This window comes from Streptomyces sp. NPDC001492 (assembly GCF_053597275.1).
Window position 1 is genome coordinate 1 of sequence record NZ_JBSFHW010000056.1, and the last position, 57671, is coordinate 57671.

General features: G+C 71.7%; 39 protein-coding genes (1 of these 39 running past the window's edge). 23 read left to right on the forward strand and 16 right to left on the reverse strand.

From position 1 onward, the window contains the following. Window positions 1-138: 138 nt before the first annotated feature. Entirely contained in the window at window positions 139-1695 is a 1557-nt protein-coding gene (locus ACWC1K_RS43450) for a protein kinase domain-containing protein (RefSeq protein WP_450838975.1), read from the reverse strand. After that, on the reverse strand, window positions 1692-2489 hold the full coding sequence (locus ACWC1K_RS43455) for a serine/threonine protein kinase (protein ID WP_450838976.1): 798 nt from the start codon (window positions 2487-2489) through the stop codon (window positions 1692-1694). Before ACWC1K_RS43455 ends, ACWC1K_RS43450 begins: the two co-directional genes overlap by 4 nt. Window positions 2490-3032: 543 nt before the next feature. Between ACWC1K_RS43455 and ACWC1K_RS43460 the strand changes: the two genes are divergently transcribed. From ACWC1K_RS43460 to ACWC1K_RS43480, 5 genes are all read left to right on the forward strand, one after another. Beyond that, window positions 3033-4001 carry a cyclase family protein gene (locus ACWC1K_RS43460; RefSeq protein ID WP_450838978.1) on the forward strand — a complete coding sequence of 323 codons (969 nt, stop codon included), beginning with the start codon at window positions 3033-3035 and terminating at the stop codon, window positions 3999-4001. A gap of 130 nt (window positions 4002-4131) precedes the next feature. Then, window positions 4132-7008, forward strand: a complete 2877-nt coding sequence (locus ACWC1K_RS43465) for a SpoIIE family protein phosphatase (RefSeq protein WP_450838980.1) — start codon at window positions 4132-4134, stop codon at window positions 7006-7008. A gap of 136 nt (window positions 7009-7144) precedes the next feature. Continuing rightward, window positions 7145-8692 carry a sugar ABC transporter ATP-binding protein gene (locus ACWC1K_RS43470; protein ID WP_450838981.1) on the forward strand — a complete coding sequence of 516 codons (1548 nt, stop codon included), beginning with the start codon at window positions 7145-7147 and terminating at the stop codon, window positions 8690-8692. After that, window positions 8689-9795, forward strand: a complete 1107-nt coding sequence (locus ACWC1K_RS43475) for an ABC transporter permease (protein WP_450838982.1) — start codon at window positions 8689-8691, stop codon at window positions 9793-9795. The genes ACWC1K_RS43470 and ACWC1K_RS43475 overlap by 4 nt, the downstream gene beginning before the upstream one ends. Before the next feature lie 56 nt (window positions 9796-9851). Beyond that, the gene (locus ACWC1K_RS43480) at window positions 9852-11012 is read left to right on the forward strand and encodes a substrate-binding domain-containing protein (protein WP_450838984.1); all 1161 of its coding nucleotides are present in this window, start codon (window positions 9852-9854) and stop codon (window positions 11010-11012) included. A gap of 19 nt (window positions 11013-11031) precedes the next feature. Here ACWC1K_RS43480 and ACWC1K_RS43485 read toward each other — a convergent pair whose 3' ends face one another. Together ACWC1K_RS43485 and ACWC1K_RS43490 are read right to left on the reverse strand one after the other, a co-directional pair. Further along, window positions 11032-13560: a SpoIIE family protein phosphatase gene (locus ACWC1K_RS43485; RefSeq protein ID WP_450838986.1), complete on the reverse strand. Its 2529-nt coding sequence runs from the start codon at window positions 13558-13560 to the stop codon at window positions 11032-11034. Between the two features lie 194 nt (window positions 13561-13754). Next, window positions 13755-14246 carry a MarR family winged helix-turn-helix transcriptional regulator gene (locus tag ACWC1K_RS43490; RefSeq protein ID WP_450838987.1) on the reverse strand — a complete coding sequence of 164 codons (492 nt, stop codon included), beginning with the start codon at window positions 14244-14246 and terminating at the stop codon, window positions 13755-13757. Window positions 14247-14363: 117 nt separating this feature from the next. On the opposite strand from ACWC1K_RS43490, the gene ACWC1K_RS43495 reads away from it, so the two are divergent. After that, complete coding sequence (locus ACWC1K_RS43495; protein WP_450838988.1) at window positions 14364-15728, forward strand: pyridoxal phosphate-dependent decarboxylase family protein; 1365 nt, start codon at window positions 14364-14366, stop codon at window positions 15726-15728. Window positions 15729-16076: 348 nt separating this feature from the next. On the opposite strand, the gene ACWC1K_RS43500 is transcribed toward ACWC1K_RS43495, so the two are convergent. Then, a complete protein-coding gene (locus tag ACWC1K_RS43500) occupies window positions 16077-16607 on the reverse strand; it encodes a hypothetical protein (protein ID WP_450838989.1) in 531 nt (176 codons plus the stop codon). A 362-nt stretch (window positions 16608-16969) separates the two neighbouring features. Between ACWC1K_RS43500 and ACWC1K_RS43505 the strand changes: the two genes are divergently transcribed. Beyond that, entirely contained in the window at window positions 16970-17968 is a 999-nt protein-coding gene (locus ACWC1K_RS43505) for a helix-turn-helix domain-containing protein (RefSeq protein WP_450838990.1), read from the forward strand. 15 nt (window positions 17969-17983) lie between these two features. Here the strand turns inward: ACWC1K_RS43505 and ACWC1K_RS43510 are convergent, their stop codons facing one another. From ACWC1K_RS43510 to ACWC1K_RS43520, 3 genes are all read right to left on the reverse strand, one after another. Then, complete coding sequence (locus tag ACWC1K_RS43510; protein ID WP_450838991.1) at window positions 17984-18733, reverse strand: D-Ala-D-Ala carboxypeptidase family metallohydrolase; 750 nt, start codon at window positions 18731-18733, stop codon at window positions 17984-17986. 45 nt (window positions 18734-18778) lie between these two features. Further along, window positions 18779-20128 carry a GH25 family lysozyme gene (locus tag ACWC1K_RS43515; protein WP_450838992.1) on the reverse strand — a complete coding sequence of 450 codons (1350 nt, stop codon included), beginning with the start codon at window positions 20126-20128 and terminating at the stop codon, window positions 18779-18781. A 257-nt stretch (window positions 20129-20385) separates the two neighbouring features. Beyond that, the gene (locus tag ACWC1K_RS43520; protein ID WP_450838993.1) at window positions 20386-21885 is read right to left on the reverse strand and encodes an RICIN domain-containing protein; all 1500 of its coding nucleotides are present in this window, start codon (window positions 21883-21885) and stop codon (window positions 20386-20388) included. 386 nt (window positions 21886-22271) lie between these two features. On the opposite strand from ACWC1K_RS43520, the gene ACWC1K_RS43525 reads away from it, so the two are divergent. The 13 genes from ACWC1K_RS43525 to ACWC1K_RS43585 all read left to right on the forward strand — a co-directional run bounded on the left by ACWC1K_RS43525 (window position 22272) and on the right by ACWC1K_RS43585 (window position 36314). Continuing rightward, window positions 22272-24209: a glycoside hydrolase family 97 catalytic domain-containing protein gene (locus ACWC1K_RS43525; RefSeq protein WP_450838994.1), complete on the forward strand. Its 1938-nt coding sequence runs from the start codon at window positions 22272-22274 to the stop codon at window positions 24207-24209. Window positions 24210-24323: 114 nt separating this feature from the next. Then, window positions 24324-26126: an endo alpha-1,4 polygalactosaminidase gene (locus ACWC1K_RS43530; RefSeq protein ID WP_450838996.1), complete on the forward strand. Its 1803-nt coding sequence runs from the start codon at window positions 24324-24326 to the stop codon at window positions 26124-26126. 128 nt (window positions 26127-26254) lie between these two features. Next, the gene (locus ACWC1K_RS43535; protein ID WP_450838998.1) at window positions 26255-27517 is read left to right on the forward strand and encodes an MFS transporter; all 1263 of its coding nucleotides are present in this window, start codon (window positions 26255-26257) and stop codon (window positions 27515-27517) included. A gap of 227 nt (window positions 27518-27744) precedes the next feature. After that, the gene (locus tag ACWC1K_RS43540) at window positions 27745-29451 is read left to right on the forward strand and encodes an FAD-dependent oxidoreductase (RefSeq protein ID WP_450838999.1); all 1707 of its coding nucleotides are present in this window, start codon (window positions 27745-27747) and stop codon (window positions 29449-29451) included. A 162-nt stretch (window positions 29452-29613) separates the two neighbouring features. Further along, entirely contained in the window at window positions 29614-30138 is a 525-nt protein-coding gene (locus ACWC1K_RS43545) for a hypothetical protein (RefSeq protein ID WP_450839001.1), read from the forward strand. 118 nt (window positions 30139-30256) lie between these two features. Continuing rightward, entirely contained in the window at window positions 30257-30940 is a 684-nt protein-coding gene (locus ACWC1K_RS43550; protein ID WP_450839003.1) for a class F sortase, read from the forward strand. A 121-nt stretch (window positions 30941-31061) separates the two neighbouring features. Next, a complete protein-coding gene (locus ACWC1K_RS43555) occupies window positions 31062-32204 on the forward strand; it encodes a SchA/CurD-like domain-containing protein (RefSeq protein ID WP_450839004.1) in 1143 nt (380 codons plus the stop codon). Window positions 32205-32271: 67 nt separating this feature from the next. Next, window positions 32272-32679 carry a cupin domain-containing protein gene (locus tag ACWC1K_RS43560; RefSeq protein WP_450839006.1) on the forward strand — a complete coding sequence of 136 codons (408 nt, stop codon included), beginning with the start codon at window positions 32272-32274 and terminating at the stop codon, window positions 32677-32679. Then, window positions 32676-33944 (forward strand): beta-ketoacyl-[acyl-carrier-protein] synthase family protein, encoded by a 1269-nt coding sequence (locus tag ACWC1K_RS43565; RefSeq protein WP_450839007.1) that lies wholly within the window; start codon window positions 32676-32678, stop codon window positions 33942-33944. The genes ACWC1K_RS43560 and ACWC1K_RS43565 overlap by 4 nt, the downstream gene beginning before the upstream one ends. After that, on the forward strand, window positions 33941-35194 hold the full coding sequence (locus ACWC1K_RS43570) for a beta-ketoacyl synthase N-terminal-like domain-containing protein (RefSeq protein WP_450839009.1): 1254 nt from the start codon (window positions 33941-33943) through the stop codon (window positions 35192-35194). Before ACWC1K_RS43565 ends, ACWC1K_RS43570 begins: the two co-directional genes overlap by 4 nt. Window positions 35195-35223: 29 nt before the next feature. Continuing rightward, window positions 35224-35478 (forward strand): acyl carrier protein, encoded by a 255-nt coding sequence (locus ACWC1K_RS43575; RefSeq protein ID WP_450695463.1) that lies wholly within the window; start codon window positions 35224-35226, stop codon window positions 35476-35478. A gap of 1 nt (window position 35479) precedes the next feature. Continuing rightward, window positions 35480-35959 (forward strand): SRPBCC family protein, encoded by a 480-nt coding sequence (locus ACWC1K_RS43580; RefSeq protein WP_450839011.1) that lies wholly within the window; start codon window positions 35480-35482, stop codon window positions 35957-35959. Between the two features lie 22 nt (window positions 35960-35981). Further along, a complete protein-coding gene (locus ACWC1K_RS43585) occupies window positions 35982-36314 on the forward strand; it encodes a TcmI family type II polyketide cyclase (RefSeq protein ID WP_450839013.1) in 333 nt (110 codons plus the stop codon). Window positions 36315-36386: 72 nt separating this feature from the next. On the opposite strand, the gene ACWC1K_RS43590 is transcribed toward ACWC1K_RS43585, so the two are convergent. Both ACWC1K_RS43590 and ACWC1K_RS43595 read right to left on the reverse strand, forming a co-directional pair. Beyond that, window positions 36387-37415: a methyltransferase gene (locus ACWC1K_RS43590; protein WP_450839014.1), complete on the reverse strand. Its 1029-nt coding sequence runs from the start codon at window positions 37413-37415 to the stop codon at window positions 36387-36389. Window positions 37416-37462: 47 nt separating this feature from the next. Then, entirely contained in the window at window positions 37463-38521 is a 1059-nt protein-coding gene (locus ACWC1K_RS43595; RefSeq protein WP_450839015.1) for a right-handed parallel beta-helix repeat-containing protein, read from the reverse strand. 204 nt (window positions 38522-38725) lie between these two features. On the opposite strand from ACWC1K_RS43595, the gene ACWC1K_RS43600 reads away from it, so the two are divergent. Next, complete coding sequence (locus tag ACWC1K_RS43600; protein ID WP_450839016.1) at window positions 38726-39340, forward strand: response regulator transcription factor; 615 nt, start codon at window positions 38726-38728, stop codon at window positions 39338-39340. Between the two features lie 9 nt (window positions 39341-39349). Here the strand turns inward: ACWC1K_RS43600 and ACWC1K_RS43605 are convergent, their stop codons facing one another. The 4 genes from ACWC1K_RS43605 to lanKC form a co-directional block, all read right to left on the reverse strand. Then, complete coding sequence (locus ACWC1K_RS43605) at window positions 39350-41275, reverse strand: ATP-binding cassette domain-containing protein (protein ID WP_450839017.1); 1926 nt, start codon at window positions 41273-41275, stop codon at window positions 39350-39352. Next, window positions 41272-43002, reverse strand: coding sequence for an ABC transporter ATP-binding protein (locus ACWC1K_RS43610; RefSeq protein WP_450839018.1), 1731 nt, complete (start codon window positions 43000-43002; stop codon window positions 41272-41274). Before ACWC1K_RS43610 ends, ACWC1K_RS43605 begins: the two co-directional genes overlap by 4 nt. Window positions 43003-43087: 85 nt before the next feature. Continuing rightward, window positions 43088-43207 carry a SapB/AmfS family lanthipeptide gene (locus tag ACWC1K_RS43615; RefSeq protein WP_099926849.1) on the reverse strand — a complete coding sequence of 40 codons (120 nt, stop codon included), beginning with the start codon at window positions 43205-43207 and terminating at the stop codon, window positions 43088-43090. Window positions 43208-43214: 7 nt separating this feature from the next. Next, entirely contained in the window at window positions 43215-45827 is a 2613-nt protein-coding gene (gene lanKC, locus ACWC1K_RS43620; protein ID WP_450839021.1) for a class III lanthionine synthetase LanKC, read from the reverse strand. 225 nt (window positions 45828-46052) lie between these two features. On the opposite strand from lanKC, the gene ACWC1K_RS43625 reads away from it, so the two are divergent. Continuing rightward, window positions 46053-47228: a cytochrome P450 gene (locus ACWC1K_RS43625; protein WP_450839023.1), complete on the forward strand. Its 1176-nt coding sequence runs from the start codon at window positions 46053-46055 to the stop codon at window positions 47226-47228. Between the two features lie 72 nt (window positions 47229-47300). Continuing rightward, the gene (locus ACWC1K_RS43630; protein WP_450839025.1) at window positions 47301-48152 is read left to right on the forward strand and encodes an isocitrate lyase/PEP mutase family protein; all 852 of its coding nucleotides are present in this window, start codon (window positions 47301-47303) and stop codon (window positions 48150-48152) included. 59 nt (window positions 48153-48211) lie between these two features. On the opposite strand, the gene ACWC1K_RS43635 is transcribed toward ACWC1K_RS43630, so the two are convergent. Both ACWC1K_RS43635 and ACWC1K_RS43640 read right to left on the reverse strand, forming a co-directional pair. Further along, entirely contained in the window at window positions 48212-49681 is a 1470-nt protein-coding gene (locus ACWC1K_RS43635; RefSeq protein ID WP_450839027.1) for a tryptophan 7-halogenase, read from the reverse strand. A gap of 47 nt (window positions 49682-49728) precedes the next feature. Next, on the reverse strand, window positions 49729-57671 hold the 3' portion of the coding sequence (locus ACWC1K_RS43640) for a type I polyketide synthase (protein ID WP_450839028.1). 124 nt of this gene lie beyond the right edge of the window; 7943 of the gene's 8067 nt are visible here — the last part of the coding sequence; its start codon lies off the right edge, out of view — the gene reads right to left on this strand; its stop codon occupies window positions 49729-49731.

Below are 57671 nucleotides of genomic sequence, written 5' to 3' on the forward strand. Positions count from 1 at the left end.
AGGTGGGGGGGGGTGGCGGGGGGGTTTGCCCGCGGGGGGCTTAATTGGGGGGGGGGGGGGGGGGGGGGGGGGGGGGGGGGGGGGGGGCGGGGGGGGGGGGGGGCCCCCCCCCCCCCCCACCGCTCGCGTTCGTGCGGCTCAGCGCTCGTACTCGGCAAGGTAACGCAGCACCTTGTCCACGTGCGGCCGGACCCGCTCCGGTACGCCGCGCTCCTCGATGACCGTGCGGTCACTGGTGCGGTATCCGGCCGCGACGAGCGCGGGCAGGTCCTTCTTCGGCAGCCCGGCCTTCTTGAAGCGCTGGTCGAGCCAGCACACGTACAGGCTCATGGTGGAGATCGCGTCCGGCGGCGACATGTAGTCCTTGTCGCCGTCACCGTCCCCGTCCACCGCCCAGGCCCGGAACACCGACGGCGTCCACATGGCGATGCCGTACTCCTCGGTCTCCGGGCGGGAGGCCTTCGCGTCGAAGTCACTCTCCGCTTTGATCAACGCGGCCAGCAGGACGGGGGTGATCTCCTCGTCGGTGCAGCGTTGGGCCGCGCGGGCGATGACGGGTCGCAGCGCCTCGGGTACGTCGGAGTTCTCGGGGATCTCACCGGCCGGCGGGCTGTGCGCACCGGTGGCGGCGGGGGTGTCGTGGTCGCGGCCGTCGTCCTGGCTGCCCCCGCCTCCCCCGAGGAGGGCCGCCCCGGCGAGCGTGGCGGCGGTCAGGACGACGAGCCCGGCCGCGACCGCGGGTATCAGGCGTCTTCGGCGCCGGTGCGGCCCGCCGGTGACGGCCTTCAGCCGGGCGGCGACATCGGCGGCCGTGTGCGGGAGCCGGGCGGCGTGGTCCGGGGCCAGGCAGTCGGCGATCAGCCGGCGCATGTCCTCGTCGAGACCGGCGTCGAGCCGCAGGGGTGCGGCGCCGCGGGCGTAGGCCTGGGCCGCGAGGGAGCGGGCCCGGGCCGTCGCGCCCGGGAAGGGGTGGAGTCCGCCGGTGAGCACCTGGTGGGCGAGGACGCCGAAGGCCCAGATGTCGGCGGTGGGGCGGACGACGGCGCCCTGCGTGCCGGTGCGCTGGGACCACCACTCGGGAGGCAGGTGGTCGAGGGTGCCGAGCGGCGGCAAGTGGGCGTGGGTGCCGTCGAGTTCGGCGGCCAGGCCGAAGTCCGCAAGCCACACCTGACCGCCGGGACCCAGCAGGACGTTGGCGGGTTTGAGGTCGCCGTGCACCCACCCGGCGTCGTGCATGTGGGCGAGACCGGCGACGACCCCGCGCAGGACACGGTCGGCGCCCGCGATCGGCCCGCCCGTCCCGGCGGCGTCGTCCAGTGCGTCCTTCAGGCTGGCCTCGGCCCGGTCCATGACCAGCGCGATCGCGCCGTCCAGGGCGGGCAGTTGCGGTGCCTCGACGGTGCACACCGCGTGGGTGCGGACGAGGTGGGGGTGGTCGGCCTCCGCGCTGAACCGGACCTCGCGAGCCACGAGTTCACCGAGCGCGGCACGCTGCCCGGGCCCGAGGGCACCGGTCGGGAGCACCTTCACGGCGACGGTCGTGCCGTCTGCGACCGTACGGGCCTCGTACACGGTCCCCCAGCCCCCGGAGCCGATGACCGCGCCCACCTCCCAGTCCTCGATGCGGAAGCCCTGCGGGAGACCGGGCGGGCGGGGCGCTTCCCACTCGTCGGCCCATTCTTCGGGCATCGTCATGCGCCGGTCTCCTGAGCGCCGGTGAGGCGGCCGGCGCTGCGGGGCGGCAGCAGGCTGAGGTGCTCCTCGCGCACCAGACCGAAGCGCAGGGCGACAGAGGCGAGCCGGGCGCGCTTGACGCCGGTGAGGCCGCCGTCGGTCGCGGTCAGGGCCTCCTCACCGAGGTCCAGGCGCAGCTTGGCGAAGGCGAGGTAGTCGATGTGGTAGTTGACCGCGGAGCGCGTCAGGTCCCGGCAGGACTCCAGCGGCCGCAGCCGCTCCACGATCTGCCCGACGCCGGGCAGCGCCGAGTCGGAGGGGGCGCGCAGCCGGGGTTCGCACAGGGCCACCAGGACGAGGAAGTACTTCGAGGTGGGGTCCAGGGCGAAGGGGTGAACGGTCTGTTCGCCGCTGCCCGGAACGGACTGCTCGCCGAGATAGCCGTGTTGGGGTGCGAACACCTTGAACGTGGCGGTGCCGGACAGGGCGGGCAGCACCACGCGGGAGAACTCGAAGGGCACGGGCGCCCCGAGCCGTCCTGGCGCGACGGTGAGGTACTCGCCGGCCCCCTCCAGGTTCTCCACCACGTACGACATGCTGCGGCTGAAGTTGGACAGCCGCCAGTAGTCCCCCGCGGCTTCCAGTTGCCCGGCCCGGCGGGAGATCCCCGGGTCGGTGAGGACGATGCGGACCCCCGTCCCGCCGCGTCCGAAGTCTGCGAGGTCCCCCGGCCCCAGGTGGATCAGTTCGGGACTGCCCGTCTCGTCCACCCCCCACTGGGTGGTACCGGGCAACTGCACGATGATCGTTTCCACGCGGACTCCCCCGATGGTGTCGCCCCCGATTTGGTCGCGAGGATTGTATGGTCGGCATCCCGGATGCACGGAATCGGCGGGGCCGCCTTCATACGGAGATTTCCGGGCGCTGTGCGCCGCACATGAACTCCCGGCCCTGCCTGGTCAGGCGCGTCGCGCACGCCCTCCGTCAAGCGCAGTCCGTCGGCGTCGGTGAAGCGCGGCTGGGCGCCCCGATCCGGGCGTTCGGTGTCTCGGGACAGGTACTTCGCCATGTACTCGCCCACGAGCACATGGTGGTCGAACACCTCGGTGAACGGGCCGCACTCGATCCACTCGCCGTACTCTCCCACCACGGCGAGCGCACCTGCACCGGGGTGGACCTGAGCCGAGATGGGGGACCCGGAGCACCCGTGAATGTGCGAAGCTGGTTTTCCGATCACGAGGACGGTGCTTCTCCGTGTCACGGCGTCAGCCGGGCGCACACCCCGTAAGCCCGATCCGTGTCGCGTCCGGTGACGTCCTGCCGTCGGAGCCGTTCCAGCCTGGGAGCGGTGAGTACAGATGAGTCCGGGTTCCGCCGATGCCGCGAATCCCGCGCCGACCGGCGTCGGCAACGGGCCCGCCGTCTCCCGTCGGGAGTTCGACGCACTCTTCGAGGCGGTTCGCACGTGGGGGCGCTGGTCCCCGGCCGACCGCGGTGCCTGGAACCGGGTCACCGCGGACCATGTGCGGCGGGCCGCAGCGCGCGTGCGGACCGGGACGGTCGTGCCGCTGGCGCTGCCGTGGAACACCCGGCCCGGCCCCGACAACCGCAAGCCTGCCCTGCACCACATGACCGACCTCGGTGACGTGGAGGAGCCGGAACCCTCCACCCACAAGGACTTCATCGCGGCCGACTACCACGGCAAGGGCATCACCCATCTCGACGCGCTGTGCCACATCGCCTATCGGGGGCAGCTCTACGACGGCCGCACGGCACACGAGGTCGTCGATGCCGCGGGCGCCCGCTTCGGCGCGGTGTCGACGCTCGGGCCCCTCGTCACGAGGGGAGTGCTCCTCGACCTGCCCGCCGTCCTCGGGGTCCGCTGGCTGGAGCCGGGGCGAGCGGTGCACGCGAGGGACATCGTCGTGGCGGAGAAGGCGCTCGACGTGACGATCGGCGAGGGCGACGCGGTGCTGCTGCGCTCCGGACACGTCCGGCGCCGCGAGGAACTCGGTGCCTGGGACCCCGACACGGCCAGCGCGGGCTTTCATGTGGACGCCCTGCCGCTGCTGGCCGAGCGTGGCATCGCGCTGCTGGGCGGAGACGGCGACAGTGACGTACGGCCCTCACCCGTGGACGGCGTGCACTCGCCGGTCCACGCCCTGGCCGTGGCCGCGATGGGGATGCCACTGCTGGACAACCTCGACCTGGAAGCGCTGTCCGCCGCGACCGCGACGGCGGGGCGCTACGACTTCATGCTCGTTGTGGCGCCGCTGAACGTCCCGGGCGGGACGGGCTCGCCCGTCAACCCGGTCGCGGTCCTGTGACGCCGATCCGGCCCGGTCACCGTGTGTGAGGGGCCTGGTGAACGGTGACTCGCGCCTCCAATGCCCGTATCCTCGTCCATATCAGACATTTTGGAAGGGTTGACTGTCGAAGGCGCGAGTGAGGCGGAGCGTGGTTCGGGCCGGCGAAGATCCGATACCGACGGGGCGTGCGCCAGGCGGCACGGGGCCCGTCCGTTTCCGTGAGCGGTTCCTGCAGGGTGAGCCGGTCGAGACGGGCGTGCGCACGTCGATCCTGAATTCCTGGCGGCGCTGCCGGACCCTGGGGCTGTCGCCGGACCAGTCCGACCTTCCCTTCCGGGAGGACTTCGAACCGGACGGACGGATCGTCCGCGCCTCCGTTCCGGTGCTCGACCGGCTGCAGGCCATGTTCGCCGGCAGCGCGATGAACATCTCCGTCGCCGATGCGAGCGGGACGGTTCTCCTGCGCCGTTTCGGAGAGGCGTCGCTGGCCAGAGTGCTCCCGGCCATCCAGAGTGTCCCCGGGTTCGTGTTCGCCGAGAAGGTCGCAGGTACCAACGGCATCGGTCTCGCCCTGGCCGAGCGCCAACCCATCCGGGTCTACGGTGCCGAGCACTTCGCCGAGCGCTCCCAGGGCAGTGCCTGCCGCGCGCTTCCCGTCCGCGACCCGCTCAGCGGCCGCATCGAGGGCGTCCTGTGCTTCGGCTATCCGCGCAGCGCCGAGGACCCGGCGCTGGACACCGTGATACGCAAGGCGGCCGGGGCCATCGAGCGGCGGCTGCTGGGGCAGAGTTCCTCGCGTGAGCGCGCTCTGCTGCGGGCGTACCTGGACAGCGGAGCCGAGGCCGCCGGAGGTTTTCGGCACCGCACAGGGATGCGGGAGCTGGCCGCGGAGATGAGCCCCCGCGACGAGGCGATCCTCATGGAGAAGGCCGCCGAGCTGATCGCCCGCGCGCAGCGGGCCTGTGTCGACGTGCCCCTGTCCGACGGCCGTCGGGTCACGCTCGTGAGCCGGCCGACGACGAGTGCCTCCGGAGTGGAGGGGTTCGCCATCGAGGCCGTTGTCCCCGGTCCCTCACCGCACGAGCCCCTCGTCCTCCCGCATCAGGTCCATGAGGGGCTGGACCTGTCTGGCGAGCTTGCCGTCGCCGCCTCCCTCACGTCCTTTGGGGCTGTTCGCGATGTGGCGCCCGGGCAGCTCCACGTCACCGCGCCGGCGGAGTATCTTCCCGGCACGGAGCACGCCCCTGTCGCCGTGGGCGTCGAGCGCGTCACGGTCGGCGACGGCACGACGGGCGAGCACTCCGACTCCCCGCCCCCGGCGAGAGGGCTCGTGATGGTGGGGGAGCCGCACGTGGGGACCTACGCCCTGGCCGCGCGCCGCCGCCTGGAACTGTTGTCCGAGGCCGGCGTCCGCATAGGCACCACCCTGGATGTGCGCACCACCGCCCGGGAGCTCGCCGAGTCGGCGGTGCCGCAACTGGCCGACTTCGTCACCATCGACCTGCCGGAAGCCGTGCTCCGCGGCGAGGAGTCTGTCGATCCCCGCAGTGACCTACGCCGTACGGTGGTCCACGGCATCCATGACGACTGTCCCTTCCATCCGGTCGGCAAGCAGGTCGACTACGGTCCGACGATGCCGCAGGCGCGGTGTCTGACGAGTGGCCAGGCAGTGCTGGAACCGGACCTGAAGGCTGCCGCGGGCTGGTTGGCGCAGGACCCCGAGCACTCCGCACAGCTGCTGAGCCACGTCCACTCCCTCATCGCGGTGCCCCTGGTCGCCCGCGGCGCGGTCCTGGGCGTGGCCGGCTTCTACCGCGCGCAGGGCTCGCCGGCGTTCGGGGACGACGACCGGTCGCTGGCCCAGGAACTGGCCGCCCGTGCCGCACTGTCCATCGACAACGCCCGGCGCTACACACGCGAACGCGCCATGGTCCTGGCCCTGCAGCGCAGCCTGCTCCCGCACGGTGTGCCGGACCAGGACGCCGTCGAGGTCGCCCATCGCTACCTGCCCGCCGAATCCGATGTGGGAGGGGACTGGTACGACGTCATACCCCTGTCCGGCAGCCGCATCGGGCTCTTCGTCGGCGACGTCGTCGGCCACGGCATGCTCTCCGCCGCCACCATGGGGCGGCTGCGCACGGCCGCCCGCAGTTTCGCCGAACTCGACTTCCCCCCGGACGAGGTCCTCACCCACCTCGACAAACTCGTGGGACGCCTGGACCGGGAGGACCCCGACGCCGTGGACGCAGGCATCGTCGGCGCGACCTGTCTCTACGCCATCTACGACCCGACCACAGAGCAGTGCACCATGGCCCGCGCAGGCCATCCCCCGCCCGCTCTGGTCCGCCCCGACGGCACCGTGTGGTTCCCCGACCTGCCCGCCGGACCGCCGCTCGGCCTCGGCGGTCTGCCGTTCGAAACCGCCGAGGTCGACCTCCCTGAGAACAGCCAGCTGGTCCTCTACACCGACGGGCTCATCGAGGACCGTCACCGCGACGTCGACGAGGTCCTCGATCAGCTGAGCGCCACGCTGGCCCAGGCGAACGGCACGCCCGACGAGACCTGCGAGGCGGTACTCGACACGGTGGCCCCCGCCCACCCCTGCGACGACATCGCTCTGCTCGTCGCCCGCACCCACGCCCTGGCCCCCCAGCGGATCGCCACCTGGGACCTGCCCGCCGATCCGGCCCTGGTCAGCGAGGTGCGGGCCTCCGCCACCCGGCAACTGACCGACTGGGGACTCGACGAGGCCGCGTTCGCCGCCGAACTGGTGCTCAGCGAGCTGGTCACGAACGCCATCCGCCACGGCGCAGGGCCCATCCGGGTACGGCTGCTGCACGACCGCACCCTGATCTGCGAGGTCTCCGACACCAGCAACACCGCCCCGCACCTGCGCCGAGCGGCCAGCACCGACGAGGGCGGCCGCGGCCTGTTCCTCGTCGCGCAGCTGACGCAGAGCTGGGGCACGCGCTACACCCAGCAGGGCAAGGTCATCTGGGCCGAATGCGGGCTTGAGGGGGTTTGAGGCGCCGACCCCGGCGATTCGCTGCTCCGTTGGCGTGACAGAGAGCAGCCACATACCCCAAAATGTGCAATATGTGACGCTAATGTCACTGATGCGCATCGGGAAGAACACGACAGGTCCAACCCCGGAGAGGCCCGTGCACGAGGCCCACGACACCTCTGCGCATGCGGTCCCGCCCTTCGGAGCGGAACCTCTGGTCCGTGTCCGCGGACTCACCAAGCGCTTCGGGGGAACCCTCGCGCTCGCCGGGGTCGACCTCGATGTCCACGCCGGCAGCGTCCTCGCCCTCCTCGGTCCCAACGGAGCCGGGAAGTCCACGCTCATCAAGGTGCTCGCCGGCGTCCACCACGCCGACTCGGGGCAGGTCACCGTGGCCGGGCACCCGCTCGGGAGTCCCGCCGCCTCCCGGCACATGTCCTTCATCCATCAGGATCTCGGCCTGGTGGAGTGGATGACGGTGGCCGAGAACATCGCCCTGAGCACCGGGTATCCGCGCCGCGCCGGACTGATCTCCTGGCGGCTCACCCGAGAACACTGCACCGAGGCCCTGCGGGCCGTCGCCGGACATCTCGACCCCGACACGCCGGTCTCCCGCCTCGCCCCGGCCGAGCGTTCGCTTGTCGCCGTCGCACGAGCCCTGGCGGCACGGGCGAGCCTCATCGTCCTCGACGAGCCGACCGCCCGCCTGCCCGCCGCGGACTGCACCCGGCTGTTCCGGGTGCTGCACACCCTGCGCGACCGGGGGCACGGCATCCTCTACGTCAGCCATCGCCTGGACGAGGTGTACGAGGTCGCCGACACCTTCGCCGTGCTGCGCGACGGACGCCTGGTCAGCCACGGCTCGCCGGCGAGCCACAGTCCGGCCCGCCTGGTGCGCGCCATCACCGGCGAGGGGCCGACCGACCACCGCCCCGCCACCACCCCGGCCGGCGGCCCGGCCATCCTGACCCTGGACGGGGTGCACACCCCCGACGCGGGACCGGTCAGTCTGGAGCTACGGCGGGGGGAAGTCCTCGGCCTGGTCGGCCTCACGGGCGCCGGACACATGGGTCTCGCCCGAGCCCTTGCGGGCGCCCGGCCCCTCCTCGGCGGACGGGCCCTTCTCGGCGGTCGCCCGTACCGTCCCCGTACGGTCGCGGACGCCGTCGGACGGGGCGTCGCCCTCGTACCCGGCGACAGACAGCGGGAGGGCTGCCTCGCCGAGCTGACCGTACGGGAGAACCTCCTGGCCAACCCCCGGGCGGGAGGCATGCCGGCGCTGCGCTGGATCAGCCCCCGCCGCGAACGCGCCGAGGCCGGCACCCTGATCGAACGGCTCTCGGTGCGTCCCGACGACACCGAGGCAGCCATCGCCACCCTGTCCGGGGGGAACCAGCAGAAGGTCATGATCGGCCGGTGGCTGCGGCCGGCCCTGCGCCTGCTGATCCTCGAGGAACCGACGGCGAGCGTGGACATCGGTGCCAAAGCCGCGATCCACCGCCTGCTCGACGAGGCGCTCGCCTCCGGCCTCGCGGTCCTCCTCATCTCCAGCGACTTCGAGGAGGTCGCGGGCGTGTGCCGGCGCGCTCTGGTCTTCGTCCGCGGATCCGTGACGGCCGAGCTGACCGGCCCGGCCCTCACGGTCCCCGAGCTCACGCGGGCGGCTTCGGCCCTGCCCTCCTCCACCACCGCGGCGAACCCGTGACCGGCTCCCCCTCTCCGGCTGCACCCCCGCCACGGCCGCGCCGCTCGGGGCCCCCGAAGCGACTCGCCCGGCTGCACGGCCGTAGCGGGCAACTCATCGGCGCCTACGGCCTCCTGACCCTCACCGCCCTGCTCTTCCTGATCTTCTCCCTCACCCTGCCGCGTACCTTTCCCACCCGGGACACCGTCGACTCGATCCTGTCCAACCAGTCGATCCCGGCCGTCCTCGCACTCGCCGCGATGGTCCCCATCGTGACCGGCGCGTTCGACCTCTCCATCGGCTACGGTCTCGGCCTGGCGCACGTCATGGTGATGCAGCTCGTCGTGAACGACGGCTGGCCCTGGCCGCTCGCCTGCCTCACGGTGATCGCCGGAGGGGGTGTCGCGGGCGTCCTCAACGGTGTCGTCGTCGAATTCGGACGGATCGATTCGTTCATCGCCACGCTCGGAACCGGCAGCATGATGTACGCCGTGACCGGATGGGTCACCGGCGGCAGCCGGATCGTCCCCGGCCCGCAAGGCCTCCCGGCCGCCTTCACCGACCTCTACGACTCCACGTTCCTCGGCCTGCCGGTTCCCGCCTTCTACGTGCTCGCGCTCGCGGTCGCCCTCTGGGTGGTTCTGGAGCGCCTGCCGCTCGGCAGGTATCTGCACGTCATCGGGTCGAACCCGCGCGCCGCCGACCTGGTCGGCATCCCGACCCGTAGGTACACCGTCTACGCCTTCGCCGCGTCGGGACTGATCGTCGGTTTCGCCGGAGTGCTGCTCGCGGCCCAGCAGCAGATCGGCAATCCCAGCGTCGGCCTCGACTATCTGCTGCCCGCGTTCGTCGGGGCCCTCCTCGGCTCCACCGCCATCAAGCCGGGGCGCCCCAACGCCCTGGGCACCCTCGTCGCCGTCGCCGTCCTCGCCGTCGGCCTCACCGGCATCGCCCAGATGGGCGGCGATTTCTGGACGGTCCCGTTGTTCTACGGCGGCACCCTGCTCCTCGCCGTCGGACTGGCCGGCTACTCCGCTCGTCGCCGACTGCGCACCGGTGCGGTCGTCGCCCGCGATGCGCCCGCCGTGACACAGGACGACGGCACGCCGGGCAGCCTTCCATGACCCACGCCGCGGGCACTGCCGAAGTGCCCGGGCGGCATCCTCCGCAAGGAGCTTCCGTGCACCGCAACCGCACCACCCCCACCGTCCGCAACGCGCGGTCCACCGCCACCGCCCTGGTGGTCGCGGTCTTCGCGCTGGCCGGCTGTGAACGCGGCTCGTCGGGCGGCCCGGCACACTCCACCTCGGGTCCGAGCGGCTGCCCCGCGGCCCAGACCAGGGCCCAGGCCGCCGTCACCCGGGCGGAGCGGACCGACATCCCCTGGAACGGACCGACCAGCGGTCCCACCGCGGTGGCCGGCAAGACCATCGTCTACGTCGCCCAGACCATGACCAATCCCGGAGTCGCGGGCGCCGCGGACGGCGTGCGGAAAGCCGCCCGCGCCATCGGCTGGCACGTCCGGGTGATCGACGGTGGCGGCACCCCCGCCGGCATCCAGGCGGCGATGAGCGAGGCCGTGGACGTCAGACCCTCGGGCATCGTCATCGGGGGCTTCGACCCGGGCTCGACCGCGCAGCAGGTGGCGCGTGCGAACGCGGCAGGCATCCCGCTCGTCGGCTGGCACGCGGTCGCTTCCCCCGGCCCCAGCCGGCGTCCCAGGCTCTTCACCAACGTCACCACCAAAGTCGAGGACGTGGCCAGAACCAGTGCGCAGTGGGTCATCTCGAGCTCCGACGGCACAGCCGGGGCCGTGGTCTTCACCGATGCCTCGATCCCCTTCGCCAAGTACAAGTCCGACCTGATCAGGAAGGAGCTGGCCACCTGCGCGGGGGTAGAGCTGCTGGCGTACGAGAACATCCCGATCCCGGATGCCGGCAGCCGCACGCCCCGGGAGATCTCCTCACTGCTTTCCCGCTTCCAGGAGAGATGGACCCACTCCGTCGCCATCAACGACCTGTACTTCGCCGATGCCGCCCCGGCGTTCCGCGCGGCCGGCAAGAAGGGTTCCGGCCCGCCCTTCAACATCGGCGCCGGCGACGGCGACCCCTCGGCCTTCCAGCGCATCAACAGCAAGCAGTACCAGGCGGCCACCGTGCCGGAGCCGCTGTCCCTGCAGGGCTGGCAGATCGTCGACGAGTTCAATCGCGCCTTCTCGGGCCGGCCGGCCAGCGGGTATGTGGCCCCCGTCCACATCAGTACGGCCGACAACAGCCACGGCGCCACGGCCTGGGATCCGGCGGGATACAGGGAGGCGTACCGGAAGATCTGGGGCAGGTGACAGGGGCGGCAGGGACTGGTCAACCTCGCGGGGCGTACTCGGTCAGCAGGAGCGCGATGTCGTCCGCCCTGTCGGGGGAAGCGTGGCAGGCATCCCGCAGCAGTCCGTCGGCCAGATCGTCCAGGCCGCCCCCGCCGAGCCGGGCCAGCGACCCCCGGAGTCGCTCCATGTCGGAGCCGATGTCCGAGTCGCGCCTCTCGATCAACCCGTCCGTATAGAGGGCCAGGACCGACCCGGGAGCCAGCCGCAGCTCCGACTCCGGAAAGCATGCCGTCGCATCGATGCCGAGCAGTGGGCCGCCGGGCACATCCAGGATCCTGGTGTGCCCGTCGGGCAGGCGCAGCAGGGGCGGGAGATGGCCCGCGCGGACGATGCGCACGATCCCCGAGCGGGGATGGAACTGGGCGAAGCAGCAGCTGGCGAGGAGCACCGGGTCGAGGTCCATGTGGAGCCGGTTGGTGCCGGCGGCGACGTCGCTCGGCCGGTGGCCGGCGGCGACGAATGCCCGCATGGCGCTGCGCAGTTGGCCCATGGCGGCCGCGGCGGGGACGTTGTGCCCCTCGACGTCCCCGACGATCAGTGCGACTTCGTCCCCGGTGGGGATGACGTCGTACCAGTCGCCGCCGATGTCCATCCCCCTGGTGCCCGGAAGGTAACGCCCGGTGACGCGCAGCCCCGGCACAGTGGGCAGCCGGTGCGGCAGCAGCGCGTCCTGCAGGCCGCGGGCGAGGGCGAATTCGGCGTCGTAGAGTCTGGCGCGTTCCAGAGCCTGGCCGATCAGGCCGCCCAGCGCGGTGAGCACTCCGCGCTCCTCGTCGGGGAACCGGTGGATGTCGTCGAAGCCGAGAATGCAGGCGCCGACCGGGTGGTTCGAGGCGATCAGCGGCAGGAACGCCCAGGAGTTGGTGTGACCCACCATGAGCCCGGGGTAGCTCTCGTGGAGCTGCTCCCGGGACTCGATGAACAGCGGGACCCCGGCGGTCAGCGCGTCCGTCACGGGCAGCCGCGCGTGCAGCGGGGTGCCTTCGAACCGGGCGAGAAAGCGTTTCGAGTAACCGCGCTGAGCGAGCAGGTGCAGGCGCTGTTCCTCCACCACGGCGATCGCCAGCTTCTGGCCGCCGAAGGCCGGCAGCAACTGTTCGGCGACGGCATCGAACACCTCGTGCGCGGTGGCCGCCTCGGTGAGGGCGCTGCCGAGCGTGAGCACCCGGTAGAGGGAACCCACGCGGGGGGCCGCGGGCGGAGGCGCCGAGGAGAGGGGCGGCCCCTCCTCGGTGACCGGTGCACCGGGTCCGGTACCGGCCGGTACGGGCTGCCGCACTCGTGAGGCCCATCCCGTCATGCCCTGAGCGCCCGGGTGGAGGGAGAAGACCAGCCACTCGTCCGGCGGGCGGCGGACCAGGAAGGAGACCGGTTGCTGGGAGACGGCGGCGGCCCGGTAGCGGTCCTCGTACACGGGATCGGCCAGCCAGGGCAGGACGTCCCAGGGGCGCCGGCCGAGCATTTCGTCCTGGCGGACCCGCAGCAGATCCTCCAGGCTGTGGTTGGCGTAGGAGAGGCGCCCGTCGGGAGAGAGCGCGAAGAAACCGTCCGCGAGCCGCTCGATCGCCGCCACGGCGGCCATGCCGCTCCCGGAGTCCAGCACGGCGCCGACCAGGTGGCAACACGCCTCCGCGTCGTCGGGGCTCTCTGGTACCCGGCCCCACAGCTCGACGACGCGGTGTCCACCACGGCCGTCCAGGATGCGCAGGTGGTGCGCCAGTAGGTGTCCCTCCTCGACCGCGGCGCGGGCGGCGGACCCGAAACCGGGCAGATCCGCCGGCTCGATGCAGGCCGCCAGGGTGGCCGCCCGACCGTCGAACGCCCGGGGCGCGATCCCGAAGATCGCGCACAGCTCGTCGTCGGCAGTGAGGGCTCCGGTGTCGAGGTTCCAGTCGAACAGGCCCACCCGGATCGCCGGAGCGGACGGCAGCGGGACCAGTACCGGGGCCGTCCGCTCGTCGTACTCACCGAGCGTGCCACGGGCCCGCAGTCCGGCGAGGGTGGTGCCCAGCCGGTCGGCGGCGGAGCGCAACCGCCCGCGCTGCGCCCTCGACAGACCGGTCCCGTCCGGCCTGGGCGTCCACACCACGGCGATGGCGCCGAAGGTCCGCCCGCCCGCCCGTACGGGGACCGATGCGGAGCCGAACGGGTAGGGCAGGGCGATCGAGAGCTGGGGGAAGCGCCGCATCGTCTCCTCCGCGCCGGCCAGGTGGACCATGCGCCCGGAGCGGCACGCCTCAGCCACCGGCATACGGCTGTTGACCGGGATCCGACGCCACCCGCTGAGCAGGGAGGGCGGTGTCCCGCAGGACGCGGCCACGACGAGCGAGCGGTGGTCGCCGGAGAGCAGGAAGACGCTTCCGGTATGTGCCCCGGTGGCCTCCACGGCATGGACCACGGCCCTCACCAACGCGTCGTCGCGCTCGGGCGCTTCGCCGACACCCGCGGCGCTGAGCGGGTATGAGCTCGATGCCAAATCGTTGGCCGACACGCTGCCCTCGATCATCCATGGAGTGCTTTTCCTATTTTAGGGTTATTCGATCCTCTCTGTGGATGGATGTCGAGCTGGTATGGGTAAGCCGATTTTGTCCCCGCAGGCCGGACGGAGCGGGGGAACGTTCGGGGGCGGGCGTTGGCTGCGTGTCCTGGCGGACATAGCGACTGTCGACCGTGGGCCCTCACCCTGAACCAGGGGTTGTCTCAACGCGTGTCGTCGCGAAGCGCCTTGTCGATCTCGCCCAGTGCTCCGGTCAGCTGTGTGTAGTCGTCAGCCGTCAGTGGCTTGACGAAGTACTTCTCCACCACCTGTGTGTGGACGGCCGCCGCCCGCACGAACGCCGTACGTCCTTCGGGGGTCGGTTCCACCAGGGCCACCCGCCGGTCCTCGGCGGACGGTACGCGGCGGACCAGGCCGGCGTCCTCCATGCGGTCGATCAGGCGGGTGGTGCCGCCGCTGGTGAGCGTGAGGTCGTCGGCCAGCTGCCGCTGGGAGACCTCCTCGCCGGGGCGGCGGCAGAGGCGTATCAGCACCTCCAGCATGGTGTGACTGATCCCGCACTCCTGCCGCAGGGCGCTGTCGATGCGCTGTTCCAGGCGCGTGGCGGATTTGATCAGCAGGCCGAAGTCCCGCACCAGCCGGCTGTTGGCGGCGCGAGCTGCGACGTCGTCGCTGGGTTGCGGTGTCGGGTTCATCGCCGCCGATTTTACTGTCTCCTCACCTACTGCTGCCTCAATCGCTGACTAGTCAATTGCTGACTGCTCAGCTAAATTCGGGGGCCGGCTCACACTGCGAGCGAGAGGGAGCTCCACATGGACCTGCAGTACTGGCTCGGCCGAGCCGCCGAGGCGATACAGGACTGGGCCGACACCTTCGGTCCCCACCAACCCCACCCCTCCCTCCAGGTGGACGACGACCGCTTCGCGTCGGCCTTCGCGGGGTTCACCGAGAGACTCAAGGACAACTACCCCTTCTTCCACCCGCACTACGCGGGTCAGATGCTCAAGCCCCCGCACCCCGCAGCGGTGGTCGGCTACCTCACCGCCATGCTGATCAACCCCAACAACCACGCCCTGGACGGCGGCCCCGCCACCGCCGCGATGGAGCGGGAGGTCGTCGCGCGGCTCGCCGCGATGTTCGGTTACGACACCCATCTCGGCCACCTCACCACCAGTGGCACGATCGCCAACCTCGAAGCCCTCTTCGTCGCCCGCGAACTGCACCCCGGCCGCGGTATCGCCCACAGCGCCGATGCCCACTACACCCATGGCCGCATGTGTCACGTCCTGGGCATGACGAGCCACCCCGTCCGCACGGACAGCCAGGGGCGGATGGACCTCGAAGCGCTGCGGGACGTCCTGCGCACCGGGCAGGTGGGCACCGTCGTCCTCACCACCGGCAGCACCGGACTGGGTGCCGTCGACCCCGTCCACGAGATCCTGCCCCTCGCCGAGCGGTACGGCGTCCGCGTCCACGTCGACGCCGCGTACGGCGGCTTCTTCACGCTCCTGGCCGGCGCCGACGGCATCGAGGGGCTGCCGCCCGAGCCCTGGCGGGCCGTCGCACAGGCCGACTCGGTCGTCGTCGACCCCCACAAGCACGGCCTCCAGCCCTACGGCTGCGGAGCCGTCCTCTTCCGCGACCCCGAGGTGGGCCGCTTCTACCTTCACGACTCGCCGTACACCTACTTCACCTCCGCCGAGCTGCACCTCGGCGAGATCAGCCTGGAATGCTCCCGCGCCGGCGCCTGCGCGGCCGCCCTGTGGCTCACCTTCCAGCTCCTGCCGCCCACGCCCGACGGCCTCGGCCAGGTCCTGGCGGCCGGCCGCCGAGCAGCCCTGAAGTGGGCGGCGCTGATCGAGACCTCAGACCTCCTGGAGCTCTACCAGCAGCCCCAGTTGGACATCGTCACGTACTTCCCCGCCGTCGATCCCGCGACCCTCAGCGGCATCGACGCCGCATCCGCACGCATCCTGGCGGACGGCATGACGGCCCCCGATCCCGTGTACGTCAGCACCCTCAAAGCCGGCCACGAGGCGTTCACCGCCCGCCACCCCAAGATCACAGCAGACACCGACGGCGCCCGGATCCTGCGCAGCGTCCTGATGAAGCCGGAGTCCGAACACCATGTGGAACACCTGCACAACCGGGTCGAGCAGCTGACACGGTCCCGCTGACCCGCCACACGGGGTGCCCGCGGAGGGTGCGGGGGTGGGCGGTCAGGCTTCGGGGTGCACTTCGGGGTGCGTGAACCGCACGGGCTTCGGCTTCACTCATCGTCCGCACAGGTGCCGCCACCGAGACGGTGACACGGTCCAGTCCATCAATTCGGCGAGCACCTGCGCGGCCCATTGCTCCGGGTCCGCCCAGGGTTCGGACGGCGAGGCCGCCGGCCCGGGCCACTCGGTGCCGAAGGGGGCGACGACCTCCTCGAAAGGGGCGTTCTGTCTCAGGATCTCATCCACTGTGCGTTCGCCCGCGGCTCGTCCTCGCCCTTTCCGGTCTGTTCTCCGCCTCCCCGGCCGTTACATCTCCCGACAGGCCTTGGCCTTGAAGTCCGCCAAGGAGACGGTGACCGCGGATTCGTCGCCGTTGTCCGAGATGCTGTCGTAGCGCACCTTGCCCGGGGTGAGCCGGTCCCGGTCGGCCGGGGTGAAGGAGATGCTGTTCGCCGACCACGAGTTGTCCTTGGTCCAGCCGTAAAGCACGTATGTGGTCTTGGCGTTGAGCGGAGCCAGGGATGTGGTTGTGGTCCAGTCGGCGCCGGGAGAATCGAGGGTCCAGGTGGTGAGGCCCCGGCTGAGAGGGCGGTCGGCGGTCCATGACCCCACCGTCACCTGTTTGTTGGCGTCGTCGCTGTCCACGTAGAGGGTCGCGCCGTCGATGTGATGCCCGCAGATCATCATGACGCCGAGCAGCCGGCCGTCGGCGGTCACGGAGATGCCGGCGACGGCGGCGGGGGGAACGGTGCACCCCGAGGTCGCGCCCAGAGCCACGCCCATCGCGAGGGCGCCGACGAAGCGCCGGAACACCGGACGTGAAGTGGTCGACCGCATGCCCAGCCCCTGCCCGGGGTGCGCGTGAGGCCCCCTGCTCGGGATGGTAAGGGGCGGGCAGCGCCTGGACGCATTGTCGCCATCCACCCGTTGCGGGCTCGTTGTTGTCCTGTAGCCGCTCGGCAGCTGGTACGCCGCGCTGCGGTGTGGGTGCAGTGCTGGGTACCGCGGCCGGCGGACGCGTGGGCGACGACCGGCCGCCGGCCACGATGATCGTCTCGGTCCGAGATACCTGAGGCCTCGTCAAATACCATTATTGAAAAGGCCGTTGATCAGCACACTCGGAAGTGAAAGGGCATACACAATACCTTCACGCCGTGTAGCTTCTCCCCGTCAGTAGAGGCTTGAGCAAGGGTGGATGTGTGGTTGCCTCCCCGCATACCGAGAAGTTCGCCGCCTGCCTTCGGATGCTGAAGGACCGCAGTGGCCGGGGCTACGACCGCCTCGGCAAGGAGGCGGGAGTCAGTGGTTCCAGTCTGCATCGCTACTGCTCCGGCCTCAGCGTCCCGACGGACTACCGGGTGGTCCACGCCTTCGGCAAGGTGTGCGGCGCCAGTGCGGAGGAGCTCCGCGAACTGCACCGGCTGTGGGCACTGGCGGACACCGACCGGGACGCACCGGCTGCGACCGCCGAGGAGAACACCCCGCCGGAGATCACCCCCGACGGGAGCGACAAGCCGCGACGGTCCCGTGTGCCCGAGAAGCTGTCCTCCCGTGCGGCGGTACTGGCCGCCGTCGTCGCGGTGGTGCTGGTGGCGGGCTTCGTGTGGCTGCCCGGCGGCGGCCCCGCCGGTGAGCCGGCGGCCGGGGACAAGGTGCTGGACTCCCCGGCATGCGCAACCGTGAGCATGGGGGAGCACGACGAGTGCGTGCGCGAGGTCCAGAACCTGTTGGTGCGGGCCAAGGGCAGGCTCGCCGTCGACGGGGACTTCGGGCCGGAGACCCTGCGCAGGGTGACCGCCTTCCAGGTGCTGGCGGGCGTGACGGCCCGAGGCGTGGTCGACGAGGACACCAAGAAGGCGCTGTACGGCCAGAAGGTGAGCATGACGACCTGGTCGCCGGCCAAGGTCGCGAAGCGGATCCGTGAAGTGTTCGCCGAGGATCCCGGCACTGCTGTGGCCGTGGCCCGCTGTGCCTCCTTCCTCGACCCGCTGTACGTGCTCCCGAACACCAACGGCAGCCGCAACTGGGGCGTGTTCCAGATCTCCGACGCCTGTCTGCGGGAGCTCGACGGCACACCGCGGCGGGCGTTCGACCCGGACTGGAACATCAAGGCGGCCCACCGTCTGTGGAGCGTCCGGCACGACTTCCACGACTGGCCCTCCTGCGAGGCCGCATTGAAGGACACGTCGAAGAGCTGACGCCCGGAAGCGGCGTCAGATCGTGCCGCTCTCCCACCACCAGTCACGTCCGAGGTCGGCCCTGCTGTCGACGTGCTGGTGGTCGACGGTGTACCTCTCCAGCCCGGAGAACCCGCAGGTCTCCGCCTTCTGGTAGACGGTCTTGTTGGCCACGCCGGGCACGTCGAGGTCGGCGGCGGTGCCGTACAGGTGCATGCTGTCGCCGGCCCCGCCGACGTCGGCGTTGTGGGCGATGCTGCGGAAGCCGGAGTTGACCGTGATCGGCTTGTCGCCCAGCTTCTTGCGCAGCGCCTCCAGCTTGTACATACAGCGGCGGACGTTCTCCTTCACCTGCGACGCGCTCAGTTTGCCGCCGTCGAAGGTGCCGCTCGACTGGTCCACGAACTCGCTCCAGTTGAAGTGGAGGGTGGAACCGTCCGACTGCTCCAGGGCGTTGAGCTTCGCCTGGGTGTTGGGTCCGACGTTGGCGTCGGCGCTGAGGCCGTACGCCGTCTGGAACCGGCGCACGGCCGCCGCCGTACCGGGGCCGAAGTCCCCGTCGATGCCCACCCGGCTGTGGCCCGGGCTGTCCGCCGCCCAGCCGGCGATTCTGATCTGCAGCTCGGTCACGTCGGCGCCGGTGTCACCCTGTGCCAGGGTGCGCGACCACGCAGAGGCCTGGGCGGTGCCCGAGAACAGCAGCTGACCGAACGCGACGCCGGCGCCGGCGGCCAGCGTGCCACGCAGCAGGGCGCGGCGGTCGATGGGCCGGACGGAGGAAGCCATGGTTGCCCTTTCGGGAAGCGGGGGTGCGGGAAGAGGTCGGCGGGCTCAGCGGTTGGCCAGACGGTCCAGATCGGCCTGGGTGCCGTTGAAGACGTCCGCGGTCGCCGGAGCCTTGATGCCCGGGAACAATGCGGCGTCGGTGTACTGCCACATCGCCCAGGTCGTCGAGCCGCTCGGCAGCGGCGGCTGGGTGATCGACTGGCGGTAGTCCGCGAGTTGCAGCGGATAGCGGGCGAAGGCGGTGGTCGAAGCCATGCAGTCGTCCAGGAAGGACTTCTGGGTGTAGATGACCGGGGTCCGGCCGAACGCCGCTTCCACCTTGTCGAGCCAGGCCTTGGTGTCGTCCACCGTGCCGTAGGTGGGGCAGCGGCCACTGCCGTCGTCCATGCGTTCCAGGTCGAAGACCGGCGGCAGGTCGCCCGCACGCTGCCCGGTGTAGCCGGTCGCCCGCACCGCGGCGATGAACCGGTCGGCCTGTGCGGCACCCGTGTCGGGCGAGCTGCCCGTGTAGAAGTGGTACGGCGCGACAGCGAGCCCGGCGGCCCTGGCCGCTTCGAGGTCGGTGGCGAGGTATTCGTCGGTGACGTTCGTGCCCCGGGTCGCCTTGACCGTCGCGAATTCGACATCCGAAGCCCGTACGGCCTTCCAGTCGATCGGGGCGCCACCAGGGTGCTGGTACTTGGCCGTGTCCAGGCCGTCGATCGCGTACCCGGCCGGACGTGGTGGCGTGCAGTACGTGTTGCGGCTGGACCAGTCCGCCAGCCTGGCCCAGGTGTTGGGCCCCACGACACCGTCCGCGCCGAGACCGGCGCAGTGCTGGAGCTCGATGACCCGGCCCTCGGTCCCGCCCCCGAAGTCACCGTCGATCGCCAGCGGCGGATAGTGGAACGGCTCCATGGCCAGGTTGAGGCGGCACTGAACCTCCTTGACCTCGCTGCCCGTCGCCCCTCGACGCAGCGTCGGACGTGCGTCGGTGTGGCCGCACACGGTCGCCTGCGCCGTACCCGACGTGCCCTGGGTGGCGCAGGTGTGCGGGCCCGCGGCCCAGGTGTTGAGCGCTGCCCAGGTCTGCGGGCCGAGCACACCGTCCACGCCCAGCCCGGCACACCGCTGGAACTCCTTGACCCGCGTCTCCGTGGCCGGTCCGAACGAACCGTCCGCCGCGATCGGTGTGTACCGGCTCGGCTTCGTCGCCAGGTTGAGTTCGCACTGTGCCTCGACCGCGGAGGGCCCCGTCGAACCCCGCTGCAGCGTGGGCTGTGCACCGGTGTGCCCGCAGACCGCGACCGCGGTGACCGCGGACTCCGCCGCCTGCACCGCCGTTGGCCCGTACAGGGGCAGGACCGCTGCCGCGGCGAGGGTCAGTCCCCGCAGAAGCGTCGTCCTCTGTCCCATCTGGTGTTCCCCCTCCTGCTGGTGAGTGGCCGGGGAGCCCCCGGCGCGGATCATGCTGGCAGGGGTTGTCCCGCAGGCCGGATCCCCGTGCCCCGGATGGGGACGCAGGGACAGTCACGCGCCCGTGACCTGCGGTGACGCCGTATCGCTGGGATGGACTCGGGATACGGGCGGGGGAGGGGTGAACGACGGGGGAGGCGTGGCGGGGGGCCGGGTGGGCCGCCGTGGGGTGCGGCGGCCCTCTCGGTGACGGTCCGTCAGGACAGTGTCCACTGCTGGCTGGTGGCACCGGTACCGGTCAGCTGGACGACGCCGGCGCCCGCTGTGGTGGAGGAGGCGTCCACCCCGATGTTCAGCCCGCTGTTGACATTGACCAGCATGAACTTGGTGCCGGTGAGGCTGCCCACCAGGTCGGCTGCGAACTGCTGGTTGGCGCCGCCGTTGCAGGTCCACTGCTGCAACTGGATGTTCTCCGCGGTCGACTTGCTCGGGACGTCCAGGCACAGGCCGCTCTTCACGCTCTTGAGCGTGTAGACGTTGTCAGCCACCCGGCTCAGCGTCCACTTCTGGTTGTCGCCACCGTTGGACTGCCACTGGATGATCTTGGCGCCGCTGGTAGTGGAGCCGCTCGCGACGTCCATCAGCATCGAGCTGCCCGCGCTGGTGAGGGTGTGCACCCCGTTGGTGGGCACGCCGGACAGGGGCGACCAGGTGCCGGCGGCCGTGTCGAGTGACCAGCTCGGGTACTGGCCGACGTTGACCACGGTGCCGCGGATGGTCATCGGCAGCCAGATCAGCTGTGAGTTGCCGAGGTCGCTGGTGTTCCACCGGTCGCCGGCGTAGATGTAGGTGCTGCCGGAACTGCCCTGCACGGTGATGATGTTCGCCGTCTGACTGCCGTACGTGTGGGTGCCCGGTGCCGCGAAGTTGCGCATCGGCGCCCACGGCCCGCTCAGCGACGTGGCGGTGGTGTAGACGTTGTCGTTCAGGCTCCAGCCGGTCAGATGCGAGGCGAGCAGGTAGTACACGCCGTTGACCTTGACCATGGCGGGCGACTCGAAGCTCGCCGCCGAGCCGCCGCCGCCCAGCAGAGCCACCCCGCTGTCCACGGAGAGGTAGTCGGCGGAGAGCTTGTAGATGTGCAGACCGTTGTTGCGGTCCTCGCTCAGCAGGTAGCCGGTGCCGTCGGTGTCCTGGAACAGGCCGATGTCACGGCTCACGTTGCCCAGCGGGCGGAAGCTGCCCCGGTAGCTGTAGGGCCCGCAGGGGGTGCTGCTGGTCGCCACCCCGACCCTCGCGTCGGAGTAGTTCATGCTGTCGATGTGCATGTACATCACGTACGTGCTGGTCGACGCGTTGTAGATGACCTTCGGCCGCTCCACGATCCGGCTCGGGCCCAGGTCGCCACTGGTCTGCTTGGCCAGGGCCACTCCCTGGTGGGTCCAGTTGGAGAGGTCGGTGGAGGTGTAGCAGGGGATGTCCTGGAAGGACGTGTCGGACGACGTCTCCCCGGTCTTGTCCTCGCCGAAGCCGTACCAGGTGCTGCCCACCTTGATGATGCCCAGGCCGTGCAGCTGGAGCGTGTTGCCGTTCTGGTCGGTCCTGGTGGCGCCCAGGGTGAACGAGACGGAGGCGGCGTCGGCGGGCGCGGCGGGCAGCAGCAGTGCCGTGAGACTTCCGAGCACTGTGAGGAACGCGGCGGCGACTGCCCGCCATCGGCTGCGCGAGGGTCCGCGGTGGGGTGCTCGATTCGGCATGTTCTGCCTCTCCTTCGAGGTCCTGACATGACGTCGTCCGCACGGCGAAGATGCCTGGCGGCGCGCTGAACGGGGGAGCTGGGGGGCACGAGAACGGCACGTGTGGCCGACGCGGGGAAAGCGGCTGGGGCATTCAGTGGGAAATGACAGCTTCCTGTTCGGTTGTGTGTCAAGAGGTGCGATCGATTTTGTTTATTCATGGCGGAGGTGCCGGGGTCCGAAGCGAGGGAAGCAAGCGATGGTGTTGTTCGCGCTGTTGACCTACCCGGGGTACTGCCGTAGAACTGCCCGATGTTGGTGGGAAACCGTTGGTTACTGTTCGGTTGTGTTGAGTCGGTCTCCCGCTTATCGACGCCGGATCACCCCCAACGGAGAGGCGTACCGCCATGCAGTTACCAGCACGTTCGGTGTCCCGCCGAGGACTGCTCAAGGGCGCGGCGGTCGCCGTCGGTACGGCCGCGGCGGGCATCGGCGCGGCGGGTACGGCCGCGGCGGCGGACGACGCCTCGGTCACGGCGACGGCCCCCGACGGCAGCACCACGATCACGATGTCCCTGACCGGCGGCGCCCTGAGCTGGTCGGCCAAGCGCAGAGGCGCGGCCGTCGTAGGCACCTCGGCCCTCGGCCTGAAGCTGAGCGACGGGACGATGCTCGGCCGCGGTAGCACGGTCGTCACCAACTACCAGCACTGGACCACCGACAACACCTGGACCCCGGTCTACGGCCGCAACGCGACCGTCCGCGACTGGTACCAGGAGATGCGCTGGAACCTCCAGGACACCGCCAGCGGCATCAACTTCAGCGTCCAGATCCGCGCCTACCGCAGCGGTGTCGCCTTCCGGTACGTGCTGCTCGACAGGGGCACCGCCACCATCGCCGACGAGCTGACGACGTTCGTCTTCCCCGACGGCACGCTCGTCCACAGCGCCCGGGACGAGGACGCGTACAACCCGGTCGCCCCGGGCTCGATCCCGTCCACCGGGACCTCCGGCACCGACAACGGTCCGCTCACCGACGTGCCGCTGACCGCCACGTACGCGAGCGGCGGGCTGATCGCCTGCATCTGCGAGTCGTCCCGGGTCAACTTCCCCCGCCTGATGCTGAGCTCGGTGTCCGGGCAGCCGAACACGCTGGCCACCTATCTGATGGAGCACACCGCGCGCGGAAGCGGACCGGTCCAGACGACCTCCACGGTGACCACCCCGTTCGCCACCCCCTGGCGTGCGATGGTGACCGGCTCCACCCACGCCGAACTGGTCGACAACGCCGAGCTGGTGCTCAACCTGGCCCCCGCGGGCGCCCTCACCGACACCTCGTGGATCAAGCCGGGCAAGGTCTTCCGCTGCCAGCTGACCACCGCCGCCGGCCTGGCGGGCGTCGACTTCGCCGTCGCCCGCGGACTGCAGTACATCGAGTACGACTCCGGCTGGTACGGCCCCGAGCGCGGCACCACCGACGCCACCAAGTCCATCCCCGAGATCGACCTGCCCTCCGTCCTCTCCTACGCGGCCGGCAAGGGCATCGGTCTGCTGCTCTACATCAACCCCATGGCGATGGCCGACGTCGACAGCTTGTTCAGCCTCTACAAGAGCTGGGGTGTCGCGGGCGTCAAACTCGGTTTCATCAACGACGGCACCCAGGCGATGACGAACCAGATCACCGCCTGGGTGAGGACGGCGGCCAAGTACCACCTGCTGGTCGACTCGCACGACGACGTCCGCCCGTTCGGCTACGAACGCACCTACCCCAACTGGATCAGCATGGAGGGCGTCCGCGGCAACGAGCACTTCCCGACCGCGAGCCACAACGTCACGCTGCCCTTCGCCCGCAACGTCGGCGGGCCGATGGACTACACGATCTGCTACGGGCAGTCGCGCGACCAGACCACCAACGCCCACCAGATGGCGATGGCGGCGGTCTACTACCAGCCGCTGAACTTCATCTACTGGTACGACTCCCCGTCGAAGTTCTCCAACACCGCCAACTGGCCCGGCCTGCCCTGGTTCGACGCCATCCCCACCACCTGGGACGAGAGCCGGACCCTCGACGGGTCGATCGGCCAGTACATCGCGGTCGCCCGCCGCAAGGGCACCACCTGGTACCTCGGGGCGATGACCAACGAGTCGGCCCGGACGCTGTCGCTCCCGCTGTCCTTCCTCGGCGCCGGCACCTGGACGGCGACGGTCTACGCCGACGGCACGCCCGGCACCTCCGCCTACCAGACCCCCGTGGTGAAGAGCACCCGGACCGTCACCTCGGCCACCGTGCTCAGCATGGCGATGGCTCCCGCCGGTGGTCAGGCGGTGGTGCTCCAGCCGTCCTGACGCCGGTTCCACGTCGAGGTTGCACACCGGACTCACCCGTCTCAGTACTAGTCTGATCTTCGAATGCACGTGAACAGCTTTTCGAAGCACGGCACAGGGGAAAGGTGACCCGCGATGTCGCTGAGCCTCGGCGATCCGGAGTCCATAGGCGGCTATGCGCTGGTCGACCGGCTCGGTAGTGGCGGCATGGGGATCGTCTATCTGGGGCGCTCGGACTCGGGCCGGCAGGTCGCGGTCAAGGTCGTACATGCGCCGTATGCGCAGGACGAGGAGTTCCGGACGCGCTTCCGCCAGGAGGTCACGGCGGCCCGCCGGGTGAGCGGAGCGTTCACCGCGCCGGTGCTGGACGCCGATCCGGACGCGGAACAGCCGTGGATGGCCACGCTCTACGTCCCGGGCCGCACCCTGTCGGACACCGTGGCCAAGGACGGCCCGCTGCGCGGACGCGCGCTGCGGATGCTCGCGCTGGGTCTGGTCGAGGCGTTGCGGGACATCCACCGGGTGGGCATGGTGCACCGCGATCTGAAGCCGAGCAACGTCCTGATGGCAGAGGACGGGCCCCGCGTCATCGACTTCGGCATCTCGTACGCCGTCGACAACGAGGCCCTCACCATGACCGGCCGGCTGATCGGCACCCCGCCGTTCATGTCTCCGGAGCAGTTTGCCGCGCCGCGCGAGGTCACCGGGGCCTCGGACATCTTCTCGCTGGGCTCGGTGCTGGTGTACGCGGCCTCCGGAAACCGTCCGTTCGACGGCAGCAGCCCGTACTTGACGGGCTATCAGGTGATGTACGAGGCGCCGGACCTGAACGGCGTCGCCGAACCGCTGAGGAGCATCGCCGAGCGGTGCCTCGACAAGGACCCGGCCGCCCGGCCAGGACTGGACGAACTGCGCCGTATGCTCCGGGAGTTGCCGGATTCCGATGTGCCGGCGGTAGTTCCGGTCGTGCCGGTCGCACCGGGGGTCTCCGACTCCGCGGAAGCCGATCGCCGGAGCTCGCGCACCCACCCCTTCGCACCGGGCCCGGCCGCCGACGACGGGAGGACGGAAGCGGTCGCAACCCCGACCGGTCGCAGACGCCGGCCGCGCGCTCTCATCGGGCTCGCCGCTGCCCTGGCGGTCACCGGGGTGAGCATCGCGGCGGTGGCATTCGGGTCGCACCACGACCACGCCTCCCCGTCCCCGGGTCCAAAGGAGCCCGCCGCCACGGTGACCCTGCCGCCGAAGCATGTGCAGTGGGACTACCAGATCGGCGGCGCGTACCCGCTTGCGGCCGGTGCCCGGGTCGTGAGCCGCGATCGCGACAGCGAGCCCGCGCCGGGCGTCTACAACATCTGCAACATCAACGCCTTCCAGGCGCAGAAGGGCGAGGAGCGCGACTGGGCCTCAGACCTGCTGCTGCGTGACGCCAAGGCCGACGTCCTCTACGACAAGGACTGGGGCGAGGCGATCCTGGACATCCGTACGGCCGCCAAACGGCAGCGCATCGCCGCCAAGCTGAACAGCTGGATCGACGAGTGCGCGGCCAAGGGCTACAAGGCCGTCGAGCCGGACAACTACGACTCCTTCGAGCGCTTCCCGAAGTACCTCAAGGCCGGCCAGGCCGAGGCGCTGATGAAGCTCCTGTCCGCCCACGCCCACGACGAGGGCCTTGCCATCGCCCAGAAGAACGCCACCGAGCTCCTGTCCGACCGTGCGTCCGTGGGCCTCGACTTCGCCGTGGCCGAGGAGTGCGCCGAGTGGAACGAGTGCGGAGAGTTCGCAGAGGCATACGGCAATAATGTGCTCGTGGTCGAGTACACGGCGAAGGGCATGGCGAAGGCGTGCACCAACTGGGGCGGCACCCTGAGCATCGTCCGCCGTGACGAGTCGGTCGTGCCGAAGGGCGCGAGCGGCTACGTCCGCCAGACCTGCTGACGGCCGGCCGTCCCCGGTGAACTGCCTGGCGACTTTGGGGAATTGTGGTTTGCACTTTGCCTGTGCTTGCGTTGCCCGCCGTATCGCACCGACCTAGCCTCACCAGCGAAGCCGTGGGAAGGGCAGGCATGCTGAAGACCGTCCGCGAGCAGGCATCGGGTCTCACGAAGGATCAGCGCAATGCTTTCGTCGCCGCCTACCTGGGCTGGGCGATGGACGCCTTCGACTACTTCCTGGTCGTCCTCGTCTACAGCGAGATCGCCGACGACTTCCACGTCTCCCTCACCGACATGGCCTTCCTCACCACCGCCACCCTGGTGATGCGCCCGGTGGGTGCCCTGCTCTTCGGCATGTGGGCGGACCGCAGGGGCCGACGGCTTCCGCTGATGGTCGACGTCTGCTTCTACTCGGTCGTCGGGTTCGCCTGCGCCTTCGCGCCCAACTACGCCGTGCTGCTGGTGCTGCGCCTGCTGTACGGCATCGGTATGGGCGGCGAGTGGGGGCTGGGCGCGGCGCTGGCCATGGAGAAGATCCCGGCCGAGCGGCGCGGTTTCTGGTCGGGACTGCTGCAGAGCGGTTACTCGCTGGGGTATCTGCTCGCCGCCGTCGCCTTCTTCGGCATCGAACCCGCCTTCGGCTGGCGGGGGTTGTTCGCCTTCAGCCTGGTGCCCGCCCTGGTCGCCCTGTGGGTGCGTACCCGGGTGGAGGAGAGCGAGGTGTGGGAGAAGAGCGTGGCGCTCAACCGCACCCCCGCCCACCAGGTGTTCAGGAACCCGGCGGTGCTCAAGCGCTTCGTCTACCTGGTCGCGCTGATGACCGCCTTCAACTGGATGTCGCACGGAACCCAGGACGTCTACCCGACCTTCGTCAAGAAGGGCCTCGGCCTCTCCCCGGACACCGCGATCGCCATCGCCGTGGTCTACAACATCGGCGCCATCATCGGGGGCACGGTGCTCGGTGCCTACTCCGAGCGGCTGGGCCGCCGTCGCACGATCATGGTCGCGGCCGCCGCGGGTCTGGCCGTGGTGCCCTTCTTCGTGCTGTCCACCGCCGTGGGCCTGCTGATGCTCTCCTCCTTCCTGATGCAGGTGTGCGTACAGGGCGCCTGGGGTGTCATCCCCGCGCATCTGACCGAGATGAGCCCGGATGCGATCCGGGGCTTCTACCCGGGTGTCACCTACCAGCTGGGGAATCTGATCGCCGCCCTCAACCTGCCGATCCAGGAGGCCATCGCCGAGCGCCACGGCTATCCGGCGGCCATGTCGTGGACCGTGGTGCCCGCCCTGGCGTTGGTGATCGTCCTGAGTGCCGTCGGCAAGGAGGCCAAGGGCATCCGGTTCGGCAGCACCGGTACGCACGTCCCGAGCACCGCAACCGCCGACACCGCCTAGAAGGAGACCGCGCGCAGCCGAACAACGGTGGATCATGTGCGGGCTCACCTGTGGCGCTCACGACACGATTCGCCCGTTCGAGCCATCGGTCAACGGCCCGATCCGGCGTGTCGTCCTTGCTCGATCGCCGCTCCTCCTACTCACCCGCCGCCTTCCCCGTCCTTTGGCCTGCCCACCGGGTGACAGGCGGGCGAAGCCCGAGGTGCCGTCCGCTTCCCGGGGCATGCATGAGGATCCCCGGCCGGACGGCGGGGCTCCATGCGCGGGAGGCGAGAGTGACGAACGAACGAGCCGATCAGGCCGGCCGGCACACCCACCGGGTGCCGGTGCTCATCGTGGGGGGCTCTCTGGTCGGCCTGTCGACCTCGTTGTTCCTCGGACGGCTGGGCGTGCGCCACCTGCTGGTGGAGCGTCACACCGGTACCTCCATCCATCCGCGCGGCCGCGGCAACAACATCCGCACGATGGAACTGTTCCGGGTCGCGGGCATCGAGCCGGCGATCCATGAGGCCGCCGCCACCCTGGCCGACAACCACGGCATCCTGCAGACCCCCACCCTGGTCGGCGACGCGGGCGAGTGGCTGTTCCGGGAGATCGACCCCGGTGGCGGACTGGCCCGCTTCAGCCCAGGCGCCTGGTGTCTGTGCAGCCAGAACGACCTGGAGCCGGTCCTGCTCGAACAGGCCGCGGCGCTCGGCGGCGAGCTGCGCTTCGCCACCGAACTCATGTCGTTCGAGAGCGAGCCCACCGGTGTCACCGCGGTGGTCAAGAGCCGGGAGACGGGCGAGCACAGCACCGTCCGCGCCGACTACCTCGTCGCCGCCGACGGCCCGCGCAGCCCCGTCCGCGAGCAGCTCGGCATCGGCCACAGCGGGCCCGGCGACCTGTTCCACAACGTCAGCGTCACCTTCCGCTCCCGCCGTCTCGCAGACGTCGTCGGCGACCGCCGTTTCATCGTCTGCTACCTCACCGACCCGGACGCCGACGGCGCTCTGCTCCCGGTGGACAACCGCGAGAACTGGGTCTTCCACGCCCCCTGGCACCCCGAACACGGCGAAACCCTGGAGGAGTTCACCGACCAGCGGTGCGTCGAGCACATCCGCCGCGCGGTCGGCGTACCGGACCTAGACGTGGAGATCACCGGCCGGGCCCCCTGGCATGCCGCCCAGCGCGTCGCCCGCAGCTACCGCTCCGGACGGGTCTTCCTGGCCGGGGACTCGGCCCACGAGATGTCGCCCACCGGGGCCTTCGGGTCCAACACCGGAATCCAGGACGCGCACAACCTCGCGTGGAAGCTGGCCGCGGTGCTCGGCGGCTGGGCCGGGGAGGGCCTGCTGGACTCCTACGACGCCGAGCGCCGCCCGGTGGCGGAGGCGACCAGCGCCCGGGCCGCCGACCGGTCGGCCGAGCACAGCCACCCCGGGTTCACTCCGCCGCCCGACACCGGCGGCGGCCCCCGGCGCGGCATCCTCAACGTCGCCCTCGGCTACCGCTACCGGCAGGGCGCCGTCGTCGGCACGGACCCGGCGGCCGCGGTCGTGCCGGAGAACCTCGAACTGAGCGGCGAGCCCGGCAGCAGGGCGCCCCATCTGTGGGTGCGGCACGGGGCCGAACGGATCTCCACCCTCGACCTCTACGAACGGTCCCTGGTCCTGCTCAGCGACGCCGGCGACCCGAGCGGATGGCACCGGGCCGCCGGCCGCCTCGCCGAGGAGCTGTCGGTGCCCATCCGGGCGTACCGCGTGGGCAGTGGGCCCGGGGCCGAACTGGTGCCGGAAGGGGATGGCCAGTGGACGGAGCGGCATGGCATCACGGCCGGCGGGGCCGTGCTCGTGCGGCCCGACGGGTTCGTCGCATGGCGCTCGCCCGGCCCGGACCCGGACGCCGAATCGGTGCTGCGGCAGGTACTGAGAACCGTGCTGGCACTGACTTGATCTCCGGCGGCTGAACCCCTGTCTCACCCCTTGGGCCTGTCACCCAGGTGATCGTCCCGACTGGTGGTGAGGTGACGACTGACTGACGGTGGTTCACGTCGGGGTCCGGTCAAGTCAGCTGATGACGTACCAGCTGCCGGGCCTTGGCGGAAGGACGTTCCTATGCGTTCTGCTCGCATTTTTCTGGCCACAGCGGCGGCTTCCGCCGTCCTCGCCATCGGTGCGCCCGGCGCTTTCGCAAATGGTGGCGACGGGAATCACGACGGTTCTTCGCACGGCAAGGAGCACGGGAAGGAACACGGCAAGGAGCACGGGAAGGAGCACGGCAAGCAGCCCAAGCACGAGGAACCGCGCGGTGGAGTGCACACCGGTGGCGGTGCGCTGACCGCGGTGAACGACGACGGTGACTGGGGCGGCTCGCGGGACCCGAAGACGGACCCGGACTCCTACCGGGACGACTCGTGGGGCAGCGACCACGACCGGGGTGGCCGTGACGAGGACGGCGGCGGCCGCGGCAGTGACTCATGGGGCGGCGGCGACCACGAGAAGCCCACGGGCGGCATGCACACCGGCGGCGGGGCGCTCGCGGCGCCGACCGCGACCGCCGGCGGGCTGGCCGTACTGGGCGTCGTCGCCACCGGGCTGTATGCGGTGCGCCGCAAGAAGCCGGCCGTAGGCGCGGTCTGACCCGTGCCCGACGCAATAGCGCAGCCGCGGCCGTCACCCGAGCCCCGTGCGGCGGCCGCGGCTCGCGCGCCGCCCGCCCCCTCCCCTCTGCCGCCGTGCCTGAATGAGGTGCTCCCCGATGGCAGTTCCTCCGCCCTCTCCCTCCTCCGACGACCAACCGGCGCCCAGCGAACGGGCAGTACCCCGCTCGGGCGTGATGATGATCTGCGTGGCCGCCTGCCTGGTGCTCGCAGCGAGCATGATCAGCGGCCAGGACACCTCCGCCGGCACCTCCCGCCCGCAGTCCGCCGCGTCCGTACGGCATTCCGCCGCGTCGACGATGTCCCCGGGGCAGCCGGTGGGCAAGCACCTGCCCCGGTCGAGGCCCGTGCGCCTGCGCATCCCGAAGATCTGGGTCGACGCCCCCTTCACGGGTCTCTCCCTCGGTCCCAACGGGCAGCTGCAGCCTCCCCCCGGTGACGACACCAACCTCGTCGGCTGGCACACCAAGGGGGCCTCCCCCGGAGAGCCGGGGACCGCGGTCATCGCCGGGCATGTCGACACCAAGACGTCCGCGGCCGTCTTCGCCAGCCTCGGCCAGCTGGACAAGGGCGATGTCTTCTACGTCGAACGCGCCGACGGGCGCACGGCGACCTTCCGGGTCGACAGCGTGGAGACCTTCGAGAAGGACGACTTCCCCAGCGACCGCGTGTACGACGACACCCCCCAGGCACAGGTGCGGCTGATCACCTGCGCGGGCAACTACGACCGGTCGGTCATGGACTACACGGACAACCTGGTGGTCTTCGCCCACCTCGTCTGAGCATCACCCGCGTAGGCCATACGAGTCGCGCGCCGCGGGCCACGGGCACACGATCGAGGAATGCCGACGCCGCCGAACGCGGCCGACGTCGCTTCCGCCCCGCGAAGGAGATGTGCGCAGGATGACGACCACGTCCGAACGTGTTTCCGGTCCGCCGGCCCGACAGGTGTCGCCCCGGGTCTCCCAGTCCGTGTTCGACGGCTCCAGACTCCGGGTCGTCCTGCTGGTGGACGTCTACGACGGAGCCCAGCAGCAGTTCCTGGAGGCGTACGAGCTCCTGTGCAACCAGGTCGCCTCCGTCCCCGGACATGTCAGCGACCAGCTGTGCCAGTCCATCGAAAACCCCTCCCAATGGCTCATCACCAGCGAGTGGGAGAGCGCACCGCCGTTCCTCGCCTGGGTCAACAGCGAGGAACACGTGCGGATGGTGGAACCGCTGCACAGCTGTGTCCGCGACACGAGGTCGCTGCGCTTCCACATCGTCCGCGAGACCGGCAGCCCGGCCCCCGACGCCGAGCGCGGCAAACGCCGGCTCCAGGCGGCACCCAGGATCGGCGACGGACTGATCCGGCACGCCCTCACCTTCACCGTCACACCGGGCAGCGAGGAGAAGGTCGCGAAGATCCTCGCCGACTACGCCTCGCCCGAGCCGAAGGTCGACGACTCCACCCGGCTGTGCCGCACCTCGCTGTTCATGCACGGCAACCGGGTGGTGCGGGCCATCGAGGTACGCGGTGACCTGCTCGCCGCGCTGCGCCATGTCGCCCGGCAGCCCGAGGTGCGCGCCGTCGAGGAGGCCATCAACCCGTATCTGGAGCAGGACCGGGACCTCGACGACCCCGAGTCCGCCCGCGTCTTCTTCACCCGGGCCGCGCTGCCCGCCGTCCACCATGTGACGCCGTCGCAGCAGGACCCGCAGGAGGAGCGGCACGCCTTGTCCTATCCGGTCCGGCCCGGCTGCGGCATGCGCCTGGCCGAGGTGCTGGCCCGGCAGGACGAGGCCACGGCGGACGACCCGCGCAGCCCGGTCCTGCGCAGCACGATCTTCCAGCGCGACGACGTCGTCGTACGCCTGATCGACGTACGCGGCGGACTGGCGGCCGCCGACCCCGCCGTTGCCCTCGGGCTTCACGACCCCGGGCAGCTGGCCGAGCTGACGACCTTCCGCGTCGACGCGTCCGCGCCCCTCCACGGCGAACTCGCACGCTGCATCGGGCTCGCCCGCATGGACCTCGTCACCGACCGCCGCTCGCCCGAGGCCTGAGCTGCCCTCAGCCGGCCGTGGCGGCCACAGCCCCCACGTCGATGCAGGACCTGATCGGAGGAACGCCGTGATCACATCCCGTCCCAGAATCGTGGATCTCAGCGAGGTCGAGCCCAACCGCCGGCGCGGCGGCGATCTGCGTGCCATGCTCACCCCCGCCACGGTCGGCTCCACCAGCGGTTTCATGGGCGTCGCCATCGTGCAGCCCGGCGAGCGCATCGGGGAGCACTACCACCCGTACTCCGAGGAGTTCGTGTACGTCGTGTGCGGGGACCTGGAGGTGGACCTCGACGGCGTCCCCCAGCCGCTGCGGCCCGAACAGGGCCTCATGATCCCCATGCACATGCGGCACCGCTTCCGCAACGTCGGCAACGTCGAGGCCCGCATCGTCTTCCACCTCGGACCGCTGGCCCCGAGCCCGCCGCTCGGCCACGTCGACACCGAGGAGAGCGATACCGCGGAGGTCCCGTCATGACACGCCGGGTGGCGGTCACCGGCATAGGCGTCGTCGCCCCCGGCGGCACGGGCGTACCGGCGTTCTGGGACCTCCTGTCCGCCGGGCGCACGGCGACGCGGGGCATCACCTTCTTCGACCCGGCGGGCCTGCGCTCGCGGATAGCCGCCGAGTGCGACTTCGACCCGGCGGCGCACGGTCTTGACGCGGAGCAGACCGCTCGGTGCGACCGCTACATACAGTTCGCCCTGGCCGCCGCCGCGGAGGCGATACGCGACGCCGGCCTCGAGCCCGAGCGGGAGAACCCCTGGCGGGTCGGGGTCTCGCTGGGCACCGCGGTCGGCGGCACCACCCGGCTGGAGCACGACTATGTGCTGGTCAGCCATCACGGGCAGCGCTGGGACGTGGATCCGCAGAAGGCCGGCCCCTATCTGCACCGGGCGTTCGCGCCCAGCACCCTGGCCTCCACCGTGGCCGAGCGGTTCGGGGCGCGCGGCCCCGTGCAGACCGTCTCCACGGGCTGCACCTCGGGGCTCGACGCCGTCGGATACGCCTTCCACACCGTCGAGGAGGGCCGCGCCGACGTGTGCATCGCCGGCGCCTCGGACTCGCCGATCTCCCCGATCACCATGGCCTGCTTCGACGCGATCAAGGCCACGTCCCCGAACAACGACGACCCCGCCCACGCCTCGCGCCCCTTCGATGCCGACCGCGACGGGTTCGTCATGGGCGAGGGCGGCGCGGTGCTCGTCCTGGAGGAACTGGAGCACGCACGGGCCCGCGGCGCGCACGTGTACTGCGAACTCGCCGGCTACGCCACCTTCGGCAATGCCTACCACATGACCGGACTGACCCGTGAGGGCGTGGAGATGGCGAAGGCCATCGAGGCCGCCCTCGACCACGCCCGGCTGGACGGCACGGCGGTCGACTACGTCAACGCCCACGGCTCGGGCACCCAGCAGAACGACCGCCACGAGACCGCCGCGGTGAAACGGGCCCTGGGCCCGCATGCCTACGACACCCCGATGAGCTCGATCAAGTCCATGGTGGGCCACTCCCTCGGCGCGATCGGCGCCATCGAACTCGTCGCCTGCGTCCTGGCGCTGGCCCACCAGGTCGTCCCGCCGACCGCCAACTACGAGACCCCGGACCCCGAGTGCGACCTGGACTACGTCCCTCGCGTCGCACGCGAGCGGAAACTGGACAGTGTGCTCTCGGTGGGCAGCGGGTTCGGCGGCTTCCAGTCCGCGGTGGTCCTGACCCGGCCGAGGGAGAAGACACGATGAGCGAACCGCATCCACGGCGGGCGGCCATCACCGGAATCGGCGTGGTCGCACCCAACGGATCCAGCACAGAAACCTTCTGGAAGTCCGTCAAGGAGGGCATCAGCGCCCTCGACCGGGTCACCCGCGAGGGCTGCACGCATCTGCCGCTGCGGGTGGCGGGCGAGGTCCGCGACTTCGACCCCTCCACCGTGGTCGAGGAACGCTTCCTCGTCCAGACCGACCGGTTCACGCACTTCGCGATGGCCGCTGCCGACCTCGCGCTGGACGACGCCCGGCTCGGCCGGCCCGAAACCGACGGCTCCCCGTTCTCCGTGGGCGTGGTCACCGCCGCCGGTTCCGGCGGCGGCGAGTTCGGGCAGCGGGAACTGCAGCAACTGTGGGGAAAGGGCAGCCGGTTCGTCGGCCCCTATCAGTCCATCGCCTGGTTCTACGCCGCCAGCACCGGCCAGATCTCCATCCGCCGCGGCTTCAAGGGCCCCTGCTCGGTCGTCGCCAGCGACGAGGCGGGCGGCCTGGACGCCCTCGCGCACGCGGCGCGGGCGGTGCGGCGCGGCACCGACGTGATCGTGACCGGATCGACCGAGGCGCCGCTCGCCCCGTACTCCGTCGTCTGCCAGCTCGGCTACGCGGAGCTCAGCACCGAGGCCGACCCCGCCCGCGCCTACCGCCCGTTCACCTCTGCGGCCTGCGGGTTCGTCCCCGCCGAGGGCGGCGCCATGTTCGTCGTGGAGGACGAGGCGACGGCCCTGGCGCGGGGCGCGCGCGTGCAGGCGGTGCTCGCCGGACACGCGGCCACCTTCACCGGCGCCTCCCGCTGGGAGCAGTCCCGGGAAGGCCTCGCCCATGCCGTCCGGGGCGCCCTGGCCGAAGCCGGCTGCGCCCCCGAGGAGATCGACGTGGTCTTCGCCGACGCGCTCGGCGTGCCGGAGGCGGACCGCGCCGAGGCACTCGCGATCGCCGACGCGCTCGGCGCGCACGGCACCCGTGTGCCCGTGACCGCACCGAAGACCGGCATCGGCCGCGGGTACGGCGCGGCGGCGGTGCTCGACGTGGCGGCGGCGGTGCTCGCCATGGAGCACGGCCTGATCCCGCCCACCCCCAACGTCTACGACATCTGCCATGAACTCGACCTCGTGACCGGCCGGGCCCGCGCCGCCCGGCCGCGCACGGCGCTGGTCCTGAGCCGGGGCCTCATGGGATCGAACTCGGCGCTGGTGCTGCGGCACGGCGCCACCGGCACCTCGTCCTGAGGTGCCGCACGCAGTAGAGGAGAACCGCAATGTCCGACCGAATAACCGTCGAAGAGCTGGCCGAACTCATGAAGAAGTCCGCCGGTGTCACCGTCAGCCCCGAGGAACTCGGGCTGCACAACCCGGGCTTCGACACCCTCGGCGTCGACTCGCTCGGCCTGCTGGGCATCGTGGGCGAACTGGAGAACCGCTACGGCACGCCGATGCCCGCCGACGCCGAACGCTCTAAGACCCCACGGCAGTTCCTCGACCTCGTCAACAGTGCCCTCATGACAGGAGCGTGAGATGACCGGACACACGCAGAACGAGATCACCATCGCGGCGCCGCTGGACCTCGTCTGGGAGATGACCAACGACCTGGAGAACTGGCCGCGGCTGTTCACCGAGTACGCCTCCGTCGAAGTCCTGGCCCGGGAGGGACGCAAGACCACCTTCCGGCTGACCATGCACCCCGACGAGAACGGCACCGTGTGGAGCTGGGTCTCCGAACGCGAACCGGACCGCGACACGCTCACCGTCAAGGCACGCCGGGTCGAGACGGGCCCCTTCGACCACATGGACATCCACTGGCAGTACGAGGAGGTGCCGGGCGGCACGCGCATGGTGTGGACGCAGGACTTCGCCATGAAACCGGAAGCACCGGTCGACGACGCCTGGATGACCGACAACATCAACCGGAACTCCAAGGTCCAGATGGGGCTGATCCGGGACCGCATCGAGAAGGTCGCCGCCGAGCGCGGTGCCACTCCGGGTCTGACCGACTGAGCCGGACGGAGAACCAGCCCCCATGCACCAAGCACTGATCGTCGCCCGCATGGCCCCGGGCTCGGCCCCGGACATCGCCAAGGTGTTCGCGGAGTCCGACCGGGGCGAGCTGCCGCACCTCGTCGGGGTGGTCCGGCGCAGCCTCTTCCAGTTCGGCGACGTGTACATGCACCTCATCGAGTCCGAGCGGGAACCCGGTCCGGCCATCGCCGAGGTCACACAGCACCCCGAGTTCCGGGACGTCAGCGAGCGGCTGTCCGCGTACGTCAGCGCGTACGACCCCGAGACCTGGCGTTCCCCCAAGGACGCCATGGCGCGGCGCTTCTATCTGTGGGAGCGCGATCCGGCCGGCTGACTCCGCCGTACCTCACCGGTCGCCGGGCCCGCAGCGTCGCGGGCCCGGCGACCGGTGGTCTTCAGGGGCCGTTCAGCCCGGGACGTGACAGTCGAACGCGTGCAGATAGGGGTTGACCGGGCGGATGTCGTCGATGACCAGCCCCGCGTCGGTCAGCCGGGCGACCATGCTGTCGGTGGTGTGCTTCGCCCCGCCGACGTTGAGAAGCAGCAGCAGGTCCATCGCGGTGCTGAACCGCATCGAGGGCGAGTCGTCGACGAGGTTCTCGATGACCACGACCCGCGCCCCCGCGCCGCCCGCCGCACGGACGTTGCGCAGCGTCCGGGCGGTGCTGTCGTCGTCCCACTCCAGGATGTTCTTGATCACGTAGACGTCCGCCGCGACCGGCACGGACACCCGGACGTCGCCGGGCACGACACAGGCGCGGTCCGCGAGGTCGCCGCCCGGCCGCAGCCTCGGCACAGCGTTCTCCACCACCCGCGGAAGGTCGAGCAGACTGCCGTGCAGCGAGGGGTACTTGTCCAGCAGGCTCACCAGCACATGCCCCTGGCCGCCGCCGAGATCGGCGACCGATGCACTCCCCGACAGGTCGAGGAACTCGGCGACGTCCCGCGCCGACTGCACGCTGGAGGTGGTCATGGCCCGGTTGAAGACGTCGGCGGACTCCGGGGCGTCCTCGTTCAGATAGGGGAAGAACTCCTTGCCGTACAGGTCCTCGACGACATTGCGCCCGGTGCGCACCGCCTCGTCGAGCCTCGGCCAGGCGTCCCAGGTCCACGGCTCGGTGCACCACAGCGAGATGGCGCGCAGGCTGTTCGGATCGTCCTCGCGCAGCAGCCGGGAGACCTCGGTGTGGGTGAACGTCCCGTCCGGCAGCTCGGCGAAGACGCCGTAGCAGGACAGGGTGCGCAGCAGCCTTCGTAGCGGCCGGGCCTCCGCCTTCACCGCCGCCGCCAGGTCCTTAGCGGTCATGGGAGTGTCACCGAGGGCGTCGGGGACTCCCAGCCGGGCGGCGGCCCGGAGGGCGGCGGCACATGCCGCCGCGAACGCGAGCTCCCTCAGCCGCATGGACGGCGGTGGGGCTGTCTGTGCGGTCGTCATGTGCCGCTTCCTTCCTTCTCGGCCCGCGCACGGGCCATGACCTGCGGTCAGCACATTCCCGCGGGCTGGGAGGCCCGGCAGGAGTTGCGTTCGAAGGTGTTGCCCGTGCCGTGGTCGGCGTTGATGAGGTCCGCCGGGGAGTTGCCCTCGACCACGTTGTCGCTGATCCGGTTGCGGTCGTTGGTGACGGCCACAAAGCTCTTGAACAGGACGATGCCGCCCGACAGCGGCGAGTTGCCGGCGTTGTTCCTGACCACGTTCCGTGTCACCAGGGTGTCCTCGGCGCCGGTCAGGACGATGCCGGAGCCCTGCAGGGCGTCCAGCCGTGCGGTCTTCGGGCACGACTTGTTGTTGCGTACGAGGAGGTTGTCCCGCACGGTCAGTGCGCCGGCCTTCGGCTTGTTCTCGTCACCGACGACGAACACCGCCACGCAGTTGGCGGTCGCGCGGTTGCGAGCGACGGTGAGGTTGCGCAGGCGCCGTACTGTCAGGCCGATCCGGTTGCCCTCCAGCCGGTTGTGGTCGATCAGTGTTCCCCCGGTGTCCGTGGCGCCTGCCTCCTCATTGATCGTGTTGGCGAGGAAGACACCCGCGTCGCCGTTGTCCAGGGCGCTGTTGTCCTGGATCAGCGAGCGGACCGAGCGCTCCTGGGCGATGCCCCACACGCCGTTGCGCGCCGTGGTCACATTCCGCACGGTCAGCCGGTCGGTCGCCATGGCGAACACCCCGGTCCTGGCAAAGCCCGTGACGGTCAGCGAGGCGATGGTGACTCCCGTGACGTCACGGTCCTTCGTGCCCAGGACACAGATGCCGTTGCCGCCCTCGGCACAGCTGTTGGCGGCCTTCTTCCGGCTCGGCTCGATCACTGTGGCCCGCCCCATGCCGCGCAGGGTCAGCCCGGGCGTGGTCACCTTGATGCTCTCGTGGAACGTGCCGGGGGCCACGAGGACGGTGTCTCCGGGCTGGGAGGCGTCCACGGCCTTCTGGATCGACTGGCCCGGCATGACCACATGGAACGCATGACGGGCGGCCGCCGGAGCGGCACCCAGCCCGGTCCCGACCACCACGGCGGTGCACATCACGTATGCAATGCGGTATTTCTTCATATCGCGAACGCTATGACCGGATAGGACGTTTACCTGCTGAATAGACCATTCGGCGGCGTGTCCCGCGTGCGCCCTGCATCTGCCATGGGCCTGGGGCGGGGCGGGCACGTCAAATAGGGCTATAACCGGAGATACTTCGTACGGCGTCGTCGGAGTGTCCGGGGCGTGTCGCGCGAGCAGGCCACTGGGGGCCGGGCGGGAGCGATGTTGATCCGTGTGCTTCTCGTCGAGGAGATCGACCTGGTGCGCGGGGCACTGGCTGCCCTGCTGACACGTGAGGAGGACATCGAGGTGGTCGCGGCGGCACCGGGGTGCGGGCAGGCGGTCACACGGGCGCTGTCGTACCGGCCCGATGTCGTCGTCATCGACTGTGACGGCGATGCCGTCGAGGACGGGGCGCTCGGAACCTCGCAGGAGCTGAGCGAGCGGCTTCCGGAGTGCCGGATCCTGCTGGTGGCCGGCACGGCGACGCCCGAGTATCTGCGCCAGGCGCTGGCCCAGCCCGTCGCGGGCCTCATCGGCAGGAACAGTCCCAGCAACTTTCTGACGGAGGGCGTGCGCAAGGTGGCGGCCGGCGGGCGGTTCATCGACCCGGAACTGGCGCTGCTGGCGCTCTCCTCGGCCAGGAGCCCGCTGACCCCCAGGGAGCTCGAGGTGCTGCGGCTGGCGGCGGACGGCACTCCGACACGGGAGATCGCCGAGCGGCTGTCGCTGTCCGTGGGAACGGTCCGCAACCATCTGAACGCGGTCTCCAGGAAGACCGGCGCACGCAACCGCATCGACGCGATCCGGATCGCCCGGCAGTCGGGATGGCTGTAGGCGCGGCGCTCACGTCCCTTTCGGGCGCGCGAGTTCGCCGCCGCCGGCGGCCGGCCGCGCCGCGTCCGCCGGCCCGTCCCAGTGGCCGATCAGGTCGCGGTAGAGGGCGCAGTCCGCCATCAGCAGGTCGTGTGTGCCGAGACGGCAGTGCGAGCCGTCCATGACGAGGACGAGGTCGGCGCGCAGCGCGGAACTGATCCGGTGGGCGCACACGATGAGGGTGGCCGGGCGGCGGGCGAAGGCCCGTTCGGCGACCGCCTCCGCCGCCGGGTCGAGGTGGCAGGTGGCCTCGTCCAGCAGGACCAGCCGGGCCGGTGGCAGCAGGGCCCGGACCAGGGCGATCAGCTGCCGCTCACCCGCCGAGAGCACGGCGGGATCCACGGTCGCGTCATAGCCGCCGAGGCGCCGGACGAGCGCCTGCGCACCGATGGCCCGGACGGCCGCGTCCAGCTCGGACTCGCCGGCCTCGGGCTGAAGGTAGGCGAGGTTCTCCCGCAGGGTGCCGGCGAACACGTAGGCCTCCTGCGGGATCAGCACACGGCACCGGGACAGCCGGCCACGGTCCAGCTCCCGCACCGGGACACCACCCAGCCGGATCCGCCCGGCCCGTGGTTCGAGCACCCCGGCGACGAGCGCGGCGAGCGTCGACTTGCCCGCCCCGCTGGGGCCCACGACGGCCAGATGCGTGCCCGGCGCGAGAACGAGGTCGAGATCCCGTACGACCGGCTCGGCGGAACGGGCATATCCGAAGGTGACCCCGCACAACTCGACACGCCCGTCGCGGGGCTGCCCTGCGACGAGGGGGGACCTGACGGCGGCAAGCCCGTCCGGTGCGGTGTCACTGTGTGACGCCGACGGCCTGCCGGGCGCACCGTCTTGCGTCACCGTCCTGTGCAACCGCCCGGCGGCCCTGCGCCTCTTCGAAGTGCCGGTCGAAGGCGGGGTGTTGTTCGGGACGGTATCGGCTTGGGGGCCGGTCGGCGTGGCGGTCGACGCCTCCAGGATGCGGGTGAGGGTGACCAGGAGCCACAGGCCGCTGCCGCCCAGGCCCTGGACGAAGCCGCGCAGGGCCGGTTGCAGGGACTGGGAGACGTAGGTCAGGGCGCCCAGGACGGTGCCGGTCGTCATGCCACCGCGGACCAGCCAGGGCGTTCCGGCGAGGATCAGCACGATCGGGAGCCAGCCGCCGACACCCAGGGCGGCGGTCCGCACGGCGGTGAGCCGGGCCAGGGCGCGGGCCGCGTCCGCCGCCGCGTCGACGCGGGCGCCGACCCGAGTGCGTACGACGTCCTCGGCGCCGCAGGCCGTGACGTCCCGCAGCCCCGCGGCCACCGCGCCCACCTGCTCGGCGATGGCCTCGTCGGCCAGCACGACGGCCCGCTGCCGGGCAGCCATCGCGCGCAGGGCCAGCAGGAAGAGTGCGAGCCCGGCCACGAGGGGCGGCAGCACGAACAGCAGCAGTACCGGATCGAGTACGACCAGCCCGAGCAGCACGCTCACCGCGGTGACCGAGAAGGTCTGCACGAACATCACGATCGCCCCGTACGACTCACGGGCGATCTCGACCTGTTCGGTCAGCCGGGCCACGCCCGCCGTGTCGGCCGGCCCGGTCAGGCGGGCGGAGCGCTGAAGTGTGCCCGTGGTGACCAGGGTGACCAGGTCGTCGCGGAACGGCTCGACGACGTCGGCGAGTCGGAGCGTGGCCTGCCGGGTGCCCCAGGCGCCGAGCAGGACGGTGCAGGCCAGCAGCGCCAGCCAGCCCAGGCCCGTGGTACTGCGGCCGGCGAGGAAGCCGTCGTCGACGGCCCGGGCGACCAGCCAGCCGGACAGCAGCGCGGGCACCGCCTGCACCAGCGACCAGCCGGTGAGCCGCGCGAACTCCCGGCGCCGGGCGCGGAGGGTGGAGCGAAGCAGTCCGTGGGCCGCCCGGTTCATCGCGGCCCCCCGTCGGGCGCCGGCTCCGGACGGAAGACGGCCCGGTACTCCGGATCCGCCCACAGTGCGCGGTGGGTGCCCTGTCCACGGACGCGGCCCGCCTCCAGCCAGACGACGTGGTCCGCGCGGGCCGCGGTGGACGCCCGGTGGGTCACCACGAGCCGGGTACGGCGGGCGAGCTGCCCGGACCCGGTGAGCACCTTGCCGATGTGGTGCTCGGTGACGGTGTCGAGGCCGGCCGTCACGTCGTCGAGCACCAGGAGCCGGCCGGCCGGGCCCGCCTGGACGAACGCGCGTGCCAGGCCGACCCGTTGGGTCTCCCCGCCGGACAGCGGGGCGGTGGCCGGCTGGGTGCCGTACCCCTCGGGCAGGGTCTGGAGGAAGGCGTCGGCGCGCGCGGCGGCCGCCCCGGCCAGCACCTCGAAGTGCGTAGCGTCGCGAGCCCCGAAGGCGATCGCGTCGGCGTACGTCCCGCCCAGCAGCACCGGCCGGTCGAAGCCGTACGCCACGGCCCGCCGCAGCGCCGCGCGGTCCACGTCCCGCAGCGGCACCCCGTCGAGCAGTACCTCGCCCTCGTCCGGGTCGGCCAGCCGCCCGGCCAGCGCGGCGAGCAGCGACTTCCCGGCACCCGAACGCCCCACGACGGCCGTCAGCATGCCGGGCGGCGGAGCCAGGTCGACGCCCTCCAGCACCGTGCCGCCCTCCGGCGTGCGGACGGTCACCCCCCGGAACTCCAGCCGGCCGCCGCCCCCGCCCGGCAGTCGCGCGGTGCCGTACACCACGACGGGTTCCGCCAGCACCTCGGCGACCCGCCCCGCCGTGGCGCGCGCGAAGGCGAGCCGGTGCGCCGAGGCCACCAGCGAACTCACCCCCGTGGCCAGCAGCACGTACTCGCTCGCGGCGAGCGTCTGACCCGGTGTGATGCGGCCCCGGGCGAGCTCCAGGCCGGCCACCGCCAGGACGGCGACCTCCAGCAGGGGGACGACCGCGGCGTCCCGCGCGGAGACCCGGGCGTAGGCCCGCCACATCCCCATGCCGTGGCGGTGCAGCTCCGGCAGCGGCCGCAGGATCCGCCCGGCCTCCCGGGCCGTGGTTCCGGCGGCGGTGATGGAGCGGATGCCGGTGAGGGCGTCGACGAGCCGGGCGGCGATACGACCCTGCGTGGCGAAGTAGCGGTCGTTGACGTCGGAGACGTCACGGACGAAGGCGCGCACCACCAGGACGACCACCGGCAGCCCGGCGAGGAACGTCAGGCACAGCCAGGGGTCGATGAGGGCCAGGGCCACCACGGCCCCGACCGCGGGAAGCACTTCGGTCACCGCCCACACCAGACCCGAGGGGGCGCTGCCGGTCCGGGCGGTGTTGCTCACCAGGCGCGTGACCAGATCGCCCGGAGTGTGGCGGCGGGTCGCACTGCTGCCCATGTCCAGGACGTGCCCCAGCAGGGTGTGCCGCAGCCATGCCGTGGAGCGGGAGTTGGCGACGGCGCCCGCGTAGTCGTCTGCCGCGTCGCACACCACGAGGAGCGTCACGGCGACGGCGGACAGGGCCAGCCACAGGGCGGCGTCACCGCGCCCGAGTACGGCGTCGACCGTGCGGCCCATCAGCGCGGGCAGGACCACGTAGACGCCGGCGAGCACAAGAGAAGTGGCGGCCAGGACGCCGCCCCAGGTGCCGCCCCGCCGGACCGCCGTCAGCAGCAGTCGGTCCGCCGCACGTCGTTCCACGGGCCCCTCCTGTCTGCCGTCGCCGGACGGTTTCCGGCGGAGTGAGGCGGGGACACCGGAGGTGCCCCCGCCGTTGGGGTGAGAACTAGCAGAGCAGCAGGCTCAGGCGGCTGCCTCCACAGCCCTTGCTCGCGCGGCTGCCCGGCGGCGGAGCGTGCCCGGTTTCGGTCTCGATGGTGAGACCCTGCAGTTCGAGGAGCGACATCACGTCCTCACCTCCTCTCTGGTACTCGCGTGGGGACGGGGAAGTCATGGGCGGGCAGGCCGGGTGTCAGGAACGGCAGTCCGGCCGGCCGGGAGTGGAAGGCGGCGCCCAGCGCGAGCAGAACACCCGCGCCGCCGGTGGCCAGGTCCATGGACAGCCGCAGCAACTGCTCGCCGGGGAAGGCCAGTTGACCGTCCAGGAGACAGGCGTGGCGGGCCAGTCGGCGTACGTGGCCGGCGATCAGGGGGTCCCGCTCGGCGGCCGTGCCGGGCGGGTACGGGCGGCTGAGGTGGAGGATCATCCCGGCGAGACCGTCGAAGAGCCCGGGCTCGATGTAGAAGGACGCCCTGGCCGCCTTGCGGATCGCTGCGGCGGCGTCCAGGAACTCCTCGTCCGCGCGATGGGCCAGGTAGTCCTCCAGGACCATGCCGATGCCCACGCTGCCGTCGGCGAGATACGGCATGGTGCGCCAGCCCTCGTTCACCTCCATCGACCCCTCCTCGCGCACCACGCAGCGGCGCAGGTCCTGGCGCAGAGCCGTGGCGGCCAGGTCGAGCAGGGCCGGGTCCTTGCAGCGCTCGTACAGGCGCAGGAACAGCAGCGCCGGTCCGGACGACCCGAACATCAGCCCCGCCCTCGGGTGGGCGCCGCCGCTGGTCTCCGCCACGGCGTCGGCAGAGCCCAGGCGGTCGGCGACGACCTCCGCCACCCGGCAGGCGGTGTCACGGCAGGTGGCGTCGCCGGTGGTGGTCGCGAAGTGCAGCAGGTTCAGGCCGATGCCGGACAGTCCGCCCTTGAGGTCGAGGGGCAGCGGTTCCCACCGTTCGCCCAGGCACATGTCGAGGACCTTGGCGGCCTCCTCGTGGTGTCCCAGGTGCTCGAGGACATGGGCGACGCCGTGCAGACCGTCGTAGAAGCCGAGGCGGGTGCCCGGTGCCGGGTCGAGCGCGTGCCGGATCAGCCACTCCTCGTGGTCCGGGTGGCGTCCCGCGCCCGTCACGTCCAGCGCGTACAGCACGCCTGCCGCGCCGTGGGCGAGGCCCAGGCCGCTTCCCGGGAGCAGGAACTGCTCGATGTCGCCCGGGAAGAGCCGGTCGTGCCGCTCGGGTGCGGCGGAGGCCAGGACGGCCGAGGCGATCGAGTCCCGGGCGTGCAGCCAGCCCGCCCGGTCGGGCTCCAGCCGGGGCGCGTCGTCCGCCCCCGCGTCGATCCCGCCGTCGCCTGTGATGGTGCGTACGGCCGCGTCGAGGAAGGAGCGGGGGACCGGGAACAGCCGGGCGGCCTCCCTCGCGAGCTGCCCCGCCTTGCCGGTGTCCAGTTCGATCAGCCCGGTCAGCGGCAGGAACAGGAACAGCCGCAGACTGGCCAGGGCGTACCGGTCGATGTCGAAGCCGGTGGCGCCGCGCGGGGCGATGAAGCCCGGGGCGGCGAGGACCTGGCGGCGCGCCTGCGTCACGTCCATGGCGCCCTCGAAGTCGACCAGCACCACCCTGCCGTCCGGGCGGACCAGGATGTTGTCCGTGTGCACGTCCCCGATCACGATGCCCCGCTCGTGGACCGCGGCGACCGCCTCCTCCACCTGCCGGTGGATGTCGAGAGCCCAGTCGGTGTAGTCGGCGAACGCGGCGCGGTCCGGGGACAGCGCGGCGAGCGGATAGCGCTTGACGAACTCGTTGTACAGCGCGGTGGCCTCGACGAGCTCCTCCACGAGGAAGTGGTGGCCGCCCAGCTCGAAGTGGTCGCGGACCGCGGGCACGAACGGCAGCCCGGCCAGCCGTTCCAGGGCCTCCCGCTCGCGCCGGAGCCGGGTCACGGCGTCCGCGCCGTCCGGGGTGAGCCCCGCGTGCGGCCGCCCCTCCTTGAGGACGACCCGCTCCTGCGTCCGGGTGTCCACCGCGGCGTACAGCCCGCCGGCGTTGGAGAAGTGCAGCGCCTTCTCGATCCGGTAGGGCAGGTCGGCGACGGTGGTGCGCCTGCTCTCGGCGAGGTGGGGTTCGAGGAAACCGGGCAGTTGCACCCACTCGGGCAGCCGGAAGGTGGGGCCGCGCACGTCGGGCACCAGACGGCCGGTGGGATCCTCCACCGCCTGCTCCAGCTCGCCGTCGTCCGACACGCAGTACCGGTCGGCGAAGGCCCCGTACCTGACGTACAGCGGACCGTCCCCCCAGCGCAGGTCGCTGAGGATGTACGGGCCCTGGCGCCCGTCGAGCAGACCGCCCAGCTCGGTGAGGATGCGCTCGCACTCGGCCTCGTCCACGGGGTAGACGGTCACGAACTTGCCGCTGGAGCCGCGGTGCGCGTACTTCGCGTTCGCGAGGAACAGGGCGTCCATGCCGGGCAGGAACTTGAACGCGATGCGGCGCGGGACGCAGTAGTCCCACACCTCGTCCAGGATCGACTGCGCGTTGTCCGGACAGGCCGAGACATGGATCTTCCAGCCCTGCCGGGGGAACACGGTGCCGGTGGGACGGCACACCACCCAGTCGCCGAGCTCCTCGCGTGCCCACGAATCGGGCAGCGGCCGGCCGGCCTGCCGGAAGCAGCCGCGCGTGCGGCCGTGATGCGGTGCGTCGTAGAAGTGGGGGTCCGTGAGGCAGTAGACCTCGTACCGCTTGTCCACGGGAGTCTCCAAGGGTTTCAGTCCGCCTCCCCGGTGCCTCTCACCTCCCACGATGGCAGAAGGCGCGGGCGTGGACATCGTGCGTCTGTCACCTCACGTGCGTGGGATTCACCCGGCTCCACTGTGCGAAACGCACAGCCCGGGAGGTGGATAATCACGACCGCAGGAGTATTCGAACCTCCCGAAAGGGTGTGTGTTTCCCGGCATGCGCAACGGTTCCGCACGATGAGCGTCAGCGACTCCTTCCCGTTCGGTGCCGCCACGACGCTCGACGAACTCGCCCGGGACCCGCATCCCCGGCTGGCGCGGCTGCGGGCGCACGAGCCGGTGTCCTGGCTGCCGGAGCTGGGTGGCTGGCTGGTGACCCGCCGTGACCTGGCGCTGCACGTGATGCGGGACGCCGCGACCTTCACCGTCGACGACCCCCGGTTCTCCACCGCGCGGGTCGTCGGACCGAGCATGCTGTCGCTGGACGGGGAGCAGCACACCCGCCACCGCGAGCCGTTCAACGCCCCCTTCCGGCCACGGCAGGTGCGGGACGGCTTCGCCTCGTTCATCGAGCAGGAGACCGGCCGGCTCATCACCGCTCTCGAGCCGGCGGGCACCGCCGAACTGAGACGCTCCTTCGCCGGACCCCTCGCGGTCGCCGTCGTGACCGAGGCACTCGGGCTGGCCGGTGCCGGCACGGACACGGTGCTCTCCTGGTACGACTCCATCGTGCGCGCCGTCTCGGACATCACGGCCGGACACGAGCCGGGACCCGCCGGAGCCGCCGCGTACGCGCAACTGCGGACCGCCGTGGAGAAGACCGTTGCCGACCGGGGCAGTTCCTCGCTGCTGGTGTCCGCCGCCGGGCGGCTCGCGCTGCCCCAGCTCGCGTCCAATGCCGCGGTCCTGATGTTCGGGGGCATCGAGACCACCGAGGCGGTGATCGCCAACGCGCTGCTGCACCTGCTGAGCCACCCCGACCAACTCGCCCTCGTACTTGGCGACTTCGAGCTGCTGGACGGTGCGATCGAGGAGTCGCTGCGCCTGGAACCCGGCGCGGCCGTCGTGGACCGCTACGCGACAGGTGACACCGCACTGGGTCCGGCCACCGTCCGCCGGGGCGATCTGGTCACCGTCTCCCTGGCCGGCGCCAACCGCGACCCTGCCGTCTTCCCCGACCCCGACCGCTTCGACGTCCGCCGCGAGAACGCGCGCCTCCAACTGGCCTTCGCCCACGGCCCGCACCACTGCATCGCCGCCCACCTGGCCCGCCTGGAGACCCGCATCGCCCTCCAGCGCCTGCTCGAACGCCTCCCCGCCCTGCGCCTCGACCCGGACCGCCCCACAGCCCCGCACGGCCTGGTCTTCCGCAAGCCACCGGCCCTGCATGTGCGATGGGACAGCCGTCGCTGAGGGGCGGTGGCGGGAGAGACACGCCCGGGACGAGGGTTCCGGCGCGGGCCCGCGGCTCGTAGGTTCGTTCATGTGAACAGCGACAGCCGAGAACGAGCGGAACGATTCGTCCAGTTGCACCGGCAGGGCTGCTTCCTGCTCCCCAACGCGTGGGACGTGGGCAGTGCCCGGATCCTGGAGGCGGCCGGCTTCCCCGCCGTGGCCACCACCAGCGCGGGAGTCGCGTTCTCCCTGGGCCGCCCGGACCACGACTTCTTCAGCGAGCAGCCGAAGGGCCGCATCGGCCGCGGGACGATGCTGGCCCGCATCCGCGAGATCGCCGACGAGCTGACGGTGCCGCTGAGCGCGGACCTCGAGGACGGATACGGCGAGGCGCCCGAGACTGTGGCGAGCACGGTCTCCAAGGCGCTCGCGGCCGGTGCGGCGGGCGGCAACATCGAGGACTTCACCGGCGACCGCAAGGCGCCGCTCCACGACCCGGCCCTCGCCGCCGACCGCATCCGCGCCGCGCGCGCCGCCGTGGACGCGGTCGGCGAGCCCTTCGTCCTGGTCGGCCGGACCGACGTGCTGCTCGTCGGGGGCACGCTCGACGAGTGCATCCGGCGGGCCAACGCGTATCTGGCGGCCGGGGCGGACTGTGCGTTCGTGCCGGGCGCCGCCGACGCCGAGACCATCGGCACCCTGGTACGCGGACTCGACGGCCCGCTCAACGTGGTGATGGGCCTGACGGGCGGCACGCTGTCCCTTCACGACCTGCGCGAACTCGGCGTACGGCGGGTCACGGTGGGCGGCAGCATCGCCCGCGCGATGTACCGCCACCTGCTGAGCGCCGCGCGGGAACTGGCCGACCGGGGCACCTTCTCCTACGCCGACGACCAGATCCCGCAGTCGGACCTCAACGACCTCTTCCAGCCGCGTCCTTGACGCTCGGTCGGCACGGTCAGGGCCGAGTTCGGCGCCGGTCCGGGGAACGGCGGTGGGTCTCAGGGCCGCGGCCGAGCAGGATCCACCCACATGAGCCCGTCCTCCGAAGCCACCAGGCCGCCCGGCCGCACCGGCGTCTCCTCCTCCAACGGGCCGCCGAACACCCCTCGTTCCTGCAGAACCGCACCCTCCTGGAAGACCTCGCGGATGGTGGGCGACTCGAAGAGCGGGTTGCGCAGGCCGTCGGAGTCCGGCAACCGGCCCACGGCCGAGCCGAGCTCGGTGGAGGCCGTGGTCAGCCGGGCGCCCGCCTCCCCGAGCCCGTCGAAGCCGGCGTCGCCGGAGGCCAGACCGCCCACCAGCTCGACGAACGCCTCCAGTTCCGTCGCGTCCACGTTGGTGACCTTGCGGGCCTTCCAGAAGTACGAACGCTCGTCCTCGTGCATGTCGTAGAAGGAGACCAGGAACTCGTAGAACAGGCTGTACTCCTGCCGGTAGCGGGCCTCGAACTCGTCGAACAGACGAGCTTCGTCCAGCGTCCCCGCGAGGCCGCTGTTGAGGGAGCGGGCCGCGAGCAGGGCCCCGTATGTGGCGAGGTGCACGCCGGAGGAGAGCACCGGGTCGACGAAGCACGCCGCGTCGCCGACCAGCACCATGCCGGGCCGCCACAGCCGGGACTTCCAGTACGACCAGTCCTTGCGGACGCGGACCTGGTCGTAGGGCGCCTCGGTGGCCTGGGGAACCCCCTGCAGGAGGTCGCGGACCTCGGGGCAGGAGTCGATCAGCCGGCGCCAGGCCGCCACCGGATCCCGCTGTATCCCGGTGGCGTTCTCCCGGCTCACCACGGCCCCCACGCTCGTGAGGTCGTCGCGGAGCGGGATGTACCAGATCCAGCCCTCGTCGAAGGCGGCGCAGAAGATGTTGCCGTCGTTGGGCTTCGGGAGCCGTGTGCCGCCGGCGAAGTAGCCGAACACGGCGATGTTGCGGAAGAAGTCGGAGTACGTCCGGCTGCCGCCGACCTCGGTGTGGATGCGGCTGCCGTTGCCGGAGGCGTCCACGACATAGCGGGCCCGGGCCTCGCGGAGCTCGCCCCCGCGGCCGCTCCAGCTGACGCCCCGCACCCGCTCCTCGTCGGTGAGCACGCCCTTGACGCGGGAGTTCTCCCGTACGTCGACGCCGACCCGGCGGGCGTTGTCCAGCAGGATCGCGTCGAACCGGGACCGCTCCACCTGGTAGGCGAACGAGGTCGGGTCGGCCAGCCGGGGAGACAGGGCGAAGGAGAACTGCCACGGATCCCGGTTGCGGCCCCACCGGAACGTCCCGCCGCGCTTCAGCTTGAAGCCCGCCCGCGCGACCTCGTCCTCGACGCCCAGGATGCGGCAGACACCGTGCACGGTGGACGGCAGCAGCGACTCGCCGATCTGGTAGCGGGGGAAGGTCTGTTGTTCCAGGAGCAGGACGCGGTGGCCACGCAGGGCGACGGCCGTGGCGGCGGTGGTCCCGGCCGGACCACCGCCCACCACGATCACGTCGAATTCCTCAACTGTCCCGGGCTTGTGGGGGTGTTGTGCAACAGTCACTGTGCTTCTCCCAGGGAGTCGATCCACGCGCGGACGGCCGCCACGGTGGTCGGGGCGTGTTCCTGCATGAACGAGAAGTGGTCGCCGGGCACGTCGACCCGGGTGTGCGGCAGCGGCCAGGTCGTCCGCCACTCCTCGGGGCCCGCGCTCGCCGCCATCTCGGGCGTGGGCCGGGCTGCCCGCACCAGCAGGGTCGGGGTGTCGACCGGTTCCGGGCCCCAGCCCAGGAACATGCGCGTGTACGCCCCCAGGGCCGCAACGCCTGCGTCCTCGTCCCCGGGAAACTCGGTGCCGCCCAGTCGAGGCGCGATCACCGCGGGCAGGGACAGCAGCCAGTCCTTGTCGCTGTTGCCGTCGTGGACGAGATAGGTGTCCAGCAGCACCTGCCCCACAGGAGCCGCCCCCAGCGTTTCGAGCCGCCGGGTCACGGCATGTGCCACGGCGCCCCCGGTGCTGACGCCGACGACCACGAAGGGCCTGCCGCCCACCTGCCGCAGTACCGACTCGGCGTGGGTGCGGGCCAGGGTCTCCCGGTCGGCCGGGACCGCGCTGCCCACACCGATGCCCGGGTGCGGGAACTCCAGGACGTCGAGCTGGCCCTGAAAGCACCCGTGGAAGCGGGCGAACTCCCCGCCCGGCGCGCGGAACGTCGGGTGGGTGCCGGTGAAGAACACGAGCACCGGACCCCCGGCCCCGCCACCGGTGGCGCGCCGCACCGGCGGGATCGAGTGCTGCCGGCTCTCGGCCGCCTCGAAGGTCGGAACCGCCCAGGACGCCGTGACCAGCATCTGCATCGCGGCGACCACCTGTCCGGCCTCGCAGACCCGCCGGTAGAGCGAGGACAGCGTCTGAGCGGGACGCGGGCCGGCGGTGTCGGGTGCCGTCGCAGGCAGGTCGTCCTCCAGCAGGCCGAGGATGTGCCGGGCCAGTCCCTGAGCCGTCGGATGCTCGAACACCACGGCGGCCGACAGACGCAAGCGCAGCGCCATGCTCAGCCGGTTGCGGACCTGCACCGCCATCAGCGAGTCGAAGCCCAGCTCGGCGAAGGACCTGCCGCCCGGGAGGGCGTCGGCGTCCGGGTATCCGAGCACCGCCGCGACGTCGGCGCTCATCAACTCCGTGAGCCTGTCCTCGCGTTGTCCGGCGGGAAGCCGGGCCAGCACCTGGCGCCACGCTCCCGGCTCCCACGGCTGCTCGGGCCCCGGGCGGGCCTTCTCGACGGCGGGCGTACGCGGGCGCACCAGTCCGCGCAGGAGCGGCGGCAGCGGCCCTTGGGCCACACGGAGGCCCGCCCGGTCCAGCAGAACGGGCGCCAGCAGGGACCCGCCGTCGCGGAGCGCCGCGTCGAACAGGGCCAGACCCTGCGCCGTGGACAGCGGCCGGAGCACGCCATCCTCCCGCTGCTGTGCCCCGGCCATGCCCCCCGCTGCCTCCCACGGCCCCCACGCCAAGGACACCGCCGGCAGCCCGAGTCGGGAGCGGTGATCCGCCAGGGCGTCGAGGAAGGAGTTCGCCGCCGCGTAGTTGCCCTGGCCCGCGCGACCCAACAGGCCGGAAACCGATGAGAACAGGACGAACGCCGACAGGTCCAGGTCCCGCGTCAGCTCGTGCAGATGCCAGGCCGCATCCGCCTTCGGGCGCAGCACCGCGGCCATCCGCCCGGGGGTCAGCGCGGTCAGCACCCCGTCGTCCAGCACCCCGGCGGCATGCACCACGGCGGTCGGCGCGGGCACACAGCTGTCGATCACCTCGGCGAGCGCGGCACGGTCGGCCGCGTCGCAGGCCACGATCCGCACCTCGGCGCCCAACTCCTCCAGCGTGGCCCGCAGTTCCCCGGCGCCCGGCGCCTGCGGCCCCCGGCGCCCGGTGAGCAGCAGATGCCGTACGCCGTACGAGGTGATGAGATGGCGGGCGAGCTCCGCACCCAGAGCGCCGGTACCGCCGGTGATCAGGACCGTGCCCGCCCCGAGAGAGACGTCCGCGGCTGCGGTGTCCTCGGCGCGAGCCAGTCGCGGCACGTTCAACTGTCCGGAGCGGATGGACAGTTGGGGCCGACCGGTGGCCACGGCTGCCGGCAGGAGCCGTAGCGACTCGGGTCGTCCGTCCACGTCGACGAGGACGACACGCCCGGGTACCTCGGACTGGGCCGTGCGCACCAGCCCCCACACCGCGGCACCGGCCAGGTCGGGGTCCGGTGCGGTTGCGTTCCGCGTCAGCACCACCAGGCGCGAGCCCGCCGTGCGCGGGTCGTCCTGCCAGTCCTGCACCGTGCGCAGCACCTTGGCCGTCAGCGCGTGCACGGCGGGCAGCGGGTCCGGCTCCGCGCCGACCGCCGTGAGGACGAGGGTGTCCGGTTCGTCCACGGCGGTGTCCACGAGGTCCGGGAGCAACGCGCACAGGTCCAGCTCGTCCGGGCCCAGCACCGCCCACCGTGCCGTGACCTCCCGTTCGCCGCCGGACGGTTCCGCAGGGGTCCAGTCGGGGCGCCACAAGGCCTGCCGCACCACGTCGAGTTCGGCCGTCGGGACGGGGAGCTCCCGGGTCACGAGGGAATCCACGCGTGCCACAGGGCGGCCCGCCGGGTCGGCGAGCGTCACCGAGAGCGCATCCGCTCCGGTCGGGGCGATGCGTACCCGTACCTCCGACGCCCCCGCCGTGTACAGGCGCACGCCGGTCCATGCGAAGGGGACCCGCAGAGCCCCGGCCCCGGCCGTGGATCCTGTCAGCAGCGGTGCGTGCAGTGCCGTGTCCAGCAGAGCCGGATGGATGCCGAAGCGGTCGGTGCCCGTCAACTCGCCTTCTGGCAGCCGCACGTCCGCGAACAGGACGTCCCCGCGCCGCCACACCGAGCGTACGCCCCGGAAGGCCGGCCCGTAGGTGAGGCCGTCCTCGGCGAGACCGTCGTAGGCGTCCGTGAGGTCGGCCTCGACGGCGCCGTCCGGGGGCCACGCCCCGAGTTCCGGGTCCGGCGGCGGAGGCTCACCGGGGGCCGGGCCGAGCAGACCGGTGGCGTGCCGGGTCCAGACGGGCTTCGCGTCCACGTCGGGGCGGGCGTAGACCTCGAACGGCCGTCGGGCGGATCCGTCCGGCTCGCCCACGACGAGTTGGACGCGCACCCCGAGGTCCGGGGGGAGGGTGAGCGGGGCCACGACGACGAGTTCGTCAAGGGCCCCGCAGCCGACTTCGTGGCCCGCCTGTACGGCCAGTTCCACGAATGCCGTCGCGGGGACGAGGACCGCCCCGGCGATCACATGGTCGGTGAGCCAGGGGTGCGTGGTGGGGGAGAGCCGGCCGGAGAACACCGTGCGCTCGGTGTCCGGGACCGTGAACGCCGGGCCCAGCAGCGGGTGTTCGCGAGTGTCCGCCGCGGGGGCCGGCGTGCGCGGCGCGTCCAGCCAGTAACGGCGGCGCTGGAAGGCGTACGTCGGCAGGTCCACCCGCCGGGCCCCGCTGTCCGCGAGCGCCGCGGGCCAGTCGACCCGCGCCCCGCGCACATGGAGGCGGGCCACGGCGGCCAGGAGGGTCCGGGGCTCGTGTTCGCCGCCGCGGGTGGCGGTGACGCACAACGGCACGTCGCCGTCCGGGCCGGTGAGGCATTCCTCGGCCGCCGCCGTGAGCGCGGGGCCGGGGCCGATCTCGAGGAACGCCGAGACGCCGTTGTGCCCGAGCCAGTGCAGGGCGTCGGCGAACCGCACCGGCCGGCGGGCGTGCCGTACCCAGTACTCCGGGGAACACAGCTCCGTGGCCTCGGCCGGGCGGCCCGTCACCGCCGAGACCACCGATATCCGTGGCGGCCGGAAGGCCAGTGCCTCGGCGACCCGGCGGAAGTCGTCGAGCATCGGCTCCACCAGCGGTGAGTGGAAGGCGTGGGCGACCCGCAGTCGCACGGTCCTGCGGCCGCGCGCCTCGAACCCGGCCGCGACGGCGAGCACCGTCTCCCGTACGCCGGAGATCACCACCGAGCGCGGCCCGTTGAGGGAGGCGATGGCCACCTGGTCGCCGACGCTCTGGAGCGCGGCGAGGACTTCCTCCTCCGTCGCGTGCAGGGACACCATCGCCCCGCCGGCGGGCAGGGCCTGCATCAACCGTCCGCGGGCAGCCACCAGTTCTGCCGCATCGGGCAGATCCAGTACCCCTGCGACGTGGGCCGCCGCCAGTTCTCCGACGGAGTGCCCGGTCAGGAAGTCGGCCCGCACACCCCAGGACTCCAACAGCCGGAACAACGCCACCTCGAAGGCGAACAGACCGGCCTGCGTGAAGTCCGTGCGGTCGAGCAGGGCGGCCTCGGGCGAGCCCCGCTCCGCGGACAGCACCTGCCCCAGCGGCACTTCGAGACGGCCGTCGAGCTCCCGGCAGACCTCGTCGAAGGCGGTGGCGAAGACGGGGAACGCGGTGCGCAACTCCGCGCCCATCCGCACGCGTTGGGCGCCCTGCCCGGTGAACAGGAAGGCCGTGCGCAGGCCCGGGTCGGCGACGGCCCGCATCGAGCCGAAGCCGTCGCCGCCCTCGGCGAGTGCGTCGAGGGCCGCGAGCATCCGCGCTCGGTCGTCGGCCGGCACCATCGTCCGGTGTGCGAGCGCCGGCCTGGATACCGCAAGGGAGAAGCCGACGTCGGCCGCGGAGAGGTCGGGGTGGGCCGTCAGATGGTCCGCGAGGCGGCGGGCCTGGGCGCGCAGGGCTGCCTCGTCGGCGCCGGAAAGCAGCCATGGCGCCGCCGCTGGGCGCTCCACGGGATGTGCCGCGATGTGTGTTCTTTCGGCTGCGGGATCATCGTGGCTGGTCGCGCCCCGCGGCGGAGCCGCATATGGATACAGCCCCGCGCCCCTTGGGGGCGCTGCCGTTGCCCCAGGCTCTTCCAGGATCACGTGGGCGTTCGTGCCGCCGATGCCGAAGGCCGACACACCTGCCCGGCGCAATCCGCTGTCAGTCGCCGGCCACGGGCGGGCCTCGGTCAGCAGCCGCACCCGTCCGGCGGACCAGTCGACGTGCGGTGTCGGGGCCTGCGTGTGCAGGGTCCGGGGGAGTTCCTCGTGGTGCAGGGCCTGCACCATCTTGATGACTCCGGCGACTCCCGCGGCCGCCTGGGTGTGGCCGAGGTTCGACTTGACCGAGCCGAGCCACAGCGGCGGCCGGTCCTCCGGCCGCCCCTGGCCGTAGGTGGCCAGCAGCGCCCTCGCCTCCAAGGGGTCGCCGAGCGTGGTGCCCGTACCGTGCGCCTCCACCGCGTCCACGTCCTGCGCGCGGAGCCCGGCGTCGGCCAACGCCCGTGTGATCAGCCGCTGTTGGGCCTGGCCGTTGGGTGCCGTCAGCCCGTTGGAGGCGCCGTCGGAATTGACCGCGGAACCGCGCAGCACGGCCAGGACCGGGTGGCCGTGGCGGCGGGCGTCGGACAGCCGCTCCAGCAGCACCAGGCCCACGCCCTCGGCCCAGGCGGTGCCGTCCGCGGCGGCTGAGAACGACTTGCAGCGGCCGTCGGGCGCCAGACCGCGCTGCCGGCTGAACGCCGTGAACGGCTTGGGCGTCGCCATCACCGTGACCCCGCCCGCCAGCGCAAGGGAACACTCCCCGGAGCGCAGCGCCTTCGCCGCCCAGTGCAGCGCGACCAGTGAGGAGGAGCACGCGGTGTCGACGGTGATCGAGGGCCCGCGCAGGCCGTAGACGTACGAGATGCGGCCCGAGGCCACGCTGCCGGCCGAGCCCAGGCCCAGATGGGCCTCCAGCTCGTGCGTGGTGAAGCGGGCGGAGTAGTCGCCGTGCATCACGCCCACGAACACGCCGGTGTCGCTCTCGCGGATCGTGGACGGGTCGATGCCCGCCCGCTCCCAGACCTCCCACGAGGTCTCCAGCAGCAGCCGCTGCTGCGGATCCATGGCCAGCGCCTCACGCGGAGAGATCCCGAACAGATCCGCGTCGAACTCCGCGGCCCGGTGCAGGAATCCGCCCCGGCGGGTGTACGAGGTGCCGATCCGTTCCGGGTCGGGATCGTAGAGGGCGGCCAGGTCCCAGCCCCGGTCGGCCGGGAACTCCGAGGTCGCGTCCCTGCCCTCCGACACCAGGCGCCACAGGTCCTCGGGCGATTCCACGTCGCCGGGCAGGCGGCAGCCCATGGCGACGATCACCACGGGATCGTCCGCGCTCGCGTCCACGGCGGAGGGCGGCTGATCAGCGGTCGCCGGGGGGAAGAGGGTGGTGTGCAGGTGCCGGGCCAGCGCGGCCGGTGTGGGGTGGTCGAAGACCAGCGTCGAGGGCAGCCGCAGCCCGGTCGCCTCGCCGAGCCGGTCGACGAGCGTCACGGCGCCCACGGAGGTCAGGCCGAGTCCGGTGAACGGGCCGTCCGCGTCGAGCCGTTCGTACGGCCCGCTGTCGCAGACCCCCGCGGCCTCCGCGAGCACCGCCTCACGCAGCGCCCGCTCGCGCCCCTCCGTCGGCAGGGACAGCAGCCGCCGCCGCAGGACTCCCGCGGCGGCCGTCGGGGAGGACGGGGTGGGCCGGGCCGCTCCCGTGACGACCGCGTGGCGGGCGATCTTGCCGGACGCCGTGCGGGGAACCGCCGCGATCTCGCGGATCTCCACGGGCAGTTTGTAGGCGGCCAGCCGGGTACGGCACGCCTCCAGAACCTGCCGCGGGTCGAAGCCCTCCGGGCCCGGGACGACGTGGGCCACCGGGACCTCGCCGAGGACGTCGTGCGGAACACCGACCACGACCGCGTCCCGCACGCCCGGGCAGCGCAGCAGGGCCTGTTCGATCTCTGTGGGATGGATGTTCTCCCCGCCGCGGATGATCAGCTCGCTGACCCGTCCGGTGAGGGTGAGATGACCGTGTGCGACGCGCCGGCCGAGGTCCCCGGTGCGGTACCAGCCGTCCCGCAGCGCGGCCTCGGTCTCCTCGGGCCGGTCGTGGTAGCCGGTCATCAGGCTCGGGCCGCGGACCCAGAGCTCGCCCTCGTCGCCGTCCGCGACATCGTTGCCGGAGCCGGGATCGACGACGCGCACCTCCATGCCCGGCACCGGTGGACCGCAGGAACCGTCGACCCGCGGCCCGTCCGGCCGGTTCACCGCGATCATGCCGCAGGTCTCGGTGCTGCCGTAGGCGTCGAGCAGCGGAGCCCCCAGCAGCTCCTCCACCGCCCGGCGCAGGGCGGGTGCGCTCGGGGCGCCCGCCACGATGCAGGTCCGCAGTCCCGGAGGGGCAGGCGAGGGGTCCTCCCGGGCGGACGCCAGCAGCTGGTGGTAGGTGGCAGGCACTCCGGCCAGGACGGTGCAGGGGCCGCCGAGTTCTGCGCGCGGTGTGCGCAACTCCCGCAACAGGCCGCCGGGCGGGAGGAGTTCGGCGGTGATCCTGGCGCTCGCGCCGACCGCGGTGACACCCAGGACGGCAAGAGAGTGCCCGAAGCTGTGGAACAGCGGCAGCGGCCACAGCAGCCGGTCCGCGGAGGAGAGCCCGAAGAGCGGGGCGTAACAGGCCGCCGCCGACCACAGGGCGGCCCGCTGCGTGGACAGCACGCCCTTGGGGCGGTGCGTGGTGCCGGAGGTGTAGAGCATCCAGGCGGGCTCGTCGAGGCCCAGGTCGTCCCGGGGCGGCCCGGCGGGGGAGGGGTCCGAGGCGATGGCGTCGAAGAGGACCGTGCCGTCAGGGGCGTCCTCGGGGAGCGGTCCCGGGCCGGTCAGCAGGATGCGCGCATGACGCTGTCCGGGACCCGGGCGGTGCAGCCGTGCCAGGTGCGCGGGGTCGGTGACGAGGACCGAGGCGCCGCTGTCCTCGAGGAAGTGGGCGAGTTCCGCGTCCGAGGACCGGGGGTTGAGCGGTACGCCGACCGCCCCCGCCCTGACCACGGCCAGCACACTCTCCACCGTCTCGACACAGTTGCCCAGACAGATCGCGACCCGCTCGCCCCGCCGAAGGCCGGTCCGGGCGAGGTGGGCGGCAAGCCGGCCGGTGC

Bases quoted from the DNA above. Each gene is read 5' to 3' on its own strand.
- ACWC1K_RS43460 (WP_450838978.1), top strand. From the start codon at position 3,033: ATGAGTCCGGGTTCCGCCGATGCCGCGAATCCCGCGCCGACCGGCGTC.
- ACWC1K_RS43490 (WP_450838987.1), bottom strand. From the start codon at position 14,246: ATGAACCCGACACCGCAACCCAGCGACGACGTCGCAGCTCGCGCCGCC.
- ACWC1K_RS43485 (WP_450838986.1), bottom strand. From the start codon at position 13,560: ATGATCGAGGGCAGCGTGTCGGCCAACGATTTGGCATCGAGCTCATAC.
- ACWC1K_RS43590 (WP_450839014.1), bottom strand. From the start codon at position 37,415: ATGACGACCGCACAGACAGCCCCACCGCCGTCCATGCGGCTGAGGGAG.
- ACWC1K_RS43525 (WP_450838994.1), top strand. From the start codon at position 22,272: ATGCAGTTACCAGCACGTTCGGTGTCCCGCCGAGGACTGCTCAAGGGC.
- ACWC1K_RS43495 (WP_450838988.1), top strand. From the start codon at position 14,364: ATGGACCTGCAGTACTGGCTCGGCCGAGCCGCCGAGGCGATACAGGAC.
- ACWC1K_RS43550 (WP_450839003.1), top strand. From the start codon at position 30,257: ATGGCAGTTCCTCCGCCCTCTCCCTCCTCCGACGACCAACCGGCGCCC.
- ACWC1K_RS43585 (WP_450839013.1), top strand. From the start codon at position 35,982: ATGCACCAAGCACTGATCGTCGCCCGCATGGCCCCGGGCTCGGCCCCG.
- ACWC1K_RS43615 (WP_099926849.1), bottom strand. From the start codon at position 43,207: ATGTCGCTCCTCGAACTGCAGGGTCTCACCATCGAGACCGAAACCGGG.
- ACWC1K_RS43520 (WP_450838993.1), bottom strand. From the start codon at position 21,885: ATGCCGAATCGAGCACCCCACCGCGGACCCTCGCGCAGCCGATGGCGG.
- ACWC1K_RS43515 (WP_450838992.1), bottom strand. From the start codon at position 20,128: ATGGGACAGAGGACGACGCTTCTGCGGGGACTGACCCTCGCCGCGGCA.
- ACWC1K_RS43570 (WP_450839009.1), top strand. From the start codon at position 33,941: ATGAGCGAACCGCATCCACGGCGGGCGGCCATCACCGGAATCGGCGTG.
- ACWC1K_RS43580 (WP_450839011.1), top strand. From the start codon at position 35,480: ATGACCGGACACACGCAGAACGAGATCACCATCGCGGCGCCGCTGGAC.
- ACWC1K_RS43500 (WP_450838989.1), bottom strand. From the start codon at position 16,607: ATGCGGTCGACCACTTCACGTCCGGTGTTCCGGCGCTTCGTCGGCGCC.
- ACWC1K_RS43450 (WP_450838975.1), bottom strand. From the start codon at position 1,695: ATGACGATGCCCGAAGAATGGGCCGACGAGTGGGAAGCGCCCCGCCCG.
- ACWC1K_RS43595 (WP_450839015.1), bottom strand. From the start codon at position 38,521: ATGAAGAAATACCGCATTGCATACGTGATGTGCACCGCCGTGGTGGTC.
- ACWC1K_RS43565 (WP_450839007.1), top strand. From the start codon at position 32,676: ATGACACGCCGGGTGGCGGTCACCGGCATAGGCGTCGTCGCCCCCGGC.
- ACWC1K_RS43575 (WP_450695463.1), top strand. From the start codon at position 35,224: ATGTCCGACCGAATAACCGTCGAAGAGCTGGCCGAACTCATGAAGAAG.
- ACWC1K_RS43605 (WP_450839017.1), bottom strand. From the start codon at position 41,275: ATGAACCGGGCGGCCCACGGACTGCTTCGCTCCACCCTCCGCGCCCGG.
- ACWC1K_RS43545 (WP_450839001.1), top strand. From the start codon at position 29,614: ATGCGTTCTGCTCGCATTTTTCTGGCCACAGCGGCGGCTTCCGCCGTC.
- ACWC1K_RS43540 (WP_450838999.1), top strand. From the start codon at position 27,745: ATGAGGATCCCCGGCCGGACGGCGGGGCTCCATGCGCGGGAGGCGAGA.
- ACWC1K_RS43530 (WP_450838996.1), top strand. From the start codon at position 24,324: ATGTCGCTGAGCCTCGGCGATCCGGAGTCCATAGGCGGCTATGCGCTG.
- ACWC1K_RS43625 (WP_450839023.1), top strand. From the start codon at position 46,053: ATGAGCGTCAGCGACTCCTTCCCGTTCGGTGCCGCCACGACGCTCGAC.
- ACWC1K_RS43555 (WP_450839004.1), top strand. From the start codon at position 31,062: ATGACGACCACGTCCGAACGTGTTTCCGGTCCGCCGGCCCGACAGGTG.
- ACWC1K_RS43535 (WP_450838998.1), top strand. From the start codon at position 26,255: ATGCTGAAGACCGTCCGCGAGCAGGCATCGGGTCTCACGAAGGATCAG.
- ACWC1K_RS43510 (WP_450838991.1), bottom strand. From the start codon at position 18,733: ATGGCTTCCTCCGTCCGGCCCATCGACCGCCGCGCCCTGCTGCGTGGC.
- ACWC1K_RS43600 (WP_450839016.1), top strand. From the start codon at position 38,726: ATGTTGATCCGTGTGCTTCTCGTCGAGGAGATCGACCTGGTGCGCGGG.